This window comes from Variovorax sp. DXTD-1 (genome assembly GCF_003984625.1).
GTDB lineage: Bacteria > Pseudomonadota > Gammaproteobacteria > Burkholderiales > Burkholderiaceae_C > Variovorax.
In genome coordinates this window covers 113,446-171,116 of record NZ_RWKH01000002.1, presented here as the reverse complement: position 1 = coordinate 171,116, position 57,671 = coordinate 113,446, and the positions used below count along the sequence as shown (strand labels likewise).

Here is a 57,671-nt window from a genome sequence, read left to right as displayed (position 1 = left end):
CCATCTGCTGAAGAAGCAGCTGCTCGATCCGCACTGGGAGAAGAAGGGCGCGCAGGTTTCGGCGCTGGAGCGCGCAACGCTTTATGGCCTGGTGGTCTACAGCGGGCGCCGCGTCGATTTCACCAAGGTCGATCCGGTGGCGGCGCGCGAGATCTTCATTCGCGAGGCGCTGGTCGGCGGGCAGTGGGAAAGCAAGTTTCCGTTCCTGGCGGCCAACCGCAAGCTGGTGCGCGAGGTCGAGGGGCTCGAACACAAGGCGCGCCGGCAAGACGTGCTGGTCGATGAAGAATTGATCTTCGCCTTCTACGACGCGCAACTGCCCGCCGACGTGGCGAGTGGCATTACCTTCGAGAACTGGTACCGCCATGCCTCGAAGGAGCAGCCGCGGCTTCTCTTCCTGACGCGCGAAGAGCTGATGCGCCACCAGGCGGCCGGCATCACCACGCAGTCGTTCCCGCCCGCGCTGCGGCTTGGCGGTGTCGATTGCGCCGCGAGCTACCTGCACGAGCCGGGCGACGCGAAAGACGGCCTGACGGTGAGCGTGCCGCTTTTCGTGCTCAACCAGGTGAGCGAAGAGCGCTGCGAATGGCTGGTGACAGGCATGCTCAAGGACAAGATCCAGGCGCTGCTCAAGAGCCTGCCGCAACGCCCGCGATCGCGCCTGGTGCCACTGCCCGATTCGGCGGCCAAGCTGGCGGAAGAACTCTCGGCGCCGGAAGTGTTCGGCCACGGCTCGCTGACCGACGTGCTCCTGAAGCGCGTGCGCGACGCCACGAGCATCGACGTGAAGCGCGCCGACTTCAAGCTCGACATGCTGCCGCCGCACCTGTTCATGAACCTGCGCATCGTGGACGAGCACGGGCGCCAGCTTGGCATGGGACGCAACCTGGGCGCACTCAAGGCCGAACTGGGTGCGCAGGCGCGGGGCGCCTTCCAGGCGTTGGCGGGGCTCAACGTCAAGGCTTCCGGGGAACGAAAGCCAGCGGGTGGTGTCGATGGGCGCGCGCAAACCAAGGACAACGCCGCCGCGCCTGCGCCGGCCGCGCCGAGCTTGCCCGCCGGCCAGCGCTATACGAGCTGGAGCTTCGGCGAGTTGCCCGAACTGATGGAAGTGCGCCGCGGATCGCAGTCGCTCATCGGGTTTCCGGCCCTGCGCGACGAGGGCGACGCCGTCACCATCGAAGTGTTCGACGAACCCGCCGTGGCCGCCGCGAAGCACCGCGCCGGCTTGCGAAGGCTGTTTGCGCTTCAGCTGAAAGACGCGCTCAAGTATCTCGAGAAGAACATCCCCGATCTGCAGAAGATGGCGGTGGCCTACATGCCGCTCGGCACATCGGAAGAATTGCGCACGCAGATCATCGACGTGGCGATCGACCGCGCGTTTCTGCAGGAGCCGCTGCCCACCGACGAGGTTGCATTCAAGCGCCGGCTCGAAGAGGGCCGGGGCCGGCTCACGCTGATTGCGAACGAGGTGGCGCGGCTGGCGTCGACCATCCTGGTCGAGTACGCGGCCGCCGCACGCAAGATCAAGGACACCAAGATCCAGCCCGAAGCCGTGCAGGACGCCGCGCAGCAGTTGCAGCGCCTGGTGGGCAAGCGGTTCATTGCCGATGCGCCATGGATGCAGTTGCAGCATTTCGCGCGCTACCTCAAGGCGATCGTGCTGCGGCTCGACAAGCTGCGTGCCGACGCGGCGCGCGACGCCGCCAAGCTGGCCGAACTGCGCCCACAGGAGCAGCGCTACTGGCGGCTGGTGGCGGAGCGCAAGGGCGTGGTGGACGATCGCATGCTCGAATTCCGCTGGCTCTTGGAAGAGCTTCGCGTGAGCTTTTTCGCGCAGGAGCTGCGCACGCCGCAGCCAGTCAGCATCAAGCGGCTGGACAAAGCCTGGGCCCAGCTGCAGGGCTGATCGGCAAGCGAAAAAAGCCCGCTTGCGCGGGCTTTTTTCAGGTGCGAGAACTACGCGGGACCGCTATATGCGTCCCATGAGCACCAGGATGACCACGATCAGCACGACCAGGCCCAGGCCGCCGCTGGGCCAATAGCCCCAGCTCCGGCTGTAACCCCAGCTCGGCAGCGCGCCGATCAGCAGCAAGATCAGAATGATCAGCAGAATGAACGAGAGGGACATGCTTTTCTCCTGGACGTTGTTGTTACGAGCATCGATGCTCGGTGTCCGGGGGCGCAACACACGCCGGAAAGCCGCTCCTTCGGCGGTCAGGACTGTCCTACCGTTGGCGTCGGCCTTGAAGCCGCCTCGGCCCCCTCATAAGCGGGCGAGACGGTTCAGCGCGGAGATCAGTGTCTCGTCCTTCTTGGCGAAACAGAAACGGACCACGCGCTGGTCGAAGCCATTGCCGTAGAAGGCCGATAGCGGAATGGCCGCCACCCCGATCTCGCTGGTGAGCCACAGGCAGAAGTCGGCTTCGGAGAGATCGCTGACTGCCGAGATGTCGACGCACTGGAAGTAGCTGCCTTCGCTGCGCAGCAGCTTGAAGCGGGTCTTTTCGGCCAAACCGGCGGCGAACAGGTCGCGCTTGTGCTGGTAGAAGGCCGGAAGCTCGAGGTACGGCTTCGGGTCGGCCATGTACTGCGCGAGCGCATGCTGCATGGGCGTGTTCACCGTGAACACGTTGAACTGGTGCACCTTGCGGAATTCCGCCATGAGCGGTGCCGGCGCCGCCACGTAGCCGACTTTCCAGCCGGTGACATGATAGGTCTTGCCGAAGCTGCTCACGATGAAGCTGCGCGCCGCCAGACCCGGGAAGCGCGCCACGCTTTCGTGCTGCGCACCGTCGTAGATCATGTGCTCGTACACCTCGTCGGCAATCACGAACACGTCTGTCGGCGCGAGCAGCTCTTCGAGCTTGCGCATTTCGGCCGCGGTCCAGATGGTGGCGCTCGGGTTGTGCGGCGTGTTGACGATGATGGCGCGCGTGCGCGGCGACAGCGCAGCAGCAATCTTGTCGAAGTCGGGCCGGAACGTGCCCGGGGTGAGCGGAACGCGCACCACGCTGCCCCCTGCAAGCTCGATGTTGGGCACGTAGCTGTCGTAGCAGGGCTCCAGAACAATCACCTCGTCGCCCGCGCGCACCACGGCAAGAATGGCCGTGATGATTGCCTGCGTGGCACCCGCGGTCACCGTGATCTCGATGGCAGCGTTGTAGCTGTGGCCGTAGAGCGCAGCAATCTTGCCGGCAATGGCTTCGCGCAGTGCGGGAATGCCGGGCATCGGCGGATATTGGTTGTGGCCCGCGGCCATGGCGGCCGTCACGTCTTCGAGCAGCTTCGGGTCGCAGTTGAAGTCGGGAAAGCCCTGGCCGAGGTTCACCGCGTTCTTCTCGGCTGCCAGCGCGGACATCACGGTGAAGATGGTGGTGCCGACGGCGGGCAGCTTGGTGGTGATCTCCGGCGTGCGTGGGGCGGAAAGAACAGTGCTCATGGTCGTGGTCGGAAGCTGGGGCTGCTGAATATCAAAGATCGTAGTCTTGCTGATGCCCGCTCAGGGCCTTGGCGATCAGATTGCGGTCGAGCCGGTCGGACAGCAGCTCGGCAAACTTGAACACGAAGTTGCGCAGGTAGGCGCTGCGCTTGAACGCGACGCGTGCGATGTTCTGGCCGAAGACATGGCCCATGGGGCGCACCACGAGGTCGGCATTCGACTCGTCGCGCACCGCCATCTCAGCCACGATACCCACGCCCAGGCCCAGCCGCACATAGGTCTTGATCACGTCGGAGTCGATGGCCTCGAGCGCGATGCGCGGCGTGAGCTTTTTCTGCGCAAAGGCATGGTCGATGCGTGTGCGGCCGGTGAACGACGGGTGGTAGGTAATGATGGGTTCGTGCGCCAAGTCTTCGAGAGAAATGCGCTCCTTGGCCGCCAGCGGGTGGTCTTTGGGGAGCACCAGCACATGCTGCCATTCGTAGCAGGGCAGGGTCACCAGCTCTGTGTAGTCCGCGAGCGATTCGGTCGCAATGCCCACCTCGGCAATTTCGTCGATCACCATGCGCGCCACCTGGTCGGGCGAGCCCTGGTGCAGGCTTACGTTCACCTTGGGGTAGGCCTCGCGCAGCTTGGCCACCGGCACCGGCAGCACGTAGCGGGCCTGGGTGTGGGTGGTGGCAATGGAGAGGGTGCCGCTGTCCTGCGCGCTGAACTGCTCGCCGATGCGCTTGAGGTTGCCCACTTCCCGCATGATCAGCTCGATGCTGGCAATGACGTGCTGGCCCGGCTCCGTCACTCGCTTGAGGCGCTTGCCGTGGCGGGCGAAGATTTCGACGCCGAGTTCTTCTTCGAGCTCGATGATGGCTTTGGACACGCCGGGCTGCGAAGTGTGGAGCGCCTTGGCCGCCTCCGTGAGGTTCAGGTTGCGCCGTACGGCCTCCTGAACAAACTTGAATTGGTGCAGATTCATATCAAATTCCGTCTTATTGCGGAATTCATTATGCCTTCGGAGTCTATCGAAATGCCCGGGAGTTCAAGATTTGGTTGCGATTCTGGCCAGCAGTTCGACCAGTTCGGGCTCTTCGCCGACGATGTTAGCGAGCTGGAACTCGACCTCGGGCCAAGTGCCGCGCAGGGCGTCGAGTTGCAGCGGAAGGTCTTCGCGGGCGTGCTTGCCCATGCCCAGGAACAGCGGAACGACCCTGAGCGAGCTGGCGCCGCTCGCAATCAACGCTGCCGATGCGGTGCGCAGGTCGGGCGTTGCCAGCTCCATATAGGCGCAAACCACCCGCGCTTGCGGATCGAGCGCCGTGACGCGCGCGGCCACGGCCTCGATGGGTTCGCGCCAGCGCTCGTCGCGCGAGCCATGGGCCAGGAGGATGATGCCCCTTGCATTCACCGTGGTCATGTCCGGCTCCTGCTTCTATCTTCGAAGAACGAGCCAGCTGAATGCGGCAAGCGACATGACCGAATAGATCAGCCCTGGCGCCGCCGCGGTCAGCCATGGTGACCAGTTGCTCAGGTTGCCGAGATAGCCGAACACGTTGTTCAGCAGGAAAAAGCTGATGCCGATCATCACGCCGCCGAACACATAGGTGGTGATGCCGGTCTGGCGGAAGTGCAGGTACGCGAAGGGCAGGGCGAGCACCACCATCACCAGGCACGAAAGCGGATAGAAGACCTTCCGCCAGAACTGGATCTCGTAGCGCTGGGCGGTCTGCCCGTTGGCTTCGAGGTGGCTGATGTAGTCGAACAGGTCGATGGTGCTCATGCGGTCGGGCCGCAAGAGGGCCACCGACACCATTTCGGCCGTGAGGGTGGTCGGCCACTCGATCTCTGGCACCCGGCTGGTCAGGATGTGCGCCTTGTTGGCGTCGCTGCGCGTGTCGTAGTCCTGCAGCTCGACGTCCGACAAGACCCAGCGGTCTTCCAGGATGCGCGCGGAAGTTGCGAGCAGCTGCTTGCGCACATAGCCCTTCTCGTCGAACTCGAAGATGCGCGCATTCCGCAGGGAGCCGTCGCGCGAGATGGACAGCACGTTGACGGCGTACGACACGTCGCCGCGCTTTTCCTTGAGCCACGCGCCCGTGTTGCCGACCAGCGAGAAGGTGCCCTGGTAGCGCGACTTGAGCAGCTGGCCCGTGCGCTCGGACGCCGGCGCGATGTAGTCGCCGATGGCAAAGGTCAGAAAAACGAAACCCACGCCCAGCAGCAGCAGGGTGCGCAGCGCGCGCCAGGGGCCGAGGCCGCTGGTGCGAAGAATGGTGTATTCGGAGCTTTGCGCCAGCCGCGCCATCACGAAGATGCAGCCGATCAGCACCGTGATGGGAAGCAGCTCATAAAGGTGGCTTGGAATGAGCAGGGTCACGTAGACCAGTGCCTGCGCCGGGCCGTAGGCAAGGCTTTCTGGCTTGCCGATGGATTGCAGTTCATCGACAAAGTCGAAGAAGAAGAACAGGCTCAGGAAGCCGAGCGTCACGAAGGCCACGGCCTTCAATGCCTCGACGTAGATCAGGCGTCGGATTGTTTTCACGTGGTCGGGTCGATCGTGTTGGGCTGGGACGGCAGGCCGCCGGCAATGACGCGTTCCGTCCTGCGCCGCCTGCCCCAGTTGTTATTGCGCAAAACCAGCCATGCCACGCCGATCAGCAGCACGCCGCCGTGAAGCAGCAGCATGAAGGAGCCCATGCCGTAGCGGCCCGAGCTGATCCAGCTTTGGCCGAGATTGAGCATGTTGTAGTAGACGACGAAGGCGAACAGCGCAAACAGCAGGTTGCCGCTGCGCCCCACGCGCGGGTTGACGCTGGAGACGGTCAGTGCGAGCAGCACGAAGTTGATGGCAGCCAGCAGCATGCCGATGCGCCAGGCGAGTTCGCCGCGGTTCGCGTCGCCGGGCTCTCGCAGGAGCTGGAGCGTAGGCTTGGCGCGGGCCGGCGTGGAGTCGGTGGTAAACGAGTCGTTGCCGCCGGCGCGGGTGCCGTAGGTCTCGAATTCGCTGATCTTGAGGCCCGAGGTTGCCGTGGGCAGCAGCGGGCGTTCGACCCGCTGGCCGTTGCTCAGCATCAGGTAGCGGTGCTCGCCCACGTTCTCGATGCGGCCGCTGCGCGCCGATGTGGTGATCTGCAGCCCCCGCTCGATGGCCCAGATGAACACGTTGGTGGCCGTGGCGCCGTCGGGCGTGTCCTTGTCGATGAAGAAGACGCGGATGCGCCCGGCCGATTCGCGGAATTCGCCGGGCGTGACGCGTTCGATGTCGCTGCGCCTTTCATACTGCGCGCGCATGCCGATGGTCTGCGAGTTGGCCCAGGGCCAGCCCAGCAAGGCCATGATGGCGATGAGCGCGAGCACCGGCCAGGCAAAGCGGAACAGCGGCTGCACGAAGTCGACCAGCCCGCGCCCGCTGGAAAACCAGATCACCATCTCGCTGTCGCGGTACATGCGCGACAAGGTGCCGACAATGGCGATGAACAGGCTCAGGCTAAGGATGGTCGGCATGTAGCCGAGCACCGTGTAGGCCATCACGAGGAACACTTCGGACGGGTTCACGCTGCCCTTGGAGGCGAGCCCGAGCGTGCGGATGAGCATCATGGTCATCACGATGGTGACCAGGACCACGAGGGTCGCTCCGAAGCTGCGCGACAGCTCCTTGCGTAGGGAAGAATGGAATAACATCGTTCGAGGAAAAAAAGGATTATGGACTTTCAGCTCAAGACCCTCACCGTCGCCCGCGCCGCGGCCGAAAAATCCGACGTTCTGATCGTGCTCGTCGGCAGCGCCCCCATCACCGCCAAGGACCCGCTTTCCGCCCTGATTGCCAGCGCGCGCAAGGCCGGCGACCTGCCCGACAAGGCCGGCAAGCTGCTCGCGCTCTACCATCCAGACGAGGTGGTGGCCTCGCGCGTGGTGCTCGCCGCCATTGGCGACGGCAAGCCCGCGTCGGTGCGCAGCGGCGTCATTGCGGCGGTCAATGCGGCCAAGGCCCATGCGCCCAAGCGGGTGGTGATCGTGTTTGCGCATGAGGCCGACGGTACGGCGGTGGCCTGCGCCGTTGCCGCGGCGGCCGACGCCAGCTACGTCTACACCACGACGAAATCGAAGGCTTCGAACGGCGACGGCGGACGCACCATCCGCAACCTCACGCTCGGCGTGGCCGATTCGGCGGCTGTGAGCAAGGCCTTCGACGAAGCCCGGGCCACGGTGTCCGGCATCGAATTCGCCAAGGAATGGGGCAACCGCCCAGGCAACTATTGCACGCCCACCTTGCTGGCTGACGCCGCCCAGGGCTTGGCCAAGCTGCCCCGCATCAAATGCGAAGTGCTTGGCCCCAAGGAAGTGCAGAAGCTCGGCATGGGCTCGTTCGCGGCCGTGGCGCAAGGCTCGGCCGAGCCGCTGCGCTTCATCGTGCTGCGCTACCAGGGCGGCCCGAAGGACCAGGCACCCGTGGTGCTGGTCGGCAAGGGCATTACCTTCGACACCGGCGGCGTCTCGCTCAAGCCGGCGGCCGAAATGGACGAGATGAAGTTCGACATGTGCGGTGCGGCCAGCGTGCTCGGCACCTTCCGCGCGCTGGGCGAAATCCAGCCCGACATCAACGTGGTGGGCCTGGTGCCCTCATGCGAGAACATGAACGACGGCCGGGCCATCAAGCCCGGCGACGTGGTCACCAGCATGAGCGGGCAGACCATCGAGGTGCTGAACACCGATGCGGAAGGGCGCCTCATCCTGTGCGACGCACTGACGTACGCCAAGCGCTTCGACCCCGCCGCCGTGATCGACATTGCCACCCTCACCGGCGCCTGCGTGGTGGCGCTGGGCGGCGTGCGCAGCGGCCTCTTCACGGCCGATGAAACCTTGGCCGCCGCGCTCCAGGCGGCCGGAGAAGAATCGCAAGACCGTTGCTGGCGTCTGCCGCTCGACGACGAATATGCCGACGGCCTCAAGAGCAACTTTGCCGATGTGGCCAACGTGGCGGGCCGTGCCGGCGGCGCCATCACGGCCGCCAAGTTCCTGCAGCGCTTTGCTGGCGATTTTGCGTGGGCGCACCTGGACATCGCAGGCACGGCCTGGAAGAGCGGGGCCGCCAAGGGATCGACCGGCCGCCCGGTGGGCCTGCTGGTGTCTTACCTGATGGAGCGCGCACGCAGCGGTGCGGCCAAGGCCGCGCCCGCGCCGAAGGCCGCGCGCAAGAACGCCGGCCCCGCCGCGCGAAAGGCCCGGTCTGCACAGTGACGGAAATCGGCTTTCACTTCAATACGCCGGACAAGGTCAACTACGCGTGCCGGCTGGTTCGGAAGGCCGTGAGCGCGCGCGGGCTGCGCGTGGTGGTGGTGGGCGACGCGCAGATGCTGGAGGCCGTGGATGCCGCGCTCTGGCAACTCTCGCCGTCCGACTTCATCGCGCATTGCCGCGGCGACGCGCAGGCGCACATGGTTGCCCGTTCGCCGGTCATCCTTTCGGTCGAAGGTGCGGATGTTGCCTCGCTTCCGCATCGCGAGATGCTCGTGAACCTGGGGCCCGAGGTTCCGGCGGGCTTCGAGCGGTTCGAGCGCCTCATCGACATCGTGAGCGACGAGGCCACGGACCGGCAGATCGGCCGTTCGCGATGGCGCCACTATGCCGACCGGGGCTACACCATCCAGCCGCACGATTTTGCGAGGAGCGCTTCCTGATGGCCAGCACGCTGCGTACTCCGCCCCGGTTCGTTCCTACCTTGACCACCGTGCTCGATCTCCCGGCCGAGCCCGTGGCCGCCGAGGCCGGCAAGCCACCTGTTCCCGCCAGCACGCCGGCACCGCCGGTCGACCCCGCCGAGGCCGTGGCGTTGCCCCCGGCCGAGCAGCGGTCCGACGCCGAAATCGTGCGCCTCGAAGAGCAGCTTTTGCATCGGGTGCTGCAGCGCGTGGACCTGTCTTTGGAGGAGCGCTTGAGCGACACGGTTTCGGCCGCCGTCCAGCAGCAACTCGATTCGATGCTGCCTCGGCTGCGCGAAGAAATCGAGGCCGTTTTGCGTGCTTTGGTCATCGAGGCAATGGCCGCCGAGCTCTCGGAAAACACAGGGTCTACGCCAGCTTCCGGAGCATAAAGCTTCAGCTAAACTGCGCCGCAGGTCGGTAGGCGTGAGGGTGCCGCTGGTCCGCGGCGCGAAACTTGCGAGGTCTGCGCGCCCGGATCACACGACCGGTTTCTTGTTTGGTTTTATTTATCCATGTTCTGGAGGTTCTCATGCAATTGAAATGGACTGCGGTCGCACTGGCTGCACTCACGCTTGTGGCTTGCGGCAAAAAAGAAGAAGCAGCTGCACCCGCCGCACCGGCGCCCACGGCAGCGGCCCCGGCACCTGCAGCGCCTCCGGCAGACGCACTGGTCGTCAAGATCGGCCACGTGGCACCCACCAGCGGTCCGATTGCCCACCTTGGCAAGGACAATGAGTTCGGCGCCCGGATGGCCATCGAAGACCTGAATGCCAAGGGCCTCAAGATCGGCGACAAGGTCGCCAAGTTCGAACTGCTGCCCGAAGACGACGCAGGCGATCCGAAGCAAGGCACGGCAGTGGCCCAGAAGCTGGTCGACAGCAAGGTCAACGGTATCGTGGGCCACCTGAATTCGGGCACCACCATCCCCGCTTCCAAGCTGTACAGCGACGCCGGCATTCCGCAGATTTCGCCTTCGGCAACCAACCCCAAGTACACGCGCCAAGGCTTCAAGACCACGTTCCGCGTGGTGGCCGACGACACGCAACTCGGCGGCACGCTGGGCAAGTACGCCGTTGAAACGCTCAAGGGCAAGAACATCGCCGTGATCGACGACCGCACGGCCTACGGCCAGGGCGTTGCCGAAGAATTCGAAAAGGCGGCCAAGGCTGCTGGCGCGACCATCGTCGGCCACGAGTTCACCACCGACAAGTCGACCGACTTCAACGCCATCCTGACCAAGCTCAAGGCTGCCAAGCCCGACGTGCTGTTCTTCGGCGGCATGGACGCCGTTGGCGGGCCGATGCTCAAGCAGGTCAAGCAGCTCGGCCTGAACGTCAAGTTCATGGGCGGCGACGGCCTGTGCACCGGAGAACTGCCGAAGCTGGCTGGCGATGCCATCGGCGAAGAGATGGTGGTTTGCGCCGAAGCCGGCGGTGTCGACGGCGACTTCAAGCAGCCGCTGGAAGACTTCAAGGCCAAGTTCAAGGCCAAGAACGGCGTGGACGTGCAGATCTATGCACCGTACGTGTACGACGCGGTCAACGTGCTGGCCGAAGCCATGGTCAAGGCCGGTTCCGCCGACCCTGAAAAGTACCTGCCGGAAGTCGGCAAGGTGCAATACAAGGGCGTGACCGGCCCGATCGCCTTTGACGAAAAGGGCGACATCAAGAACGGCGCGCTGACCCTCTTCACCTACAAGGGTGGCGTGCGTACGCAAATCGCCGTGGTGCGCTGATCGGCTTCACCGCATGGCGCAGCAATGCGCAAAAAAGAAAAAGGGCCTTCGGGCCCTTTTTTATTGCCGGCCGCCTTACGCCGGTAATCAGGTGAGGGCGGCGTGGCCCGAGGGCCGGTCGGTGTTGCAGTATTCGATGAAGGCGTCGAGATCGCGCGATTTGTCGAAGACCGCGTCGGCGCCCAATGCCTCGCAGCGGGCGCGAATGTCGGCCGTGACGTAGTTGCTCAGCACCACCACGCGTTGGCCGGGTCCGCGGGTCTTGCAGCCGGAGAGCACGCCAAGGCCGGAGCCTTCCTTCAGGAACAGGTCGATGATGAGAAGCTGCCAGTCATGGGGATGGGCGGCAAGCCAGGCGAGCGCGGCCGACTCGGTTTCAGCAAACCCGACGACCTGTCCATTGACAAGATCCTCGAGGGCCGGAACCAGGTTGTCTCTGATGGTCTTGTTGTCCTCTACGAGGAACGTGATGAGGGCCATGCCGTGGTTTCGCTTTGAGAACCAATAGCGTAGCGTGCCGGATGAGTCCGCAGCGTAGGAGAAGGGATAAGGCGCAATCCATTCGGCTGGGACGGACCGAAAAGACGGTCAGTCCGACGCGCCAGCTCGAATCCTTGCCTTGAGTTTTTCCGCCTCGGCCTGGCTTTCGTCCCGCTCGGCAGTGGCTTCGAGCCGCTTTTCGATTTCTTCGCTCAAGGCCGCGTTGACCTCGGCCAGTGTTTCCGCCGACTTGGCCAGCTTTTCCTCGAGCTGGCTGGTGTGCTCGATGGCCTGGGCCACGTCGCCCACCTGTACCTCTTCAGGCAGCCCTTGTTCGAGGACCGTGTTCACGACCGCAAGGTTGTCCGATGCCCGCTGCACGTCCGCGGCAACCGCTTCGGTCTTCTCCAATGTCTGTTCGAGTGACGTGTCGCCACGCGATGAAGTTTGTTGCTGTCCGGCCATCCGGGCTCCTTTGGCAGGCGTGAAAAGTAAGACCTTTGGATGGTACCGCCAGACGACCTCGGTTGGCGGCGCCGGGCCCGTTGCTGGAGCACAACGGCGCCCATAAAAAAGCCCGAGGTGCCTTGGGGCAACTCGGGCTTTCTTCTTTCTCTGCACGTTCGTGAACGGTTACGAACAATCAATCTCTGGCGGAGCAGGCGGCCGCCATATTATATAAACAATGCCGCCCAATAGCAACTAACAAGGTGCAAAAAACCTTTGGCCGCAAGCACTTGCAAAAAACTCGACGCCCAACAAAGGTTAACCCGGTTATTGGCAGCCAGCTCAAAGAATGGGCAAAAGCATAGGCAGATTTTGAGGGCTGTTTTTGGTAAAATTGCTCTACCCAATTGCACCGTAAAAAGCCGGCGCCCAACAAGGCACAGCTACGCCCAAAAACATGACGCGACACCATCTTTTAACCATCACCAGCATCCGAACCAAAGCTAAAAAACCCGGCTACCACCTCGACGGCCGGGGCCTGTACCTGCGGGTGGCCCCAGGGGGCAGCCAAGCCTGGATCTTGCGCTACACCTTCCTTGGCAGCACCCGCGACATGGGGCTCGGCTCCCTGGCTGACGTCAGCCTAGCGCGCGCCCGTGAACGCGCTCAGGAACATCGAATTCAGATCGCCGAGGGCATTGATCCTATTCAGCATCGCGAACAAAAGAAAATCGAATTGAAAGCTGCAGCCATCCAATTGGAACAGGCTAGCGTGACCTTCAAGGACTGCGCCGTGGAATACCACAGCGAGCATGCCGAAGATTGGAAAAACGCCAAGCACAAGGACCAGTGGATCAATACGCTGAAAACCTACGCTTTCCCGCATTTCGGTCAGCTTCCAGTTCGAGAAATCGGTAAGCTGGAAATTCTCAAGGCGCTGAAGCCGATTTGGAGGGAAAAAGCGGAAACGGCAGACCGTGTCTTGCAGCGAATTCGAAAGGTGATGAATTTTGGTGCGGCCAAGGATTACTGCCGCGGAGTGGATGGCGAGTTCTGGGAGCAGGTCAGGATCGCACTGGGCGCCAACGAGAAGGCCCGCAAGGTTGAGCATCACCCGTCCTGCCCGCACCCGCAGATCGGTGCTCTGCTGGCCCAGGTCCAGGCCAGCACGGCCACCGCCACGGTCCAGTTGGCGTTCGAGTTCGGCGTTTTGACGGCTACGCGCTCGGGCGAGATACGCGGCGCGCGCTGGTCGGAGTTCGATGCGTCGCTCAGCAACTGGACGATCCCGGCGGAGCGTATGAAGGCCGGGCGCGAGCATCGCGTGCCGTTGTCGAGCCGAGCCACCGAGGTGCTGCGGGCGGCGCGCGCCCTACAGGCCGAGCGGGCCGCAGAAGGCCCCGTGGTTGCGAGTAATGCGGACGCCGTTGATCTGGTGTTTCCTTCGCCGCGCGGCAAGACGTACAGCGACATGGTGTTCACGCAGTTGCTGCGCCGCCTGGAACTGCCGTACACCATGCACGGCTTTCGAGCGACGTTCCGCACCTGGGGCATGGACCACACGCAGTACCCCGCCGAGATGCTGGAGTTCGCGCTGGCGCACTTGGTGGGGGATCAGACGGTGCGCGCCTACGCCCGCAGCGATATGGTGGAGAAGCGCCGGCAGCTGATGGAAGACTGGGCGGCGTACGTCGAGGGACAAGCAGGCGAAGTGTTTTCGAAGTGATCCGTGCCTTGGCTTCTTCAGCTTGTAGGCGGGCTTCACAAGCGCGCCGAGCGACCATAATTGTTGTTTTTATGCTACAATATACCCACGGGTAGAAATCGCCGGCGCAAGCTAGGCAAGACCCTGCCCGTGTGCAGGCGCACCGCCGCCTGTAATCCCTGATGGCCGCCAAGCCAGCGCAGTTGCCGCTGGCCTTGGTGGCCGTTTTCGTTTCATCCCCCGCGCTTTTTCGACTGCTGCACCTTGCCCTCGGGGCCCGGTGCGGCCGCCGCATGGGCGCTTCCTTCCGATTGGAGATTTCAAGTGAAAGACTTTCTGAGCACCTTCCTCAAGCCTGACAGCACACCACGCTTTGCGCTGGGCCGCGTTGTCGCAACACCGGGCGCCCTGGCGCTCATGCACGCCACCAACAGCAACCCGTTCGTGCTGCTGGCCAAGCATGTCACCGGCGACTGGGGCGAGATCGATCCCGAAGACGTCATCACCAACGAAGACGCGCTTGAGCACGGCTTGCGTGTGCTCTCGGTCTACCGATTGCCGCTGCAAGCGGCGGTCGAAAAGGGTGCGGCACCAGTACAGCCATCGCAGGAAGCCGATGACCACGACAACCGCATCTGGCTGATCACCGAAGCAGATCGCAGCGTTACGACCCTGCTGCTCCCCGAGGAGTACTGACTATGGCCAGCCAAACCAAACAGCGCAAGGAATCACTTGGCCTTCCGCCGACGCGAAGTGGGCGAGGGGCGGACCGGGGATCTTGGCGCTCTCATGAGCGTTGTGTCAAACCCGCGCTGCTCCGCCAACTTTGGATGAAGCAACTCGTGAGCCGGGATCTTCAGCGCCTCCGCAATCAATGCGATGTTGTCGACGGAGATATTCCTGATCCCTTGTTCGAGGCTTCCAATGAAAGTCCGGTCCAGTCCGCACTCGAAGGCAAGCTTTTCCTGAGACAACTCAGCAGCGATGCGTGCCATGCGCACGTTCTTGGCAAATATCGAGCGAAGGGTAGAGCGCGGGGAATTTTTGGAGGGCGAAGCTGGCATCCAACCGATGGTTGGAAAAAGACGTGTTTGAAACCACGGTGTTTGAATATCATTAGAAAGTTCTGGAAGGCCTCCGATTGGACGGTGTGCGAAAGCCGGCTTGTCCAAAAAAGATACCTAAACACAACATTGAAACTGCTCGATTGCACGTCACGAGCATCCGATCTTGGAAAGTAAGGAGAAGAGATATGTTTAAAGCGATACGCATAGGTTTCCGCCGCTGGTCCTGGACCGGCGCGCTGCTTGCTTCGGTGCTCGCGGGCTGCGGCCCGGAGGCCCCACCCTGCAACGACGCAGAGGTCACCAGCTCGATCCGCGACCTTGTCGCCCAAGCGCACGACGACCACCTCAAGGACCTGCAGGTCCAGAGCAAGGACATCGCCACCATCGCGCTGGAGACGCCCACCGTCACTGCCTATGACGAGAAGCTCAAGGTCCGCAGCTGCAAGGTCACCTTCACGGTGCAGGCCTCCGCCGACAAGGTGAAGGCCATGAACCAGTACATGGCCGCCATCACCAGCCCCCTCGTGGGCGTGCTCGACTCGCTCAACCCCTTCGCCGCGCTGACCAACCCGCAGGGCACGCCGCTGCAGAAGGCCAAGGCCGAGGTGGCGCAGTTCCAGGCCTGGAACCAGGGCCCCCAAGCCTCGCCGGACCCGATCCGCAAGTCGTTGACCTACCAGGTGCAAAAGGAGGAGGGCAAGTCCAACTTCTACGTCACGACGAACGTCAACGTGTCCGGCACCGTGCCGTACATGCGCGTCATCGTCCTCGCGGATGCCTTCGCCAAGGAGCAGGCCAAGCGCCAAGCCAAGGAGACCGAGGCAAACGCCAAGAAGCAGGCCGAGGTCGACCGCCTCTCCGCCAGCGGCAAGTGGCGCAAGGTGGTCTACATCCTGGATTGGCGGCAGCCGGACAACGCGGCGGGCCGCTGCCACGAACGGGGCTTGGTGTGCTTCCGCGGCCGCGACAACGTGAACGAGACGGACGCCGTTCACTACCAGCTCGACGCCAGCAAGGTCGACGCCCGCGGCATGAATGCGCTCGACGTCGCATACCGGGTCAACCAGCCCGTCTGCCTGGTGGGCGTCCAGAAGACGCAGGACCCCGCTGTGTTCACCGCCAAGGGCTACTCGACCTTCCGCAACGACAAGGGCGAGGCGGTGGACTGCCTGCCGGGCACGGAGAACTCGGACTGGGGCGCCCTGGTGGCGCAGACCAAGAAGGAGGAGGCAGCGGCCGCCGCAGCAGCAGGCTCGGGCGCTGCGCCGGCAACCGCACCTCGTGCGCCAGCTCCGGCCCCGAGTTCCGGTCCCGAGAGCCTCATGTCGCTCATCACCAAGTACGAGCCCTGCGGCGAGGAGGCCGTGTGCCTGCACACCGGCAAAGGCAACGTCGTCTGGATGCAGGCCAGCATGATGCGGCGCATGGACTATGCGCTGCTCGACAAGGCGATCAGCAGCAAGACGCCGGTGTGCCTGCGCGACCTGACGCGCACCGAAGGCAAGAACTTCGCGGCCGACGGCCTGGACAGCGCGTGCTGAGCTTCATGCAGTAGCGACAACGCGCTACTGACAACGCCCTTTGCGAAGGCGCCGTGCTGGCCGAGAGGCTGGTGCGGCGCTTTTGCTTTTCCGTCTTCGTTTCATCGTCGCCGCTCACATGCGTGCGGCGTCACAGGTAATTCCCATGAATGTTCTACACACGCCCGCCGACAGCGGGCCGACCGCTGCTGTCCGCTTGATCGGCATTGGCGCCTCGGGCCGGCACTTTGTCCAACGCTTTCACACCCACATCGATGCGCCGCCGCACACGCCGCTGGCCGATCTGCTGAACCAGCCGCCTTGCGTGCTCGAGGTCGAGGTTGGCGAGGCGGTGGATGCGGCCGTTGCCGAAATGGAGCTGGCGGACACCCGAATCCTGTGCCTGGCCTTCGGGCTCGACGTCACCTCGGTGGAGATCGAAGCGGCGATGCTGCTGGTCTGGCGCCTCTGGGCGCAGGAGGCGTACGTCATCGGTGTGGTGGTTGGGGCGCACCAACGTCCGCCGCCGGACTGCGATTCGATCCTCGGCATCCTGTGCGATTCGATCGACGCGCGCATCGACATCTCGGATCCGGGCGACCCGGTCGAGCTGGCACCGCTGCAGTGGTTCTATGTGGGGCTGCAGCGCTCGGTGCTGGCGGGCCTGTCGATCATGGAAGCGGCCTGGGACCACAGCGATGTCGTCGAAACCTTGGACTTCGGCCAGGTGCGGCTGGAACTCTTCACGCAGCCGCTGGACAAGCCGACGCAGTTGGATGCCGCCATGGTGGAGATTCTGGAAGAGCTCCAGCACCGGGGCGTGTGGCTGGAAGACGCGCTGGGCGCCGTCCTCGTGGTGTGGGCACCGTCCGAGTACCAGCTCACGGTGCGCATGGTGCGCGGCTTGGGGCGCAGCTTGAGCGAAGCATTGGGGGGAGGGGCCTCGCACCTGACCATCCGCCTTCGCAGCCGACCCACCGGGGAAGACCAGACCGGGTATCTGACGCTGGTGGTGAGCATGCCGCGATCACGCACCCGTCTCCGGTAGACCCTCCTCGAAAAGGTCACGGACATCTGCCATGGCTGGCGCCCAACACCAACCGACGCCCGCCACGCGGATGAAGCGTACCGCGATGAATGGCACGAGACGAGCGGGATAAATGACTGCGCCCGGCATTGCACCCGTGAAAAAGAATTGCAGAAAGCTGCCTAGATTGGCGGTCGCGTGTGCGCTTCGGAGGTCGGGAACTCCCAATGGGCGTGGCTCTCTTCCACAGAATTCGATGATGAAGCGCTCTGGGCTGTGCCACCCTGACCCAAGTCAGCAGTTAGGCGCTTGAAAGGAGAACGTGGAATCGCACCCGTTTCTTTGAGCAGTCGCGCATCAATGCGTTCGCTCATCTCGTCAAGCTGTCCTGGGACGCAGCCTGCAAGCGAAACAAAGCCAAAGGTATCGCCGAACCCAACATGCAAGAGTAATAGCTCTTCCTTCGTATCGACTCCATAGCTGTAGTCGAATTGATCCCGCAAGTCCTTTCCACCACGGGTCACGGGTGGCCTGAGAGTGGCAAGTCCGGCCGTCGCCGCGACCGATTGCCGATGCGCGGGGTCCAGCAGTTCTGCATTCGTGAACCAGTGAAGGTTTATTGAACCAACTGCCGGAAAGATACGACCCGTATGGACATAGAAAACGGCCTTGGTCAGCTTGCTTGCCAGGACGCTGACTGCATGCTCCATCTCCGCGGTGACTTTGACCAACCCCAGATCGAGATGAGTCTCGCCTGGGCGGGGCTCAATCCCGAGACGGCGCGCGCGAGCCCTTGCTTCGATGGGGCTTCGGATCAACATCCGGCCAATCAGGCCCGGATGCTGTCGGTGGAGCTGACGCATGATGCCCTCGCTTCTCGAGGACACGACATCACTGTTGTGTCTCAATTGCGCAAGAAATGCTGCGACGAGATCAGCGTCCGAACTACCTGCGTTGCAGGCGACACAAGCAGGGAAAACGAAGCCTTCGGGCCACGCGCGATCCTTAAAGAGAGATCTCGGAGGGCAGTGCTCCTCCGTTTCGGCCGGCGCGGCACCGCCGCAGAAGATGCACATCGGATGTTCCGCAAAGAACTTCGCGCGGCGTCCGTTTGCTTGACCCATGTTCTCTCCTTCAAATGCCTACTAGTCCTTGATGCAGACCAACCAGGGTGACCAACCTGGAAGGCCAATGCTCGTTTCAGTAACTATGTCACTCACGCCGTGGCTGACAACAGGCGCCGGCCCCCTATGCCGGCGACCTGCGGCATTTCTGGGAGTGGGGCGGGAGGACCCGCTGCACGCCAACCGTGGTAACCCAGCTTGGGGGCAATCGCCCTCCAGACTATGCGCATTCGCCATCGGCCTTGGTGGGGCTGGCTCCGCGCTTCATCGGTATGCGCAGCATTGCGGCCGCATGGACATGTACGAACGCTGCCTCACTCAACAAGAGCGACTGTCCGACCAACTGCCGGAACTGCGGCCCCCTGCCTGGGTGCTCGCCGCGACCGATTGGATGGCGTTGCCTGATTAAGCCTTCCCGGGTACGAAGTGACCAATCTCGTGAAGGCGGCAGATCACCCAAGCTCTGAGGTCCTGCAGAAAGTCCTGGTGAACTGGCACGGTGAGCTGGCGGGATTCATCAGGTGAATCTCCCATGCGGATCTCAATCTGGCCTTCACCAAAAGGGGTCACATAAAGATGCCCAATACGCTTCAGGCGGGTAGGCTCATGTTCTTCGGGCGCATAGAAGACCCATTCCAGAGCCGAAGGCACCGGACTGCTTGGCCTCCAAAAAATTGGCCGTTGCCGCGTAACCAAGTTGATGGATGCGCCCGGCACACGGATCTCGCCATTTGCCACTACAAAAGGTTGAGCGTCTAAATCGTGTGCCCCCGATTCAGCCCCCTGAACGGCCTCGCACAGTTTGGATGAGAGCGCAGCGAGGCGCTGCAAGGCAGCATAGGTGTGAGTTGAGAGGGATTGGTCGATGGTGGTCATCGGTCCATGATACGGCTGATCCTCCCGCGAATCGACCTTCAGTCTGTCGTCCGCAATACCCGCCTCAAGCATGTTCGGTCTAGGCCATCTGCGAGTGCGAGTGCGAGTGCGAGTGCGGGGGCGGGCTGTTGGTTGCGTCTTACGGACTGTTCTACCACCAGGGCGGTAAGCCGTCGTGCCAGATACGGCATGCCGGGACTTCCTTGCGCTCGTTTTCTGGAGTGAATGAGCCACGGCCTTCGGCGGAGAAGTCGCGGCACAGGTCGAGGTCTTGGCCGTATGTAGGAGTCTTGATGATCTTGTACGCTAGATCGAATCCGCCTGCGGACTGTTCTTCACCATCATCGAACCACTGTCGGTACTCGATGTGCCGACTGGCGGGCCCGTAGTGAACGGGCTTAACGGTGAGGCCCTGACCGGCCCACCAGTAATAGGTCCGTCCAAAGTACATGCTGTGCAGATACCGCTCATACAGTCGAGGTCTGAAGGGCACGTCGCCAAGCGGCTCATGGAGAGGAACGATCCAAATCAGCGCAATGCCGCGCTTCGCATAGTCGGTCGTGCGTTGAACGATGCGTGGGATGGTCAACGCGCTGACCTGCACCTCGATGGCAACGCGGGTTTCTCCGACGCGGCCACTGATGTCCGGAACGAGTGCTTTGATCTTGTGTTCTGTGTTTTCTCGAATGAGACGTTCCACTGCCCACTTGCCCTCCGGAAAACGAGCTTGCATCAGGCTGCAAATCTCCGAGGTGCAGGCATCGTGAAGCACTTTCTCTTTTGGTCCAAGGACCGGACTGAGCCGTGCCTTGTGCGCGAAATGATCTACCTTCTGTGCACACTTGCGGAGCACCGCATCCGAAAAACAGGTCGGACAGTAAAAAGGCCCGTCTACCTTGTAGGCCGTCTCCGCAGCCCATTCTTCGTGCGTGTGCAGGTTCTTCGCAATGCCTCGGAATAGGCCGTAGCAACCGACTTCTTCGGCCTCCTGCCGCCGACTGTCGGAATCGATGCTTCGTTCGTCGTCCAGTGCCATGCCTCGTTTATAGCCGTACTTGCAAAAATCGACGCTTTGCGCCGGGTAGACTTGCCGATATGAGCCTTCTCAAACGTATTCAAGACAGCACTCTGGACAAAGACTGTGATGTTGCGACGCTGCTTCGGCAGTGCAAAGTCTTCGGGGCACAAGTGGCATCTGCGGAATTGGTTGACTGGGTTGGTTGTGAACTCAATGGCTATGACGATTCCGACGAGTTGCCCGACTACAGGCGAATTCGCACCACGTCGAAAGGGCATTTCTCAGGCCCCTTCGGGAGTGGGCTGAGAAATGCGGATATTCCCATTCACTGCCTGCCCGAAAAGTTTCGGGAAAAGTTTCGATACGCGACGATCTCGCAAGGTGTAAGTTCTATTCAGGCGACAATCGCGAGCGCAGAGGGATCATCGACATTGACCCTGCCGTGGCCTTCAGAAGCAATCGCGCTCTTTGGTGAAGACATGTATGAGAACATGCATTGCGTTCAAGCATGGAAGCTGCTTTCTGTCGGCGCGATGAAGGGAATTCTGGATGCGGTGAAAACCCGCGTGCTCGATTTCACTCTCGAATTGCAACGTCTTCATCCTGAACTCATGTCTGCCGAAAATCCCGACCCCAAACTCGCCTCCCCGCAGGAGTTGAAGCAGACCTTCAACACGACGATCTACGGTTCAGTGGGGGCAATAGCGAATGCCAGCCACCACGTATCGCAGCATGTTGTGATCGGCCAGGGCGACAAGGCGGCTCTTGACAAGGAACTGGTCTCTCATGGTGTACCGGTAAGCGACATTGCGAAGTTGCACGAGGCCATCACACAAGATTCCGCAGAGGGTGCTGCGCCGAATTCCGGCCTCGGTCCGAAAGTTAAGCAGTGGCTGGGCGCTGCGGTTTTGAAGGTGGCGTCAGGGCTTTGGACGACCTCGCTAGAAACTGCGGGGAAGGTACTTCCTCCGTTGGTCGCGGGCTATATTGGCGTCGAGCTCAAATAGACATGGCATGAGCGCCAATCGGCGTCCTGCTTCCTGCGAAGAATACTCGAGAAGAACTTAGAGGATTCAGCCGCGAGATCTGCGACAGGCATGGGGTTGCGCAGGCCATTGCGCGGCCTACCGAGGGGCTGTGCGATGTCGATGGTCGGGGATGGAATAGGGCCGGCCCCCGCCCTGGTCGGCATTGCACCAACCGAGCGGGGCATGTTTACCTGCTCCTTAGCCGTTCTGTCGGCCCGGGATCGGGGTCACGAGGCGAAGGCCCTCGAAGAAGCTGCCGCTGCTGCGGCGCTTGTGTGCGAAATCCTTCTTCTCCATGCGCTGCGGAAACTCCTTGTTCGAAAGCGGCTTGTGCTTGGCCCCCCGGGTGTACCGGGCGTAGCTGTCGTAAGCATCACCGGCGCGAATGCGGCCATCGGCATCGGACCGGCAGCATTCGTCGATCCACGCCTGCACTGAGTCAGCGCTGGCCTTCAGGGTCTTGCGGCAATCGCGCACGGCCTTGCATTCGCCCAAGCCTTCGCGTGCGTACTCGGCGGCACCGCGCAGCAGCCATATCAGGATGCCCGGGTGCTCTTTCTCCAGCTTGGCCTCCAAGTCGGTGTCGGCGTTCTTGCCGCGGAAGTTGGCCGTGAACGGCAACGGCACCAGGCGGCGCCACATCGCCTGGTCACCGGCCTCAATTTCGGGCATCTTGTTCGTCGACAGCCACAACTTGCCGGGAGGGGTGAACGTCACCAGCTCGCCGTAGTTGGGGCGAGCCGACAACTGGTCGCCACCCGCGAATTGCTTCACGAAGGCCTCGTCCAGACCACCACCGGACAACTCCGTGCACGCCACGAACCGTGCCCGTTGCAGCGGCGCCAGCGCCGGGCTCGGCGAATTGGGGTTGCCCGAGTACGCCCGCGACAGCACGTTCGGCGCGATCGCGTGCGCGTACTGGTCCAGCACCGCCTTGATCGTGCGCATCAGCACGCCCTTGCCGTTGCCGCCCGGGCCGATCACCAAGAAGAAGATCTGTTCTTTCGCGTGCCCGAACAGTGAATAGCCCAGAAGGCGCCGCAAGTACCGCGCGAATTCCTTGTCATCGCAAACCACTCCCCGGATGAACCCGTCCCACAGCGGGCAGGTGGCCGTCGGGTCGTAGGCCACCGGGGCGCGGAACGACATGCCATCGGCGGGAGTGGCCGCACGCCAGTGGCCAGTGTGCAGGTTGACCACGCCATCCTTGACAGCCAGCAGGTCGGGGTTGCTGTCGAAGGTGCTGGCGTCGATGAGCATGCCCGGTAGCAGCTCTGCGTGCTTCACGATGGCTCTCAGCCCGGTGGCCGTGCCGAAACTGCGCAGCCCGTCGGCCAGGCCGCCGCCGCGCGCCAGCTTCAGCGTTGCCACCATTTCGCGCGCCGCCATCTGGGGGCGGTGTGTACTCGGCTCCCAGATCGTGCCGTCGAACGCAAACCATTGGACCGCCTTGGGGTCGTAGCGCAGCGTGTCACTGTGCAACTGGCAGAACTGCTCGGCCAGCGACGCTTCGTCGAAGCCGCGCTTCTCGTCGGGCGCTTGTTCTTGTTCCAGCTTCGCAAGATGGAACAGCGTGCCCAGCGTCACGCCGCCACCCAGCTTGAAGGCCTTCCAGGTGCTGCGCTGGGTTTCGGGATCGTGCTTGGTCGACTTGCGGGACCAGTCGTCCCAGACAGGGAATCCGGCTTCCAAGGCGTCCCAGCTATGCAGGGCCATGCCGACACGCATCCAGGTATTGCGGTCGTCAGCCGGGATTACGGCCAACGCAGCGACGATGCGTTCGCGTTCCAGCTTGTGCCGGACGCTGGCATCGGGCGGTGGCGCCAGGGGGATGCTGGTCGCGGAAGGCGGCGTATCTTCGTTGGCCGCGTTCGCTTTCATTGCGCCCAACTTCTTCAACGTCTCGGCGTCAAGCTTCAGACCCAATCCGTCGATGAGTGTCCGCAGCGCCAGCGGCTTGGGATTCTTCGCCATGTACACGATCTCCGCTGGCTTCGTGTCGGGGTACTTCGGGTTGAATGTTCCCGCCATGCGCATGGCACGGCCAATGTCGCTCACACTGATGTCGGTGCCGAAGCGCGCGGCCAGGGCCTTCTGCACGAAGGGGAAGGCCCAAACTGGGCAATCGGCAACCAGCCAGTACGCATGGAACTTGTTCTTCGAGCTGCGCACAATCAAATGCGGCGGCACGCGGAGGGCAAGCAGATCCTTCCTCGTCAGGTCGCCCTTGTCTTTGTCGATGAAGACGGCGTTGACCTTGAAGAAGTTGTCCTTGACGCGCTTGCCCTTGCGGCTGCTGTTGATCGCCATGCACACGCTCAGTCCATCGGCGTTGGCTTCGACGATGTGCTTGTCGAACTCCTTGGTCAATCGACCGTAGTGCGTCTGTGCGGTCTTGACCTCGCCCTTGTCGAAGACTGCGTAGTGCGCCGGGTCCTTGCCATGGAAGAACTGCTTGAACTTGCTGCGCGAGCCCTTGACTTCGGGATCGAGCAGCACTTTGTGACGGGATGCTCGGCTCATGCGTGCGCACCTCGCATGCCTTGAGTGTTCTGGTCGAAGGCCTTTTGCTTTTCGATGCGGGCATCACGCTCACGGATGCGGGCTTCGAGCCAAGCGATAACCTCGGCCTCGACCCAGCCGACCGTGCGCGGGCCGCTAGGAACGGGGGCGGGGAAGTCGCCCGCATCCACGCGATTTGCGAGGGTGGACTTGCTCCAGCCGGTGAGGGCCAGGACCTTGGGTCGGCGCATGAGGGCTAGAGACTTTGCTTCGAGGACGAGGTCCATCACTCGCTCATCGCGCGATGCCATCGGTGGCGGCACCGGGCGAAGCGGGGGCTGGGGAGATTGCATTGCGTGCTGCAAGTCTTGCGCAGGCGACATCGCCTGCAGCAGCGTCTGGGGAGAGGACATCGCGTGCGGCGACGTCGTTGGGTAGGGCAATGCCATTGGGGTTCCTTGGGTTTTGAAAACCAGCAAAGTGCTGGAAACCCGGAGCCTGAGTTCTGGCCCTCAAAAAGAGGAACGGAGCCTCCTGGGCTCCGTTTGACAGCAACGCTTCAATATGCTTGGTTTTATTCGTAGTCGCCGCTCAGCGCCAGTCGCAGCTGTGTTTTGATCGCATCCAATTTCAGACCGGTCACCTTGAGGTCCTTGGCCATCACGTCGGCAATGCCACCCATCGTCTTGGCGGTCAGGGTTCCATACTTATCGACCACCAGTTGAACAAAAAGCGTCTGCATGTTTTGATTCATCAGAGCCGCAATGGTTTTTGCCTGATCGCGCTTGGCTTTCTTGTTTTCCGGAATCTCATCATGCGCGCTCGAAGGAAGGGGGATGTGCTTGACCGATTTTTCCAGTTCATGTACTTCTTCCGGAATATCTTCTTTGTATTTTTCGCGCAGCACTTCAAAAGCACTGACAACATCCAAGTACCGATTATCCAAAAGGGTGTCGGCGTCAGTTCCGGGATAGTAGGGGAGCGAAAGCGCCAAGCCAGTTTCAGGGTGGGTGGTGAGTCTTCCCTTCAAAAATCGAATGCGACGCTTGTAATCGTTATTGAATTTCTTGTCATTTTCCTTCAACGAATCGCGCAAATCGCTAAAAGGAAGGCGGCCCAAGCTGATCATCACAATGACCCACATCTTCATGCACCGCAGGCCGTGAAAATTGACAAGCCGAAGGCTGAAGTCATCGCGCATCTTTTTCTGCGCCGCCTCCTTGGCGTCGGCTTTTGAGGCTGACTGATCTGACGAAGCCTTCTTTTCTTTATTCTCCTTGTCCTCTTTGTCTATATTTTTGGCGGCCGAAACCTTCTTTTGATTAACCGAGGTTTCAAGGCTGGTGTCTTTTTTCATTGTTGATTGTTGAGATTGGGAAAGCGCTACTTGAGAGAAGTCGTGCGCTAGGATCGATAAAACGGAAGTTTTTATAGAGTCGTTTTTTACGATAGGGGTGATGATGTATGTGCTCTTCTGATTGCGTCTGCCTCCCTTTCCCGAGGAGAGGTGGGGGAACCCGTGTGGTGTGTAGGCAGTGTAGGCTTTTTTTGTAATTCTTTAAAAAGCATACAACCCTAGCCTAGGCTGCCCCAACACCTCCAAGTTGCCTACACTGCCTACATACCTCTACATCGGGGTGAGAGGGAGGAAAGGGGGATCAGATCAACGGTAGACGAGGTGCTGTGGTGTGTCTCGAATGCCCAGAATCTCTGTGTTTTTGACCCATTTTCAGTGTTTCCTCGGTGCTCTCAGTTATTCATCAGATAGATCAGTTTCATCTTGATTGCGTGTGTTGTGGAGGTTCTGTCGGTTGTCGTTTGGCAGTTGTAGGATCAAGACTGTCAGGTGGTAGCCGAGCATGAGGATCGATTGTCCTCAGAGAGTGATGGATCGATGATTGGCCAAAGGAATTTGGCCTGATTTTATCTATTTGCATCAGCGTTGTTCTATTTTTCGGTCGATCTTCGTGATCATCTGTCCTATCTATTTCGATCCAAAGGGAGTCTTAAGTGCTTGTCGCATCGATATTGAATGAATTAGAGGCTCATCCGCGAGCGCTTGATGCTCAAAGCGATCGATCAACTGACCATGCGGGCGATGGGTCGATCCATATCTTTGATGATCCAGCCAATGATCAAATAAAGAATTTGCATCTGTGGCAGGGCATGGCCGATGTAGGTGGCAGCTTGTTTGCTGCTGCAAAGCCCGTTATTCCTGCACGTTTGCTCAAAGAGTCAGTTCAAGAGTTGCTGTTGTCGACAGCGCGGCTTGTTGTCATGGGTGAATACAGGCTGCGTCCACCCGATGACTATTTCGTGAAGATCGGTAGCCCTATTCCGAGGCCCGCCAATCCGACTGGGCCAGATGCCTGCGGCATTGAATTGAGTTTGATGTTCTGCCGAGGCTATCCGCAGGCCTTTCCGGGGCGTGAGCCTGTTCGCTCAAATTCGCATCTGACGATTGAGTTTTCGGCATGGGGCCGGCGAGAGCGATTAGCATTGCTCCACTTGGTGGCCGATCATCGGCGGTTGGTCGAACGCCTGCTGGAGGTGCCGGGCCTGCAAGTAACGACCGCTACTGGTGTGGCGCAATCAAAAGGGGAGCGCGCTGGCGCGGCTTTCGAATGTCTGAGCCGCTACGCTGAAGTCGAAAGCGACGATGAGAACCACATTTCCATCTTCAAGGAATTTCCTGCGGATGCGACGGAGCAGGAGTTGTTGACGGCGCTGGTGCCGCTCTCGATCTTGTACGACGCGTGTTACGGCTACTGCAAACCCCGGAAGGCCAAAGGCCGCCTGTTTGCCTATGCGGCAAGCTTGGCAGGCAAGATAGGGGCCTCGTAGGGCAGGTAGGGGAGCCTGAACCCTACCTGCATCACCCTCCTCGAATACATCGCACAGGATTTTCGCAATGAGCGAATCGACGCCATTGGAGCCGTTGCCGCGTGTCGGAACCGATGTCGACGAGCAGGTTCTGAAGATCGTTCGCTACACGGTCGCCGCGCGGCGTGAGGCCGACGATCCACTGTCATCGCCAGCCGTGCGTATGCTGGCGATGAGCATCGGGAACTGCGATGACCACCATCAAACGCCAGATCCATATGGTTTTGCGCGGACAATCCTGCCTTTCTGGCATTGGACCAACCCGTCACAAGGCCCGCTTCAGGCTTTGATTTCTTTGGATCAGACGGTCGGACATAGCTGGCGTTGGCATCCGCGCCAGATGATCAGTTGATATCGCTGGACTGTAGTGGCTTCGTGAGGCTCTGGAATTCCGTGCGGCCTGGGCGCTCTGCTGAGCCTTGGTCACGGCGGATTTTGAACTGCTTGGATTCGTGCAGCACCTGCCGCCACGTCGTACAGCCATAGCGCTTGAGTGCCTGCTCAGGATGCATGAGGTTCATTCGCTCTATGACCTGGCCGAGGTCTGCCCACCCGTCGACGGCCAGCACCGTTTCGGCCGTGCGCAAGTGCCGCACGATGCCGCAGGTCGGCCAGTCGACAGTCCCGTCCGGGCGGATGCCATCAAACAGCAAGTCGGTATATGCGGGGCTTGCCATGAATGCTCCCATTGCGCTGCGAGCTTGATCCATGGTGATCGCCCATTGGCGCAACTCGGCGTAGTGGCTGTCGACCTTCGCCATCCCAGCGTCGAGGTACGCGTCCGCGTGATGGCACCCAGCTTCAGACCAGATGTCGAATCGTTCGAGGAAGTGATGCACGAGCTCGTTGCGCAGCGCGACGAGTTCTTTCAGTCCCGCCACGACGCGTTCGTAGTCTTCCGGCTGTAGTGCCATCCGTGTCTGCATGCGAAACCAGATACGCTGGGAGTCGGCTGGGCCCCACTCGGGCTCGACCGTATCGGGCGGCTCCGGCTGCAGGTAAGTCCCGGTCAGTTCGGCGACCAACTGTCCGAGCGTCATGCGCGAGACGACCTCACCGCGCTTCTGTCGGATGGCCATCAGTTCATCGGAGGGGCCGGCGATCTCGAAATCAATGGCCAACGCCTTCATCAAGCGTTCGTACTGCTGAAGACGGATCAGACAGCGCCCGAGTTTGCGCTGGACCTCGCGCTGCAGTGTCGAAACTGGATCAATTGGCCTTTGCTCGACGGCCAAGCCTTGTCCTTGAATCTGTAGTTCGATGCTCATGCCCTCTTTCATGAGTTTGCCCGCAGGTCTCGGCCACAGTTTAGACGAGCTCTCGCGGTGGACTGTTTTCAACTAGCCATCACCTCTTGGCTGTTCTTCGGCCCAGGTCGAGGGCGAAGTGAACGGGGCCCCAAGAGTCGCGCTTTTGGGAGACTCTTTTCTCAGTTTCTCCTATACTGGACATCGGCATCCGGCCCAACCTGTCCTCGGGTTAAATCGGAAAGAAAGTCACCCATTCGCTTTGCCTATCCGCATTCCGTCGGAGGCCGGCGCGTAATCGAGGAACGCTGGTCTTACCTATGACAGGAGTGCCTTCATGGCCCAATCTACCTCTGCTGCGCGCGCGAGTCTTCGCGCATCTCCTATTCCGGGTACTCTCGCTTTTGTCGAGCCCGCGCCCGATATCGCACTGCGAGCCCTAAAGAACCGGCTGCAGGCGCGCTTCCCCAATGTACGTTCCGCGCACCTGAGCGAAGCCATCGCGACTTCGCTTGGCTTTAAAACGCATGCGGCACTTCAGGCCGACCCGCCGGCATTGATGCGGGCACTCGAATTCGACATGTTCGAGCTGCTCGAACTCAAGCGCCGCTTGGTGGAGCTTGGTTATCCGGTTCAACACGACCTCACGCTCGGCCCCGTCCTGAACTCCCCGGCCCCTTCCACACGCTATCTCGAATCGATTGCCGAGCTGCGCCAACTTGAGAAGGCTCCTGACCGCGTGTGGGACCGCATCTATGCATTGCGCGCCTGGTGCGCTGCCGAATTCTCTTCAGCCTTCGACCTCGGCCATGGCGAAACAGAGGACAGGCACATGGTGAAGCGCTGGAGCATCGGCGTTGACCATGGTGCATGCCTACCGGGGTGGGGCCGTAGCCTCAAGAACCAGCGAGGCGGCCAAGTGGATTTCCCTGGCTCTGACCATCGCAGAAAGTTCTACGAGTCGCTTCCGCTCACCAGGAAGGTCAAGCCTGAATGGGCGGAATATTGCAGCGCGATGGTGTCAATGCCCTATGTCGGAAATGACGGCCTTCCGCCGAAGTTCGCCGAAGCGGCGCACATGGCCGGCTGCATCGGCTGGACGTGCAGCGTGCATAGTGAATGGTCGTGGTACCAGAACGGCAGGACTGCTCTCGTTCTGTTCAAACGCACCACCACGGCGGACAGCATCCGCCAACAATGGGCTGGCTCGTTCAAGCGCTGGCTGCTCGAAAACCAGTCCCGGTTGAAGCGGGGCGCATCGATGCGCAAGAATGTCGTCGAAGACATCATTGACTGCAACCACCTGCCGTTCTATCTGAAGAACTTCCCAGACTGTCGCGAGCGCTACCTCAAAGAGTTCGTGCCGAAGCTCTACGCTGGCCTCGACCCGGAGATGGCGAGAGTGTTCGAGCGCTTGATGACCAAGTGGGCCGAGGAGTGGCCTCGCCAAGAAGGCCTACGACCATGAGCGCTGTCCAGCCACGCCTCTGCCCCCATGCACGCCGGTCAACGGACGCGGACATGCGCTTCATCAAGGCCTGGCTTGAAGCGCAAGAAAACGACGAAGTGCACGGCACCTTCTTGTGCAATTGGAACCTGACCGTTGAGGCTCACGAGGCCGGCAAGCTTCTTGTCTACGTTGACGAAAAGTCACAGGAGGTTGTCGCATACCAGTGGGGAGCCTTGGTACATCCCGGCATCCTTGAGGTCCGCAACGACATGCGCGGTCAAGGTATTGGCAAGGCTTTGGTTGCGCATCGGCTGGCGGAGGCTGCCGAAGCGGGGCATGACATCCTTCGCATTCAATGCACGCCGCGCTCTTCCATTCCCTTCTGGGAAAGCATGGGCTTTGAAGTACAGAAAAACGGCGATGTCGGCATGCAGAACGTCTACGCCTTCAGACTGATGCCCAGGACGCTTGAGGTGCCTGACGAAGGCGAACGAGTACAGGTGATCATGGAGTGGTATCCGGAAATGCGGGACTGGAAGCCTGAGACGCCTGCCGAGCGTACTCAGGTCATAGCCGGGGTGCGTGAAGGAGGAATGATCTACTTGTCTGAGCGCGCACTCTGTCCCAACAAAGTAGTTGGTCAGGATGCGGTGCTGCGGGTGACTGTTGACGGCGAAGAGTGGCTCTGCGGAAAAGCAAAGCACGAACGGGCCGCGGATTTCGGCGTGGAACACTGCCCCAACGGATTCTTCCTGGACTTTCTCTGGCCCGAAGGCCTCCTGGCGAGCTAGCGAAGATCGAACAACCGGTCCATCAGCGATGAAGGAGTTTCGCCGCGCGGCCTACTGCACCGAAGAAATCCAGATCATGTGCGGATGCCCCAGTTCCAATCCGAGGACTGGGTCAGGAAGGCCGACATGCCGGTCGAACGTCCCGAGCACATGGACTTGTACCGGTCTCGTCCAGACCGGCGTGTTGGCATAGCCAAGCAACTGCTTTTGCAGCGCGGCTCCCGCTGCACCCTGAGCCAGGCACGGGGTCGTCGGAATCCACACGCAAAGTTCAGGGCCGCCCATTTGCCTTTCGTGGAGCATGACGTCAAATCCATCTGGGTATGCCACAACCTCGCGAGCGGTGCCGACGAATATCTTCATGTGGCCGCGCGGGACGTTGGGGTCGTAGTCCAAGGGATGAAATGCGCTGAAGAATGTGCCACCTGAATTCCACGACGCCGCCAATGACTGAGTCTTGCGGCTCGCAAGGTTCATGCTGTGCCAGCCTCGTGCGAATTTTTCGACCGTCTGCGATTGAGACTCGGATGTTCCGGAGCCACTTCCATTGCGGTTCCTCGATCCAGTACCGGATTGCCCACCGACTTGAGGATTGGGCCCCGCCCCACCCGGCGCAGATGGCGCGGCGGTCACGCGCGGATCGACCCATCGTGTCGGCCACATGTCCCGATTCGGGTTTGCGGGAATCTTGCCTTCGCCAGCACTTACTCTGGTGGAGTCATCGGGTGCAGGCTCTCGGTTGCAGGTGTGAGGGTGATTTGGATCGCGCCTCCGGAAACTAGACGAGGGGGTGATCTTTCGGCCGACCTTGAAAGGTTCGATGATCACCGCGCTGACCGGCACGCCGCAATCCGCACAGACAAACGTGAGCGCGTTGTTGGCATCATGGGATGTCTTGAAATGCTTCTCGACCAGGCTGATCGAGATCAGATCGTCGACAAATCTGGCTGCAGCAGGAAATGGGGACTTCAGGCGTGCTTCTTCGTGCATGAATCGGGTAAGCGGGATGTTGATGCCATCATGCTAAGCAGCATTTCGATTTCGTCTCCATTTTTTTGCGCTCGACAACTGCCACACAGCAGTCGCAGGCCCAATGCCATTCCGCCGAGATGAATCACTCGCCGCCAAACGCGGCCAATCGTTCATTGTTTGGTTAACACACCCTTATCGACATATTGCCGCCGTAGCTTCGGCTCGCGTTTGTTGAGACGCTGGAGGCGCGATTCCCGCCGCCGCCGACCTCGCTGCCTTTACGGCGGAGATCAAAGGCCGATTGAATCCAATACCTAAGTATTAGTCGAAAGAATTGTTGAGATTTGCGGACGCTTCATTCGTGATGTTGTGCGCAGGCTGACATGCGGCGTCCCTTCATTTACGCCTTTCGTACCCTGACAATCTAGACTCGACGCGTTTTGATACAAAACCGTCGTGAGTAATAAAAACTCCTCCAGGGACGTCAGAACATGAATCGCCAGCTTCACCGCATCGTCTTCAATGCCGCCAGAGGCATGCGGATGGTGGTCCAGGAAACCGCCAAGAGCACGGGTAAAGGATCGAACAAGGCAACGACGGTCGCGGTTGGCGGCGTGCTGGCTGGTGTGGCGGCTTTCGCGCCCATGCTGATCGGTGCCACGTTGGCGGGGATACTGACAGGAACATCGGCGCATGCGCAGATCGTCGGTGCACCCAACGTTCCCGGCAACCTGCGCCCGACCGTGCTGGTCGCACCTAACGGCGTGCCCTACGTGAACATCCAAACGCCCTCGGCCGCAGGCGTTTCTCGCAACGTCTACAACCAGTTCAACATTGGGACCAACGGCGCGATCCTGAATAACAGCCGGGTCAACGTGCAGTCGCAGCTCGGGGGCTATATACAGGGGAATCCATTCCTGGCCACGGGACCCGCGCGCATTATCGTCAACGAAGTTAATGGCGGGAATCCGAGCCAGATTCGCGGCTATCTGGAAGTTGCGGGCCAGCGGGCCGAGATCATCATAGCCAATCCGGCCGGGATCAGCATTAATGGCGGCGGCTTCATCAACGCATCTCGCGCAACGGTGACCACGGGTACGCCGCAATTCAACGCCATCGGCGGCCTCGACAGCTTCCTCGTGCGAGGCGGCACCGTCACTATCGACGGTGCGGGCCTCGATGCAAGAACGACGGATTATGCGGCCATCCTCGCCCGCGCCGTGCAGCTCAATGCAGCGATCTACGCCACCGACCTTAAGGTGGTCACAGGTGCGAGCCAGATCAGCGCCGACCATACGCAGATCACGCCCACGACGGGCACGGGCGCTGCACCGACCTTCGCCCTTGACTCCTCTGCTTTGGGAGGCATGTACGCAAACAAGATCACGATGATCGGGACCGAGGCGGGCCTGGGCGTGCGCAACGCCGGCAGCATCGGTGCGAGCACCGGCAACCTGGTCGTCACGGCTTCGGGCCAGTTGATCAACACCGGCACGCTGGAAGGCCAGAGCGTGCAGCTTGCCAGTACCGGCGGCGACATCGACAACCGCGGCGGCACCATCCGTCAGACCAGCAGCGTGGCCCTGGCCATTGCCGCGCCCACGCTGAGCAACACCAGCGGCGGCGTGATCGGCCTCGAATCGGCACCGGCACCGGCACCGGCGCCAACCGCCGGGACGGGTGGTACCGGCACGGGCGGCACCTCGGGCACCGGCACAGGATCGACGTCATCCGGCGGCACCCCGTCGACGACTGGCGGAACGACGACAACGAGCGCGTCGGCACCCGCACCGGCGCCCATCGCCCCCGGCAGCATCACCGCCACTGGCACGATCCGCAACGACGGCGGCAAGATCTACGCCGGCGGCCCCATCACGCTGCAAAGCGCCAATATCAACAACAACGGCGGCACGCTCAGCGTTGCGAGCATGGCGGTCAGCCAGCCGACGTTCGACAACCACGGCGGCACGCTGAACGTCAGCAACGGCTTCAGCGCCAACGTCGAGCGCTTCGACAACACCGGCGGCACACTCAACGCGGGCAGTCTGAACATCGCCACCACGGGTGATCTGATCAACGTCGACGGCAAGCTGACCAGTGCGGCCGACGCCACCCTGACAGTCGGTGGAAGCGCCGACAACACGCGCGGGACGATCTCGGCCACGAGCGCGCTGACCGCGAACGTGGCGGGCGCAGTCAACAACACCAGCGGCACGCTGGTGGCGAACCAGGGCGTCGCACTCGGCGCGGGCAGCCTGGACAACACGCAGGGCAGCATCCAGTCGGCGCAGGCGGGGGTGCAGCTGGCGGTGGCGAACCAACTGAGCAACGGCAGCGGCGGCACGATCGGTGCGGCCACGGACCTGAAGGTGCAGGCGGGTTCGCTCGTCAACGCCAATGGCGCCAGCTTGCGCGGCGCGAACGATGTGAGTGTCGCGGTCGGCGGGGCGCTCGCGAACGACGGCAGCATCACAGCCGGGCGGCATACCACGGTCGCCGCAGGCAGCCTGCAAAGCGGCACCACCGGCGTGCTGGGCGCGGGCATCCAGAGCGACGGCAAGCTTGGCGCTGCGGGCGATGTGGTCGTGACCACGACCGGCGCCCTGGTCGCCAACGGCACCAATCTGGCGGCCGGCAACGCCACGTTGCAAGGCGCGAGTGTCGATCTCTCGGCCAGCCAGACCAGCGCGGTGAACATTGCTGTCACGGCCACGCAGGGCAACGTGGTCACCGGCAGCCAGGCCAAAATCGTGACGCCCGGCACCTTGCGCATCACCACCAACGCCCAGCCCGGCCAGACGCTGGTCAACGATGCGGGCGCGCTCAACGCCGGCCAGCTGGACCTGCATGTCTCCAATCTCGCCAACACGAACGGTGGCGAGATCGTGCAGACGGGCACGGGCGCGACGACCATTGCGACCACCGGCACCCTGAACAACAACGGCGGACGCATCGCCAGCAATGGGCAGGACCTGAGCCTGAGTGGCGCAAACATCACCAACGCCGGCGGCAAGATCGAGCATGCCGGCACCGGCACGCTCACCATCGCGGGCGGCAACTACAGTGGCACCGACGGCCAGATCACAGCCAACGGCGCACTGACGGTCGCGATGTCGGGTGCCTTCAACCAGGACGGCGCCAAGGCCGCGATCAGCGCCAAGCAGCTCACCATCGATGCAGGCTCCTTGAGCAATCGAGGTGGCCAGATCGTGCAGACCGGCGCCGATGCGACGCGCATCACGGTGGTGGGCGCGCTGGACAACAGCGGTGGCACGCTGGCCAGCAATGGCAACACGACCGTCGCGGCCGGTAGCTTGGCCAACCAAGGCGGCATCCTCCGTGCCGCCGAAACCTCCGACCTCGGCCTCACCGTGGGCGACCTGCTCGACAACAGCAGCAAGGGCGTGATCGGCGCAGGCGGCAGCACCACCATCGCGGCCGGCAGCCTGAACAACAACTCTGGCCGCGTGACCGCGGTCGGCGACCTGAACGCCACCGTTGGCGGCGCGGCCTCGAACGTGGGCGGCACGCTGGCGGCCAACGGCCACACCACCCTGGTGACGGGCACGCTGGACAACAGCAGCGGGACGGCTGCGGCGGTCAATGGCAACCTGAGGGTCACGACGACAGGAGCGACGACGAACAACGGCGGCACCTTGCAGGCCGGCGCCGCGACCACTCTGCTAAATGGCGGCCTGAGCAATGTCGGGGGCAAGGTCTTCGGCAACAGTCTGTCCGTGAACACGCGTGCGAACGGGCAGAACAATGCGTTGAACAACACGCAAGGCACGCTGGCCGCGACCACCACGGCGACGGTGAGCTCGGGTGCGTTCGCCAATGATGCCGGCCTGATCCAGTCGGGCGGCGTGATGACCATCAATACGAACGGTCAGGACCTGAGCAACACCAATGCGGCAGGCTATGCCTCGGGCCAAGGCGGCATCACTAGCGGCGATACGCTAAACCTGATCACCGGCGCGGTCAACAACAACGCCGGCTTCATCGGCGCGAAGAACGCATTGGTCGCCGACACGCAGGCCTTCTCCAACACGGGTGGAGGCCAGGTGCTCGGACAGTCCACGGTGGCGATCAACACCAATGGCGCGAGCTATGACAACACTGGCGGCCAGACCTTGGCTCTGGGCGACCTGGGCGTCAACGCCGGCAGCATCACGAATACCAGCGGTCTGATCCGATCGGCGGCCACGACGACGCTCAATGCCGGCAGCATCGCCAACACCAATACCCTCGGCACCAACCAAGGCATCGAAGGCCAGAACGTCGCCATCGGCACTGGCCATGTCGACAACACCTCGGGCGCCATCCGCGCCGATGTCGACGCCACCATCACCAGCGGCGGCACGGTCAACAACACGAACGGCCTGATCTCGGCCGGCAATGAGCTGGGCATCCTCGACCCGAACCGCGCCAACCCCGGTGCCAAGACGCTGAACCTCGTCAACACCGGCGGCAGTCTGGTGGCTGACAAGAGCCTGAAGATCGATGCCGCCACCTTCAGCGGCGACGGCCGGGCTGTCTCTGGCAAGGACCTGAGCATCGCGCTCACGCAGAACATCGTGAACAACGGCGAGGTGGCCGCCAACGGCAACCTGAGCTACACCACCACCGGCAACTTCACGAACAACGGCAAGCTGCTGGCGGGGCAGACGCTCACGGTGGACGGCAACAACGTCGACAACACTGCCAACGCGGAAATGTCGGGGACCGATACGGTCGTCAACGCCGCCGGCACGCTGACCAATCGCGGCCTGATCGACAGCCAGGGCGCGACACAGATCAATGCGGGCACGCTGAAGAACATCGGCACGGGCCGAATCTACGGCGACGACATCTCCATCGGGGCCGGCACGCTCGAGAACGATGCTGAGACCGTCAATGGCGTGACCAAGGCGGCAACCATTGCGGCGCGCGACACCCTGGACATCGGCGCAGGCACCATCAACAACCGCGAGCACGCGCTGCTTTTCAGCGCGGGCGACATGTTCATTGGCGGAGGGCTGGGTTCCGATCGCCAAGCTATCGGCAAAGGGAGCGTGCTCAACAACGAGAGCGCAACGATTGAATCGCTGGGTGACATGTCCATAGCGATGGGCAGCATCAACAACGTGGATACGCACCTGAAGGTTGCGACCACCAGCAACACGCAGATGATTCCCAGCATCATCACGATGGACGGCAAATCGTGGGACCCCTACGACGCCCAGGGCAATCTCATCACGTGGGGCGATCCCAGCACGCGGTTGGTCTACCACAAGGCCGCTGACGGCACCGTCAGCATCATCGGCAAAGGCTGGACCAACGCCGTCACCAACATCACGGTCACGGAAGACTCCGTAGTTCCCGGGACTGCCGATCCGGCGCGCATCGTCGCTGGCGGCAACATGCGGCTCGACGGCCATGTCTACAACCGCGACAGCCAGATCATGGCGGGCGGCGCACTGGATGCGTCCGACGTGGACAACCAGGCGACGCCAGGCAAGCGGGATACCACGGTGAGCGCCATATGGATTGGCTACAACCCCAATCGCCCCGGCGAAGCTCCGGAAGCTCCGATCTACATCCTTCCGACGACGACGACCGCCACCTACAAGCTCACGGACTACCAGCCGCAAGAGCATCTCAATGCCACCCGAGGCTACAACGCAGGTGTCGCCCCGGTCGGCGGCGCAACGGGCAGCGCCGGCGGTACCGGCGGGGTAAACGGCGGCAATCGTCCCGGCGCCATCGTGGAAGTGCCGGCCAATGTCGGCGGGGTCGTGCGGACGTCGGCCAACGGGGCCGATGCAGCCGGCGGCGCCGGCGGCGCCGCCGGCACGGGTGCCAGCCCGGCCGTGCCCATGGTCGTGCGCACCAGCCTGCCAAACACGAGCGTTCCCAATGCCAGCCTGTTCAACATTCATGCCGGCCCCGGCCGCTACCTGATCGAAACCGATCCGCGCTTTACGAACTATCGTGCTTGGCTTTCGAGTGACTACATGCTGAGCGCTCTTGGTCTCGATCCGAGCAACACTCTTAAGCGCTTGGGCGATGGTTTTTACGAGCAGCGTTTGATTCGTGAGCAGGTCGCTCAATTGACTGGCTATCGCTATCTAGACGGTCACTACGACGATCAAGAACAATACAAGGATTTGATGACTGCTGGAGCGACCTTCGCTCAGCAATATGGGCTACGCCCTGGTGTGGCTTTGACCGCAGCCCAAATGGCACAACTCACCAGCGATATCGTATGGCTGGTAGAGCAAACCGTGACCTTGCCCGATGGCAGTGTCCAGCAGGTTTTGGTGCCACAGGTTTATGTTCGTGTACGGGCGGGAGATATCAATGGCAATGGGGCCATCCTCAGTGCCGACACCCTGCGGATCAAGAGTGATCACGACCTGACCAACACGGGAACGCTCACCGGGCGCTCGGTGGTGGCTATTACTGCTGAGAATGTAAACAACCTCGGCGGGCGCATCTCTGGTGGAAATGTCGGCATCACAGCGCGGCAGGATCTGAACAACATCGGGGGGAGCATTGATGCACGTGACAGCTTGAATATCGACGCCGGGCGCGACATCAACGTCCGCAGCACCACGCAGACGAACGGATTCAACACGAACGTAGATCGAGTCGCGGGTCTCTATGTGACGAACCCGGGCGGCACGCTGGTTGCGAGCGCAGGGCGCGATGTGAACCTGATCGGCGGGATCATCTCCAACCAGGGCGCGGGCGGCTACACCTCCATCTCGGCGAAGAACGACATCAATCTCGGGACCGTCACCGAGCGGCGTGGCTCGATCGGCATCGGCGCCAGCACGTCCCTGGCGACGGCAACCTCAACCGAGCTGGGCAGCACGATTGCCACCAACGGCACCACGTTGCTGTCGGCCGGCCGCGATTTCAATGCACGCCAAGCCACCGTGGATGCGGGCGAGGGCCTGCTCACTGTACGAGCCAATCGCGACATCAACATCGCGTCGGGCCAGACCACCGTGGCCGGCAGCTACGCCGCACAATGGACGGACAGCGGCACCTTCAGCCGCACCGACAACAAGTTCTCGGGAAGCTTCGACAGCAGTACGAGCGTGGGCAGTAGCTTCTCGGGCGGAACTGTGCTTATGGGCGCCGGGAGAGACATCACAATTGAGGGCTCAAAAATCAGCGGCACCCAGGGAGTGGCGATCAGTGCGGCCCGGAACCTGACCGTGGTCGAGGGGCGCAATACCTCGAATGCTAGCGCCGAGTTCGAGAAGGACAAGCGGGGCATTGGTGGCATGGCCGGCCTGCTCACGGGCAACCCGATCATCCCGGTGCTGCCCTATGGAAAGAACAGCTCCATGGGCGCCGAGATCCACTCGGACACGGCCTCGGCCAGCAAGATCAGCAGCAGCCAGGGCGGCGTGTTGCTGCAGGGCGGCAACAGCGTTTTCCTGCAGGGCGTGCAGGTCGATGCGGCCAAGGACATCACCATCAAGGGCGGCAATGTCATCATCCAGGCCGCGACCAACAGCAGCTCGGTGACGGGATCGACCGGCTTTCGCACCAAGGGCATCGAGCCGGGCCAGTTCCTGTGGCATGACCCGAGCACTGGCATCAACGCGCGCAAGACGACCGAGACCAAGGTCGAAGACAGCACGCTGATGCGTACCACCCTCAATGGCGCGAATGTCTCCATTGAGGCCGCCGATACGCTGGCGATGGCCGCCACGACAGTCAACACGCCCGGCACCCTGAGCCTGAGCGCCGACAACCTCATTCTCGGCACCCAGACCACCGAGCACAGCACGCAGACCACCAGCCAGGGGCGCGACCTGGCCTATCAAAAGGTCAAGGACAAGGGGCAAAGCGACCAGACCACGAACTACAACCAGTTCAATGTGGGAAATCTCGCGGTCAATGCGAACCGCGTGCAGGCTGGGCTGGGGGCCCGCGACAGCGTCGAGGCACTCGCAAAGCAGCCGGGCATGGGCTGGGTGGAGCAGATCACCAACGATCCAAAGCTCAGCGGCAAGATCGACTGGAAACGGGTCGAAGAGGAGCACAAGACCTGGAACTATGACCAGCAGGGCTTGACGCCGGAGGGGGCGGCGATCGTGACGATCGTGGTGGCGTACTTCACGGCGGGGGCGGCTTCCGAGATCGGGGCCGCCGCCGGTGGCGCAGCGGGTGATGCTGCCGCGATGGCCGTCGGTCAGGGCGTTGTCATTGAAGGCTCTGTCTTCGCAGCGGGTAGCACCGTTGGTGCAGGCGTCGGGACCTTCGTCAGCGGAGCCGTCGCGGCCGGCCTTACGACGCTTGCGACGCAAGCGTCCATTGCTCTCATCAACAATCAGGGCGATATCGGCGGCGCGCTGCACGATCTGGGCAGCAGCGCCAACGTCAGGAACCTGCTGACAGCGGTCATCACAGGCGGCGTGCTGAGCGGACTCAGCATGGATCCGACCGGGTTGCCCACGACGGGCGGCGGAAGTCAGGGGTTCTTAACCCAGCTTGGGCAAAACTTGCAGGCTGGCGCGGCCAGGGCCGTGATCGGCACTGCGATCAATGGCGGCAGTTTCGAGGAAAACCTGAAGGAGGGCCTCAAGAGCGCCATCTTGGACACCATCGCCGCGCAAGGCGCCAATGCCATCGGGACCAACTTTGAAGGCTTGAGCAATAAGGTTGCGCACGCAATTGCGGGGTGCATGGTTGGTGCCGCACGAGCGGACAGCGCGAGTGGGTGCGGTGCTGGCGCGCTCGGTGCGGCCATCGGCGAGATCGCCGCGGAAGCCTACGGGCGACAAGCGGACACCGTACAGTTTGCGGCCATGATGAGTGCTCTCGCCGTGGCAATCACGGGTGGAGATGCGGCGCAGATCAATCTCGGTTCCCAAGCAGGGAGCAATGCTGCTGCAAATAACTACCTAAATCACGATCAATGGAAAAAGCTGGCGTCAAGACTGAAGGAATGTAACGAGAAGCCTGCCGGGTGTTCGTCAGGTGATCAAAGCGCAATTCGCAAAGAATTTCAGCTTTTGAGTACCTTGCAAGATGACGTAATGCGTGTGGCATGCGCTGATCTCGGCAGCGCGGCGTGTCGCTCGGTGTTGAACGATGCTGCCGAGGGCACCAAAACACAGATGGCCCTCGCAACAGCAGGCCTCATTCCCCCGAACTATGTCGTTGTTGGTGGCGGTGACTTCAATGCGAACGCGCTGCTTCTCCAGCGAAGTGTGGACGCCTATGACATTTTGGCTGCATGCAAAGCAAATCCGACGGACTGCGACGCGCGGCGTCTCGATGGCACGGTCCGTCTTGCGCTAACAGCCGCCGGAACCTTGGCGGCTGGCGCGTTTGCTTTCGAATTGGGTGCCTTGGGAGCGGCTCTGATAGCTGAGCCTGGGGGCATGTATTGCGCCAGGGATCCTCAGCGTTGCTTGAATGCGGTGAGTGCTATCGCAGAGTTGGTCACCGGGACTCCCGGCGGCGGCTACGCCCCACTAATCCCGCCTCGGGGCGCGCAGACTGTAGCAAACGCCGCGGACGAGGCCGCAGCAGCTAGAAACTACGCCGTCAACTCAGGCGCCAGCAATGGCACTGTTGTTATGCGAGATGCCAATGGCAACGTGGTTCCTATCGGGAGCGTAATCCCCTCCGGCAGCTCGACGCCTGTGGTACCTAGGCCGGGAGTTAACCCGGATACTTTGTTGCCCAACCAAGGGACCCTGGTTCTGACTGAATCACAGGCAAGAAATCTGGAGGGCGCCAATAGGGGCCTGATCTACGTAACGGAATCGCCACGCGGCAAGCAGGCAGCTCAGGATTTTCAAAATGGTACCTCTGGTGCCTTTTCCGATCTTTCTTTGCAAAAGCCGGCGGTTCCAGCGCTGCGCTATGATAATCCAAATAATGGTCTAAGTTTTATCAAATTCGATGGCATTGAGACTGGTGCAAATGGAAATAGTATCCTGCTGATCGATGCAAAAACGAAACTCGCAATTTGGAGTAGTTCTACGCAAACATCCGTAATGTCTACGCTTGAGCGAGTTAGGGCTGCCGTGACTCAAAATCCAGGATATAGTGTTGTTTATGAGTTTCCAAACCCTACGGTCGCGGCGCAAGCCAGACAGTTTATCAATCAACAAGGTTATTCTGATGTCGTGTCAGTTCGAGTGAGGCAGCCATGAGTTCTGTTGATATTATTCTTTGGGTATTTTCGCGCGCAAACAAAAAGGACAGCATCGCGGATTTATATGCCGAAGCCATGAGGAAAATGGTGAGCTTGCCTCCTCCGCTTGGTTTCTCTCAGGCAGAGTTGCCCGCCACGCCGGATTGCGGCGATGGATTGAGTGCTACTTTTTCAGTTAGAAAGTTAACTCCGGGGATAAAGTTCATAGGGAACTATAAATTTCGGGGTGAACGGTACTCGTATGAAGATCGGGCGGCATTCGATGATAGTTTTCGATTTGGATTTAAGAGTTCAAATAAAGGATTAAACTATGCCTCTATCTTGCGTGAGCAATTTCCTAGAGTGATTGAGGCGTTTGGCGGATATCGTGCTTTTATCTCTTATGGGTTGCATGATCTCCATTACGCCAGCGGAGGAGATAATGGTTACGACAGTCAAGGCTATCCGATCGAGCTGAATGAGATCTACAATCAACTTCGGCGAGATAAAAGCATCGATATAGATGGTCGAAATAACATCTATACCTTGCGTCCAGCTATGTATTGGGATGACGAGCTATGTCGTCGTGCGTTGGGATTTGGTGCTGATGAGGTAATTGCTCGTTTGCGTGGGGAGGTGCCGGTGGCCGAGCGATTGATGAGTGGTGTCTATTTGGTCCTGAATGACGACCTAAATTTATCGTATCAGGGGTTCGTTGAAATGAATGAAAGAATAAAGCCAATGCTGGGGCTGAGATAGTTGGCTGGAGGTGGCCTTCTGCGAGGTGCTAGAAGTTTTTGGTCTTTATCGCGTCATTGGTTGACGCTCCTGTATGAATCGTCACCCAATTTTTATCCTTCGGCAGTGTTTGGTGGGGGTTTTTGCTATTCCATCTCTTGGGATGGCCCAAGTCTCAACCACCCCCCAGCCCTTCGTAGAGCAGCAGCGCCAGCAGGAACGCGAACGCGCCCTGCGCGAGCAGAACGAGCGCACGGTCGACCAGCGCCCGCAGGCGGCCCCGCCTGCGCCGGTGGCACGCATTCCCGAGACCGAAGCCCCGTGCTTTCGCATCGACCGCGTGCTGCTGGTCGGCGAGCAGGCCGAATTGTTCCAGTGGGCGATTTCCGACCTCTCCGGCCCTGACGGCAACGATTCCCCCCTCGGCCGCTGCCTGGGCACCGCAGGCGTCAACGTGGTGCTCGCCCGCGCCCAGCAGGCGGCCATCGCGCGCGGCTTTGTCACCACCCGCGTGCTGGCCGCGCCGCAGGACCTCTCCACCGGCACCCTGACCCTCTCGCTGGTGCCCGGGCGCATCGCGGCCATCCGCCTGACGCCGGATTCTTCCTCGACGCTGCTGGGCAGCGGTGCCTTGCTGGGTTCGGCCATTCCCGCCCGGCCGGGCGATCTCTTGAACCTGCGCGACATCGAGCAGGGGCTGGAGAACCTCAAGCGCGCGCCCACGGCCGAGGCCGACATCCAGATCGAGCCCTCGACCGCGCCCGATGCCAGGCCGGGCGACAGCGACCTGGTGGTCAAGTACGTGCAGGCCAGGAAGTGGCGCGTGGCCCTGAGCCTGGACGACAGCGGCACCAAGGCCACGGGCCGCTACCAGGCCGGCGCCACGGTGTCGGTGGACAACCCGTTCGGGCTGAACGACCTGTTCTACCTGAGCGCCAACCACAGCATCAACAGCCACTTTCTCTCGGAGCCGAGCTATGGCACCGAGGGCCAGACGGTGCATTACTCGCTGCCGTACGGCTACTGGATGCTGGGGCTCACAGCCTCGAACAGCCAGTACCACCAGAGCGTGGCCGGGCTGAACCAGGACTATGTGTATGCGGGCAAGACCAACAACGCCGAGGTCAAGCTCTCGCGCCTGCTGTACCGCGACCAGCGCCGCAAGACGACGTTGGCGCTGAAGGGCTTCCGGCGCGAGTCGCGCAACTTCGTGGACGACACCGAGGTCGATGTGCAGCACCGGGTGGTGGGTGGCTGGGAGCTCGGCCTCAATCACAAGGAGTTCATCGGCGAGGCCACGCTGGAGGGCACGCTGGCGGTCAAGCATGGCACGGGCGGCTTCGGTTCCATTGCGGCGCCGGAAGAAGAATTTGGCGAAGGCACCTCGCGCATGAAGCTGTACACGGCCGAGGTGAGCCTGAATGCGCCGTTCAAGCTGGGTGCGCAGAAGCTGCGCTATTCGGGCTTGATCCGCGCGCAGTGGAACCGCACGCCGCTGACGCCGCAGGACCGGTTTTCGATTGGCGGGCGCTACACGGTGCGCGGCTTCGACGGCGAGACAAGCCTGATGGGCGAGCGGGGCTGGCTGATTCGCAACGATGTTGGCTGGGCCATGGGACAGAGCGGGGCGGAACTGTATGTCGGCGCCGACTATGGGCATGTTGGCGGGCGCTCCACCGCGGACCTGCTGGGCCGCAGCCTGGCGGGCGCGGTCGTCGGGGTGCGGGGGCAGTGGAGCAAGCTCAGCTATGACTTCTTTGTCGGCGCGCCTATCAGCAAGCCGGAGGGATATCGAACGGCCAAGACCACCTTCGGCTTCAACCTCAATGCGAGTTTCTGACGGCGATCGGTTGCTACGAAGGACCTGTGGTGGGGGCCGATGTGGCTTCTATGTAATGGGCTCTGCCCATCGACAGGTGTATTCCGCCAGCGAACAACACCAAGCCAGGAGAACTGTGAATCATGCAAGTTGAACCGCTGAACTACTGCGCGCACGCCATCGAAGACATGCAGAAGCTCGAACGGGCGCTGCGGCCCGTCGCACCACAATCCGCCCGAACTGTGCTTCGGCTCGCTGACGTGCTACGCCAGAGTGTCAAGTTCATTCTGCCCAATTGTTGTGACCTGATCGATCCCGAAGAGATGAAGCAGGCGCACCTTGATCTGTTTCGTCTCCCATTCCCTGTGGTCGCCCTGGAAGCGCCGTGGCAGCGTGAGGCAGGTCCCGACCAGATCGGTGAGTTCAAGCAGTTGCCAGCGACCAAGCGGATCGCGCTGTGCTGGGAAGCAAGCGCAGAGCACGAAGTCATGCCCGGACTCAACGAGATCCTGCAGAGATTTCCCCAGGGCGGCGTGTTCGTTGTCCCCATCTACTGGGGGCCATCCTTCGACTCGTGGAATATCGCGATCGGCGGAGCGTTCCTGCCCTACGACAACGAGGTAGTGAGCGTCACGGACGCGCACCAGATCCTGCCAGCTTCGCGTATTGCGCATGAAGCCATGGCAGGAGCCGGTCGGAAGTTGGGCCAACAGTTCAGCGCCGAGCCGTTTTGGCTGTTGCGTGAACATTTCGAGCAAGCTGTCGCCCAATATGGGAGCGTCGACAAGGCCTACGCACAGATCATGCTCGACACCCATGACGAAATCATGGTGCTGATTCAGGTCTGTAGCGTGCTCAATTGCGCCAATGTCGGCACAGCCGACCTAGCCGCGCCCGAGGCCTTGAACAAGAAGCGGCGGGCCAAAGGCAAGCAGCCTTTTTTTAGCTACAAGGTCCTGGAACTTTCGGACGAGCGTCGGGCCCCTGGTGCTGGTCAAGGCCGCGGATCGCACGGGGCGCCGCGAATGCATCTGCGGCGTGGCCACCTGCGGCGCTTGCCGGAGAAGGTCGTCTGGGTACGCCCGTCGATGGTCAATGCGAACTCGGAGCACGGCGTCGTTGCAAAAGATTATGCAGTGAAGTCAACGCACGCGTCGGGCCATTGAGCACACGGTACATCCCACGAGCCTCGAACCGCATCGAAGCCTGATCGCCATGCCCAAAGGAGCCCGCAATTCCGACGCCATGTATGGCATCAGCCATGTCGACACGAAGTGGGTCGTCATCTTGAGGCGCAACAAGCAACAGTTTTCAAAGAGCTTCTCGCACATCACCTACGGCAGCCCTGAGGCCGCGCTCGCGGCCGCACGGGCCTGGCGCGACGAAACCGTGCGGTTGCATCCCCCAGCCCTGAAGCGCGAGAGGTCCGAGCGGATCATCAGCACCAACAAATCCGGCGTCGCTGGCGTTCGATGTCGACTGGGGCCGGATGGCAAGCCGCAACTCTGGATGGCGCAGACACGCATCGGCTCCCAGACATTGCTCAAGTCATTCTCGGTCGGTCGCTACGGCAAGCAAGCCAAGCTGCTTGCCATTGCCGAGCGCCAGAAACATCTCGACCTTGTCAAGGGACGCGCATCGAGACACCCCGCAGACAACGTTGACCCGACTGCACCGCCGGTACCGCCCGAGCTTTGGTTGACCAAAAGGATAACGAAGGCTGAGGTGGTCCGGCGCAACAACAAAACGGGCATGCCTGGCGTTTTTTGCCGGTCTGACAGCGATGGCCAGCCGCGTGCCTGGATCGCCAGAACTCGCAGCAATGGCGAAACCATCTACAAGGAATTTCTGGTCAAAGAGCACGGTGGGCAGCTGGCAAGGGAACTGGCCATCGCGGAGCGTCGAAAGCAACTCGAGCAAACAGGCCATTTCGCGCAGATGCATCGTGCGGAGGAGACTGTACGGGATAGTAGGACGGCGGCGTGAGGCGCCGCTCCTGGGTTGTCGCGAATGGGCTCGAAACACGCCCAATCCGAAATGAAGAGCCCACAGTAGGCGTTTTCGGTAGGCGCGGGTGAGCGCTGTGCTGCTCGCTGGGGCACTCACTGTTTGGCACGCTATGTGACGCTGGCCCTCAATGTTTTGTCACGACATTGTTCATGGCGCTTCCGTCTTAGGCTATGCAGAGCCGACGACCCCAGTCGTGCGGCTCCTTGGGGTATCACGCCAACTGCGTGAGCTTCCAAGTAACTGCCTTGCCGTTATGCGGCGGCATCACATTTCCCCTGGCGATAGGGGCGGTGGTAGATGGCGAATCCTGTGATTGCCAAACACCGCTCTCTGGGCATTTCTCGCCCGTTCTCGCTGTGGTTCCAACTCCGGCCATGTCATTTCCTCCAGATGCAGCCAAGGCGACTGCGCAGGAAGTGTGAGGTAGTGTTTCGACGACGTGAGGGAGTCACGCTAGAAATTGCGGGTATGTCCCAATATGAAAAACGAGTGCTTTGGGCGCCGCTAGAACTATCGAGGTCCCATGTTTATGGGGGGGCATGCAAACCCTGCGAAGGGGGAAGTAGTTTCACCAGTCCATCTCCCCAGAACAGGGGATGCTCTTTTGGTTACCAAGGCTTACACTGGTCACATGAAGCTGTTCCCTCGACTCCGCCTTGTGCTTGCGCTCAGCGCCATCGTTGCGACGACTGCATGCGGGCGCGCGGCGCTGCCTGTCTTGCCTTATCCGGTGATTCAAAGTTCAAGCCTTTTGACTCAGTACGTGTTCGCGCTGCGCGCAGCTGAAAAGCGGCAAATCGCCTACCCCGATGAACCTTTGTGGCTGCATGACGAAGGTGGCCGAAGCGTCGACACCGTGCTCAATGCCGACAACGCGGCAATGGTGTTTTACGGACTTGCTCACGGCGGGGTCGGCAACGAGAAGACCACGAACGAAATTCTCAACGCGCTGCCGCCGATGCTCCAGCGATATGAAACAGCGTTTGAGAAAAGCCAAGGCAAGTGGTACCAAGAAGAGTACGTCGAGACGATTGGCATCCAGCTTGCGATGCTGACCGTGCTTCAGCCCAAGCTTTCCAACGTCCTGCCTGGACCCGAGAAGATGGTCTACCGGAGCGGGGCGAAACCGATTCCCAAGGCCGTTTCTGACAACGCACAGCAGCTCCTGCAGTTCTACAAGACGTCACAAGCCGAGGCGAGGACCAGCATTCTCGCCAAAGCCAGCGAACTTGCGGGGTCGGAACGTTTGAAGCCGCCGGCGCGAGAGCGGCTAAAGGCACTGCTCAGCACATATCGCTAAGGGCTCCGGCTCTGGAAAATAGAAATCGGCGGATCCGCTTGTGCGTCGGCATAGGAATGCAAGGCCCCCATGCTGGTGCGCCGGCCGTGTGCGAGCGTCAGCAGCGGGCCTTAATGCGGCCGCCAAGTACCAGAGGTGTTTTCGAGGCATCCGACGCCCTTGGGCGCTGAACATTGAGTCTTCGAATGAATCCTTCGACCATGAGCGGTGAAACTCGGGTGGCGGTCCTCGTGGACTGCGACAACGTTACGCCGGAAATCCTGGAATACGCGCTGCGCGTGATTGCTCAGTTTGGACGTGTCGTCTTGCGTCGCGGATATGGGAATCACGCCACTCTGGCCAATAAATGGCAGGAGGCGCTGGTCCGCCTGGCGTTCACCCCGTGCCTACAGTATCAGTACGCTCCGGGCAAGAACACCGCAGACATCGCGCTGGCCCTGGATGCGATGGAAGCCATGTTCGATCACCGGGCCGATACCTTCTGCCTGGTCACCAGTGATTCCGATTTTGCCTATCTGTGCCGCAAGCTGCGAGAGCGCGGGGCGACGGTCTGCATCGTCGGCGAGGCCAAGACGCCGGACGCGCTACGCAATGCCAGCGACCAATTTTTCGAGTGGGTCAGGCCCGAGGCACCGGAACTAGCAGTGGACACGCCCGAAAGGGCCGCCGTGAAGCCCGAGATCGCGAAGCCGGAAGCAGCCGCCAAGCCAGCGGTCAAGCGCAGGCCTCGGTTCCTCATCGATGCCGTGAGCCTGCTCGCCAGCGACACCTCTGAGGGCAAGGTTGATCTGGGGGCGCTCGGCCAGTACCTGAAGCGTACGGACCCGGCCTTTTCGCCGAAATCCTACGGTCACTCCGGCTTGCTCGACATGGTCCGGACCTACGACCTGCTGGTGTCACGGCAGGAGGCGGAAGGCCTGTGGTCCGTGAGCTTGGCCGCTCCCGTGCCGGCAGGTTTGGACGCCTCGACCCCGCTCCCGAACTGAAGACACGCGAAGCCGAAATTCGCGCCCGCTTCATCTATCTCAATCCTGTTGTTTGGCCGCCAGCTTGTTGGGTCCCCAATGCTTCGACCGCTCTCTACCTCGTAGACCGCAAGTCAGCGTTGAGGCGTGCGGCAAAGCAGCGGCGTGAGGTGGGGCGGGCGGTAGGGGCAGGGGTGTACCAGCCAAGCCGGCAGCTGCCTCACCGAGCCAGCCAGGGGGCGGAAGCTGTTGGCAAACCGCCCCGTAGGAGCCCTGCACGGCCTTAATGGCGTGTGCGGTGTGCAGCACGCGCCCAACCTAGCCTGCCCGGTTGCGGCCGGTTGCACGCCCTTGGGCCACACTGGGCGCTCGTCGACTTTGCCAAAGCAAAACATGGGCAAAACCATTGCATGCGGCCCCGCCAAGCCCCCTATGGGCGGCCATGCAACAAAAAGCCCCAGTAGCAGGGCAGCTACTGGGGCCATAGTTTGGCGGAGCAGGCGGGATTCGAACCCGCGGAGGGCTATTAACCCTCACACGCTTTCCAGGCGTGCGACTTAAACCGCTCATCCACCGCTCCTGAGCCTTCGATTGTAGCAGTCGCTCAGGCCGGATTTTGCGGTTTGCCAGCCTGGACCATGCGCATGGCCGAGGCGATGAGTGCCGCCGTTTCGCTCATGTTGCTCGGCACGATCAGCGTGGTCTTGGAATCGGCCGCCACCTTGCCGTAGGCATCGACGGCGCGCTCGGCCACCTTGAGCTGCACGGCCTGTTCGCCACCCGGTTGGCGAATGGCCGCAGCCACGCGCTCGATGGCGTCGGCCGTGGCGGTGGCCACCGCCGTGATCGCGGCCGCCTCGCCCTGGGCGTTGTTGATCTGGGCCTGCTTTTCACCCTCTGAGCGGGCAATGAAAGCCTCGCGTTCGCCGGTGGCGATGTTGATCTGCTCCTGCCGACGGCCTTCGGAGGCGGCGATGAGGGCGCGCTTGCCGCGTTCGGCGGTGATCTGCGCCTGCATGGCGAGCAGAATTTCCTTGGGCGGCGTCAGGTCCTTGATTTCGTAGCGCAGCACTTTCACGCCCCAGTTGAGCGCAGCCTCGTCGATGGCGGCAACCACTTGCGCATTGATGACGTCGCGCTCCTCGAAGGTCTTGTCGAGTTCGAGCTTGCCGATCACGCTGCGCAGCGACGTTTGCGCCAGCTGCGTCACGGCCACGATGTAGTTGGACGAGCCGTAGCTCGCCCGCATCGGGTCGGTCACCTGGAAGTACAGGATGCCGTCGACCTGCAGCTGGGTGTTGTCCCGCGTGATGCAGATCTGGCTGGGCACGTCGAGCGGAATTTCCTTCAGGCTGTGCTTGTAGGCGACCCGGTCGATGAACGGGATCAGGAAGTTGGGGCCCGGCGTCATGGTGCCGTGGTACTTGCCCAGGCGCTCGCGGACCCATGCGTTCTGCTGCGGCACGAACTTGACCGACTGGCTGATGAAGATGATCGCAATGACCAGGATGATGATGGGAACCGAAAATTCCATGATGTTTTCCTCTTAATTCTGACTAAGTCTTCTCGACCACGAGGCGACTGCCGATGACCTCGACGACCCGGTGCTCACCGGTGGATGGAGAGCGACCGGCGCGCTGAACGACGGTCCACTGGGCGCCACGATAGCGCACACTTGCCGTGCCGTCCGGATTCCACGCCTCGATCTGGATCGTTTCGCCGATGTCCAGGTTGATGTCGCGGTTCTCCTGCGTTGGCGGCGCGGCGGGGCGCCTGCGCTGTACGGCATACCAGACCAGCACGGCACCTACGCCGACCACCGCAGCCACGATGAGCTGCATGACGGTGTTCGCCCCCATGTGCGCCGCAACGGCCGCGGCTGCGAAGCCGGTGGCCAGCAGCAACAGGTAAACGGTGCCGGACAGCAACTCGAGCACGATCGCCCCTCCTGCCACAAGCCACCAGATGGTGGAATTCTCCATGTCTTCTCCTCTTTGATGGACGCTCGACATTCTGAGTCAAAAGCTCACGCAATCCTTCATCCGAATTCCGTACACTTCGCGCCTCATTGCCTGTCCGGAGCCCTGCTCATGAAATTTCGCTTCCCCATCGTCATCATCGACGAGGACTTCCGCTCCGAAAACACCTCGGGCCTCGGTATTCGCGCGCTTGCGCAGGCCTTCGAAAGCGAGGGCTTCGAGGTGCTGGGCGTCACGAGCTATGGTGACCTGAGCCAGTTCGCCCAGCAGCAAAGCCGTGCCAGCGCGTTCATCCTGTCGATCGACGACGAGGAATTCACCGTGGGTCCAGACCTGGACCCGGCCGTGCTCAGCCTGCGGAACTTCATTGGCGAGGTGCGGCGCAAGAACGCCGATGTGCCGATCTACATTTACGGCGAAACCAAGACTTCGCGCCATATTCCGAACGACATCTTGCGCGAGCTGCACGGCTTCATCCACATGTTCGAGGACACGCCGGAGTTCGTGGCGCGCCACATCATCCGCGAGGCCAAGAGCTATCTCGAAGGCGTGCAGCCGCCGTTCTTCAAGGCGCTGATCGACTACGCCGAAGACGGCTCGTATTCCTGGCACTGCCCGGGCCACTCGGGCGGCGTGGCGTTCCTGAAGAGCCCGGTGGGCCAGATGTTCCACCAGTTCTTCGGCGAGAACATGCTGCGCGCCGACGTCTGCAACGCGGTGGAAGAACTCGGCCAGCTGCTCGACCACACCGGCCCGGTGGCGGCCAGCGAGCGCAATGCGGCGCGCATCTTCAATGCCGACCATTGCTTCTTCGTGACCAACGGCACCAGCACCAGCAACAAGATGGTGTGGCACCACACGGTGGCGCCCGACGACGTGGTGGTGGTCGACCGCAACTGCCACAAGTCGATCCTGCACGCGATCATCATGACCGGCGCGATTCCGGTGTTCATGAAGCCCACGCGCAACCATTTCGGCATCATCGGCCCGATTCCGAAGAGCGAGTTCGAGCAGAGCGCCATCAAGGCCAAGATCAAGGCCAATCCGCTGCTGGCCGACGTGGACCCGAACAAGGTCAAGCCGCGAGTGATGACGCTCACCCAGTCGACCTACGACGGTGTGATCTACAACACCGAGACCATCAAGAACATGCTCGATGGCTATGTCGACACGCTGCACTTCGACGAGGCTTGGCTGCCGCATGCGGCCTTCCACCCGTTTTATGGCGCCTACCATGCCATGGGCAAGCGCCGCGTGCGCCCGAAGGAATCGCTGGTGTTTGCCACGCAATCGACGCACAAGCTGCTCGCGGGCATCAGCCAGGCCAGCCATGTGCTGGTGCAAGACTCGCAGAACCGCGCGCTCGACCGCGACCTGTTCAACGAGGCCTATCTCATGCACTCGTCGACCAGTCCGCAGTACGCGATCATCGCGAGCTGCGACGTGGCCGCCGCCATGATGGAGCCGCCCGGCGGCACGGCGCTGGTGGAAGAGAGCATTCTCGAGGCGCTCGACTTCCGCCGCGCCATGCGCAAGGTGGAGGAGGAGTTCGGCAAGGACGAATGGTGGTTCAAGGTCTGGGGCCCTGAAAAGCTCGTCGACGAAGGCATCGGCCGCGCCGAAGACTGGATCATGACGGGCGAGAAGAACGGCAAGCCGAGCAAGAGCAAGAAGTCGCCGCGCAACTGGCACGGCTTTGGCGAACTGGCCGACGGCTTCAACATGCTCGACCCGATCAAGTCGACCATCGTGACGCCGGGCCTCGACCTCGAGGGCAACTTTGCCGAGACGGGCATTCCCGCGAGCGTGGTGACCAAGTTCCTCGCCGAGCACGGCGTGATCGTGGAGAAGACCGGGCTCTACAGTTTCTTCATCATGTTCACCATCGGCATCACCAAGGGCCGCTGGAACACGCTGCTCACTGCCCTGCAGCAGTTCAAGGACGACTACGCGCGCAACCAGCCGATGTGGCGCATCCTGCCCGAGTTCTGCCAGCAGCACCCGGGCTACGAACGCCTGGGCCTGCGCGACCTGTGCCAGCACATCCACCAGCTGTACGCACGCTACGACGTGGCGCGCCTCACGACCGAGATGTACCTGAGCGACCTGACGCCGGCCATGAAGCCCAGCGACGCCTTTGCCCACATTGCGCACCGCAAGACCGAGCGCGTGGAAATCGACGAGCTCGAAGGCCGCATCACCACCAGCCTGATCACGCCGTACCCGCCGGGCATTCCGCTGCTCATTCCCGGCGAAGTGTTCAACAAGAAGATCGTTGATTACCTCAAGTTCTCGCGCGAGTTCAACCTGCAGTGCCCGGGCTTCGAGACCGACATCCACGGCTTGGTGGCGCGCATCGACGAAACCGGCAAGAAGCGCTACTACGCGGACTGCGTTGCTGCGTCGAAGAAATAAGAAACGAAGGAAGCACGCGGCGCGCTCAGCGCGCTGCGTTCAAGAGGGCAGGTCGATCCGCGCCCGCATGAAGCGTGCAAACCTCGGCAGGCCGCTGGCGTTCATGCCGTTGAAGCGGTAGGTCACCCAGCTGCCGACCGCTGGCGGATTGTCGCGCTCGGCATCGGTCAGGCCGGTGCCGAGCTTGAAGCGCTTGCCTTCGGGCGTTTCAACCAGCAGCGCACCCAACCGCCCGCTGTGCCTGCCTTTGCCCGGCACATGGCCCACCACGCGGGCGTCGGCGTCTTCATGGGGCTTTACCTTGAGCAGGTCGTTGTTGCGTTCCGCGCGATAGAGCGATCCGCCCCGGTGCAGCATGAGGCCTTCGCCGCCCATCTTCACCGTCTTGTCGAGCAGCGCCTGCAGGTCCGCATGCGTGGTGGCCCGCTCTTGCGGCACGGGCACGACCCAAGGGGCGTCGGTGATCGGCAGCAGCTTGCGCAAGGCCGCGAGCCGCGCCGTGAAATCGCCGCCCTGGCTCGGCAGGTCGAACACCATGAAGCGCACGCTGTGCCAGGCGCTGTCGTTGGGCGTTTGGCTGCGCACCGTGGAAACGGCGTGTGCAAACTGGCCCCGGCCGGCCCACAACTCGCCGTCGAGCGGCTGCTTTGGCAGCGGCGCGGTAAACCAGGCAGGCGCCACCACCGGCTCGCCGCCGCGCGTCCAGAGCCGCTTGCCGTCCCAGTAGCCGCGCACCCCGTCGTACTTTTCGCTGACCCAGTAGTCGGCCAACGACATCCCGGGGCGATAGACCTCGGCCAGCATCAGCGCCGGAGCGGCGCCGCGCGCTGCGGCCGCACCGGCCGCCAGCGCGCCAAGCCCGGCGAGCAGGAAGAAGCGTCGGGTCAGCAAGAAGCGGCAGTCAATCGATGAAGAAGCATTCGACCGAAGTTGGGAACCAGTCCCTTTATTCAGCCATCCCCGCCACGACGTTGCTGAAGCCGCCATCCACGTAGGTGATTTCGGCCGTGACGCCGCTGGCCAGGTCGCTCAGCAGAAAGGCGGCCACGTTGCCGACTTCTTCGATCGTCACGTTGCGGCGGATCGGAGAGGCGTCTGCCACGGCGGACAGCATCTTGCCGAAGCCCTTGATGCCGCTGGCCGCCAGCGTCTTGATGGGGCCGGCACTGATGCCGTTGACCCGCATGCCCTTGGGGCCGAGCGACGCCGCGGCGTAGCGCACCGAAGCTTCGAGCGAGGCCTTGGCCAGGCCCATGGTGTTGTAGTTGGGCAGCGCGCGCTCGGCGCCGAGGTAGGTCAGCGTCAGGAGCGCCGACTTGTCGTTCAGGTAGGGCAGGGCCGCCTTGGCCATGGCGGGAAAGCTGTAGGCGCTGATGTCGTGCGCAATCTTGAAGCCCTCGCGCGAGAGCCCCTCGAGAAAGTCGCCCGCGATGGCTTCGCGCGGTGCAAAGCCGATGCTGTGCACGAAACCGTCGAACTTGGGCCAGGTCTGCGCCAGATCAGCAAAAAGCTTGTCGATCTGAGCGTCGTCACCCACGTCGCAGTCAAAAATCAGCTTGGAGTCGAAATCGGCGGCGAATTCGGTGATACGGTCCTTGAACCGCTCGCCGACATAGCTGAAGGCGAGCTCGGCGCCTTGTTCGTGGCAGGCCTTGGCGATGCCGTAGGCAATGGAGCGATTGCTCAACACGCCGGTGATCAACAGTTTTTTGCCGGAAAGAAAGCCCATGAAGTTGCCTCGTGAAAATCTTGGGCAGAATTCTCGCATGCGGTTTACCTGGGCTTGGTTATTGACGTTGTGCGCGGTTCCCGCATGGGGGGCGCACGGATATGCACTTTGGGACGACCTGAAATACGCGCCCGGCTTCCAGTCGTTCGACTACGTCAACCCCGACGCACCCAAGGGCGGCGAGCTCCGGCTCGTGAGCAACCAGCGCTATTCGACCTTCGACAAGTACAACCCCTTCACCATCAAGGGGGCGCCGCCGGCCTACCTGGACGGGCTGCTGTTCGACTCGCTGCTGACCGGATCGATGGACGAAACCGCTTCGGGCTACGGCCTGCTGGCCGAAGACGTCTCGGTTGCGCCGGACCGCCGCAGCGTCACGTTCCGTCTGCGTCCGGAGGCCCGCTTCCACAACGGCACGCCCGTGGAAGCCGCCGATGTGAAGCACAGCTACGACACGCTGATCGGCCCCTTCACCTCGCCCGGATACAAGACCATGCTGCAGGAGGTGGAGGGCGCCGACGTGCTGGACGCCCGCACCATCCGCTTCCGCTTCAAGACGCCGAACCGCGAACTGCCGTTGATCGTCGGCGGACTTCCCGTCTTCAGCCGTGCCTGGGGCGTGGAGAACGGCAAGGCCAAGCCTTTCGACCAGGTGGTGATGGACATCCCGATCGGTAGCGGGGCCTACAAGATCGGGCCCGTGCGCTTCGGCAAGGACATCACCTATGTGCGCGATCCCAATTACTGGGGGCGCAATCTGGCGGTGAACCGCGGCGCGCAGAACTTCGACCGCATCACCATCAAGATCTACAAGGACAACACGGCCCGCCTGGAGGCGCTGAAGGCCGGGGAGTTCGACATGATGAGCTTCTACTCGGCGGGCGACTGGGCGCGCCGCGTCACGGGCAAGCGCTTCGACTCCGGCGAGCTCATCAAGCGGGAGTTTCCGCACAGGAAGCCTTCCGGGTTCCAGAGCTTCGTGCTGAACAGCCGCCGCGACAAGCTGAGCGACCCGCGCGTGCGCGAGGCGCTGGGCCTGGCGCTGGACTATGAGTGGATGAACCGCCAGATGTTCTACAACGGCTATCCACGCGTGAAGGACCTGTTCGGCAACACCGACTGCGAAGCCCAAGGCTTGCCCTCCGCGGAAGAGAAGGCGCTGCTCGAGCCCTGGCGAGGCAAGATCCCGGAGGCGAGCTTCGGCCCGATGTATGCCCCGCCCACCACGGAAGGCGCCGGGCAGTCGCTGCGCAACAACCTTCGACGCGCCCGCGACCTGCTGAAAGCCGCCGGCTGGGAATACCGGAACGGTGCACTGCGCAACGCAAAGGGCGAGGCAATGACACTGGAATACCTGGACAGCAAGGAAGGCGGCGTGCGCACGGTATCGCCGTGGATGCGCAATCTCGAAAAGCTCGGCATCTCATTGAACTTCGCGCCGGTCGACTTCGCGCTCTACCAGGAGCGCCTCGACCGGTTCGAGTTCGACATCACCACCATCAACTTTCCGGGCACCAACAATCCGGGCCAGCAGCTCCTCGAGATCTTCGGCAGCAAGGCCGCCAAGACGGAGAGCTCGGGCAACTACATGGGCGTGTCCACGCCCGCGGTCGACGCGCTGCTGAAGCAAATCGTGGAAGCAGACAGCAAGGCCGAGCTTCTGCCCGCGTGCCGCGCGCTGGACCGGGTGGTCATGCACAGCCACTACCTGATTCCCCAATGGACGCTGACGTCGCACCGGGTCACCTACGACGACCGCCGGCTGGCGTTCAAGGCCCCGATGCCGCCGTATGCCGGTGCCGAAGCCTGGGTCATGGGAACCTGGTGGGCCAAGCCGCAGAAACAATAGAAGAGAAGGAAACGAACCGTGCTCTCCTATGTACTCAAGCGGCTGTTGCTGTTCATACCCACGCTGCTGGGCGTCTTGCTGGTCACTTTCCTCGTGATCCAGTTCGTGCCGGGTGGGCCGGTAGAGCAATACCTGGCCGAGGCAAAAACAGCGGGTGCCGGCGGCGGGGGCGGTTTCGAATCGGGCGGCGGTTCCTACCGGGGCAACCAGGGTGTCGATCCGAAGCGGCTCGAACAGATCAAGGCGCTCTACGGCTTCGACAAGCCGCCGCATGAGCGCCTGTGGCAGATGCTCGGCCAGTTCGCGCGCTTCGATCTCGGCAGGAGCTTCTTCCAGAACAAGGATGTGTGGACGCTGATTCTCGAGAAGCTGCCGGTGTCGATCAGCCTGGGCCTATGGACGTTCTTCATCAGCTACGGTGTCGCGGTGCCGCTGGGCGTCGCCAAGGCGGTCAGGGCGGGAACGCGCTTCGACCTGATCAGCACGCTCATCGTGCTCATCGGCTATGCCATTCCGGGCTTTGTGCTCGGGGTGGCGCTGCTGGTAATTTTCGGCGGGCAGCTTCAGTGGTTTCCATTGCGAGGATTGACCTCGTCCAACTGGGATGAGCTGAGCTGGGGCGCCCGCATCGTCGACTACCTCTGGCACATCACGCTGCCCGTCACCGCCATGGTGCTCGGCAGCTTTGCGGTGACGGCCATGCTCACCAAGAACGCTTTTCTCGAAGAAATCCGCAAGCAATACGTTCTCACCGCCCGCGCCAAGGGGCTGGGTGAGCGGCAGGTGCTGTGGAAGCATGTGTTCCGCAATGCGCTCATCCCGATCATCACGGGCTTGCCATCGGCCTTCATCGGCGCGTTCTTCGCGGGCTCGCTGCTCATCGAAACGCTGTTCTCTCTCGACGGGTTGGGCCTGCTCGGCTATGAGAGCGTGATACGGCGCGACTACCCGGTGGTGCTCGGCACCCTGTACCTCTTCACGCTGATCGGCCTGGTGACCAAGCTGATTTCCGATCTCTGTTATGTCTGGGTGGACCCGCGTGTCAAATTCGACTGAAAGCGCGATGTCCGTCGCGCTGCCGGCTGGCCTGAATGCCAAGGCGGTGCCCACTAGCACGGCGCATGTTTCTCCCAGCCGCCGTGCGTGGATACGCTTCAAGCGCAACCGGCTCGGCTACTGGAGCCTGGTGATCTTCACCGCGATGGTGGTGCTGAGCCTGTTTGCAGAAGTGCTCTCTACCGACAAGCCGCTGGTGTTGCGCTATGAAGGGCGCACCTATTTCCCGGTGTTGCGCGACTACTCCGAGAAGACATTCGGCGGCGATTTCGAAACACCTGCCGACTACCTCGATCCCTTCATTCGCGAGCGCATCACGCAAGGTGGCAACTGGGCGATCTACGCGCCCAATCCTTACGGACCGAAAACGCTCAACTACTTCGCCAAGGCGCCGAGTCCGGCGGCTCCCACGGGTGACAACTTCTTCGGCACGGATGACCGCGGGCGCGACCTCTTGGCACAGCTGATCTACGGTTTTCGCGTGAGCGTGCTGTTCGGCCTGGCGCTCACCGCCATCGGCACGGTGCTCGGCGTGATCGCGGGCGCGGTCCAGGGCTATTTCGCCGGCAAGGTCGACCTGGCGTTCCAGCGCTTCATCGAGATATGGAGCTCGATGCCCGAGCTGTACCTGCTGATCATCTTCAGCGCAAT

Annotated in this window: 46 protein-coding genes and 1 tRNA gene (2 of these 47 only partly in view); 25 read left to right on the top strand and 22 right to left on the bottom strand. The window is 61.9% G+C overall.

Annotated features, from left to right (window positions below):
- Positions 1-1,909, top strand: partial view of an ATP-dependent RNA helicase HrpA gene (gene hrpA / locus EJI00_RS02835; protein ID WP_260590441.1) — the 3' portion only. 1,880 nt of this gene lie to the left of the window's left edge; only the last 1,909 of its 3,789 coding nucleotides appear in the window; its start codon lies beyond the left edge, outside the window; its stop codon occupies positions 1,907-1,909.
- Positions 1,910-1,972: 63 nt separating this feature from the next.
- Here hrpA and EJI00_RS02830 read toward each other — a convergent pair whose 3' ends face one another.
- The 6 genes from EJI00_RS02830 to lptF all read right to left on the bottom strand — a co-directional run bounded on the left by EJI00_RS02830 (position 1,973) and on the right by lptF (position 7,117).
- A complete protein-coding gene (locus tag EJI00_RS02830; protein ID WP_126745946.1) occupies positions 1,973-2,131 on the bottom strand; it encodes a DUF3309 family protein in 159 nt (52 codons plus the stop codon).
- Positions 2,132-2,266: 135 nt separating this feature from the next.
- Entirely contained in the window at positions 2,267-3,442 is a 1,176-nt protein-coding gene (locus tag EJI00_RS02825; protein ID WP_126745945.1) for a pyridoxal phosphate-dependent aminotransferase, read from the bottom strand.
- Positions 3,443-3,473: 31 nt separating this feature from the next.
- The gene (locus EJI00_RS02820; RefSeq protein WP_126745944.1) at positions 3,474-4,415 is read right to left on the bottom strand and encodes a CysB family HTH-type transcriptional regulator; all 942 of its coding nucleotides are present in this window, start codon (positions 4,413-4,415) and stop codon (positions 3,474-3,476) included.
- A 63-nt stretch (positions 4,416-4,478) separates the two neighbouring features.
- Positions 4,479-4,853, bottom strand: a complete 375-nt coding sequence (locus EJI00_RS02815; RefSeq protein ID WP_126745943.1) for a sirohydrochlorin chelatase — start codon at positions 4,851-4,853, stop codon at positions 4,479-4,481.
- 15 nt (positions 4,854-4,868) lie between these two features.
- Complete coding sequence (gene lptG / locus EJI00_RS02810) at positions 4,869-5,978, bottom strand: LPS export ABC transporter permease LptG (protein WP_126745942.1); 1,110 nt, start codon at positions 5,976-5,978, stop codon at positions 4,869-4,871.
- A complete protein-coding gene (gene lptF, locus EJI00_RS02805; RefSeq protein ID WP_126745941.1) occupies positions 5,975-7,117 on the bottom strand; it encodes an LPS export ABC transporter permease LptF in 1,143 nt (380 codons plus the stop codon). Before lptF ends, lptG begins: the two co-directional genes overlap by 4 nt.
- A gap of 21 nt (positions 7,118-7,138) precedes the next feature.
- Between lptF and EJI00_RS02800 the strand changes: the two genes are divergently transcribed.
- The 4 genes from EJI00_RS02800 (at position 7,139) to EJI00_RS02785 (ending at position 10,873) form a co-directional block, all read left to right on the top strand.
- Positions 7,139-8,674, top strand: a complete 1,536-nt coding sequence (locus tag EJI00_RS02800; RefSeq protein WP_126745940.1) for a leucyl aminopeptidase — start codon at positions 7,139-7,141, stop codon at positions 8,672-8,674.
- Entirely contained in the window at positions 8,671-9,114 is a 444-nt protein-coding gene (locus EJI00_RS02795) for a DNA polymerase III subunit chi (RefSeq protein ID WP_126745939.1), read from the top strand. The genes EJI00_RS02800 and EJI00_RS02795 overlap by 4 nt, the downstream gene beginning before the upstream one ends.
- On the top strand, positions 9,114-9,527 hold the full coding sequence (locus EJI00_RS02790) for a hypothetical protein (protein ID WP_126745938.1): 414 nt from the start codon (positions 9,114-9,116) through the stop codon (positions 9,525-9,527). Before EJI00_RS02795 ends, EJI00_RS02790 begins: the two co-directional genes overlap by 1 nt.
- Before the next feature lie 140 nt (positions 9,528-9,667).
- Positions 9,668-10,873 (top strand): branched-chain amino acid ABC transporter substrate-binding protein, encoded by a 1,206-nt coding sequence (locus EJI00_RS02785; RefSeq protein WP_126745937.1) that lies wholly within the window; start codon positions 9,668-9,670, stop codon positions 10,871-10,873.
- Positions 10,874-10,960: 87 nt separating this feature from the next.
- On the opposite strand, the gene EJI00_RS02780 is transcribed toward EJI00_RS02785, so the two are convergent.
- Positions 10,961-11,353, bottom strand: a complete 393-nt coding sequence (locus tag EJI00_RS02780; protein ID WP_126745936.1) for a response regulator — start codon at positions 11,351-11,353, stop codon at positions 10,961-10,963.
- 108 nt (positions 11,354-11,461) lie between these two features.
- Positions 11,462-11,818: a hypothetical protein gene (locus EJI00_RS02775; RefSeq protein ID WP_126745935.1), complete on the bottom strand. Its 357-nt coding sequence runs from the start codon at positions 11,816-11,818 to the stop codon at positions 11,462-11,464.
- Between the two features lie 439 nt (positions 11,819-12,257).
- Between EJI00_RS02775 and EJI00_RS02770 the strand changes: the two genes are divergently transcribed.
- Both EJI00_RS02770 and EJI00_RS02765 read left to right on the top strand, forming a co-directional pair.
- Positions 12,258-13,526, top strand: a complete 1,269-nt coding sequence (locus EJI00_RS02770; RefSeq protein WP_126745934.1) for a tyrosine-type recombinase/integrase — start codon at positions 12,258-12,260, stop codon at positions 13,524-13,526.
- A gap of 303 nt (positions 13,527-13,829) precedes the next feature.
- Positions 13,830-14,201 carry a type I restriction endonuclease subunit M gene (locus tag EJI00_RS02765; RefSeq protein ID WP_126745933.1) on the top strand — a complete coding sequence of 124 codons (372 nt, stop codon included), beginning with the start codon at positions 13,830-13,832 and terminating at the stop codon, positions 14,199-14,201.
- A 32-nt stretch (positions 14,202-14,233) separates the two neighbouring features.
- On the opposite strand, the gene EJI00_RS02760 is transcribed toward EJI00_RS02765, so the two are convergent.
- Positions 14,234-14,500 carry a helix-turn-helix domain-containing protein gene (locus EJI00_RS02760; protein WP_409514002.1) on the bottom strand — a complete coding sequence of 89 codons (267 nt, stop codon included), beginning with the start codon at positions 14,498-14,500 and terminating at the stop codon, positions 14,234-14,236.
- Positions 14,501-14,757: 257 nt separating this feature from the next.
- On the opposite strand from EJI00_RS02760, the gene EJI00_RS02755 reads away from it, so the two are divergent.
- Positions 14,758-16,113, top strand: a complete 1,356-nt coding sequence (locus EJI00_RS02755; RefSeq protein ID WP_126745931.1) for a hypothetical protein — start codon at positions 14,758-14,760, stop codon at positions 16,111-16,113.
- 145 nt (positions 16,114-16,258) lie between these two features.
- A complete protein-coding gene (locus tag EJI00_RS02750) occupies positions 16,259-17,140 on the top strand; it encodes a hypothetical protein (RefSeq protein WP_126745930.1) in 882 nt (293 codons plus the stop codon).
- Positions 17,141-17,301: 161 nt separating this feature from the next.
- Here EJI00_RS02750 and EJI00_RS02745 read toward each other — a convergent pair whose 3' ends face one another.
- The 3 genes from EJI00_RS02745 to EJI00_RS02735 all read right to left on the bottom strand — a co-directional run bounded on the left by EJI00_RS02745 (position 17,302) and on the right by EJI00_RS02735 (position 20,155).
- Positions 17,302-18,243 carry a hypothetical protein gene (locus EJI00_RS02745; RefSeq protein ID WP_126745929.1) on the bottom strand — a complete coding sequence of 314 codons (942 nt, stop codon included), beginning with the start codon at positions 18,241-18,243 and terminating at the stop codon, positions 17,302-17,304.
- Between the two features lie 405 nt (positions 18,244-18,648).
- On the bottom strand, positions 18,649-19,119 hold the full coding sequence (locus EJI00_RS02740) for a hypothetical protein (protein ID WP_126745928.1): 471 nt from the start codon (positions 19,117-19,119) through the stop codon (positions 18,649-18,651).
- Between the two features lie 151 nt (positions 19,120-19,270).
- The gene (locus tag EJI00_RS02735) at positions 19,271-20,155 is read right to left on the bottom strand and encodes a competence protein CoiA family protein (RefSeq protein ID WP_126745927.1); all 885 of its coding nucleotides are present in this window, start codon (positions 20,153-20,155) and stop codon (positions 19,271-19,273) included.
- Positions 20,156-20,214: 59 nt separating this feature from the next.
- Between EJI00_RS02735 and EJI00_RS02730 the strand changes: the two genes are divergently transcribed.
- On the top strand, positions 20,215-21,144 hold the full coding sequence (locus EJI00_RS02730; RefSeq protein ID WP_126745926.1) for a hypothetical protein: 930 nt from the start codon (positions 20,215-20,217) through the stop codon (positions 21,142-21,144).
- 219 nt (positions 21,145-21,363) lie between these two features.
- On the opposite strand, the gene EJI00_RS02725 is transcribed toward EJI00_RS02730, so the two are convergent.
- The 3 genes from EJI00_RS02725 to EJI00_RS02715 all read right to left on the bottom strand — a co-directional run bounded on the left by EJI00_RS02725 (position 21,364) and on the right by EJI00_RS02715 (position 25,024).
- Positions 21,364-23,688 (bottom strand): phage/plasmid primase, P4 family, encoded by a 2,325-nt coding sequence (locus EJI00_RS02725; protein WP_126745925.1) that lies wholly within the window; start codon positions 23,686-23,688, stop codon positions 21,364-21,366.
- Positions 23,685-24,116, bottom strand: a complete 432-nt coding sequence (locus tag EJI00_RS25310) for a helix-turn-helix transcriptional regulator (protein WP_260590431.1) — start codon at positions 24,114-24,116, stop codon at positions 23,685-23,687. Before EJI00_RS25310 ends, EJI00_RS02725 begins: the two co-directional genes overlap by 4 nt.
- A 125-nt stretch (positions 24,117-24,241) precedes the next feature.
- Positions 24,242-25,024 carry a hypothetical protein gene (locus EJI00_RS02715; RefSeq protein WP_126745924.1) on the bottom strand — a complete coding sequence of 261 codons (783 nt, stop codon included), beginning with the start codon at positions 25,022-25,024 and terminating at the stop codon, positions 24,242-24,244.
- Between the two features lie 653 nt (positions 25,025-25,677).
- Between EJI00_RS02715 and EJI00_RS02710 the strand changes: the two genes are divergently transcribed.
- Together EJI00_RS02710 and EJI00_RS02705 are read left to right on the top strand one after the other, a co-directional pair.
- Positions 25,678-26,511, top strand: coding sequence for a hypothetical protein (locus EJI00_RS02710; RefSeq protein ID WP_126745923.1), 834 nt, complete (start codon positions 25,678-25,680; stop codon positions 26,509-26,511).
- A gap of 67 nt (positions 26,512-26,578) precedes the next feature.
- Positions 26,579-26,902: a hypothetical protein gene (locus EJI00_RS02705; protein WP_126745922.1), complete on the top strand. Its 324-nt coding sequence runs from the start codon at positions 26,579-26,581 to the stop codon at positions 26,900-26,902.
- On the opposite strand, the gene EJI00_RS02700 is transcribed toward EJI00_RS02705, so the two are convergent.
- Positions 26,895-27,818, bottom strand: coding sequence for an OST-HTH/LOTUS domain-containing protein (locus EJI00_RS02700; RefSeq protein WP_126745921.1), 924 nt, complete (start codon positions 27,816-27,818; stop codon positions 26,895-26,897). The two genes, EJI00_RS02705 and EJI00_RS02700, sit on opposite strands and share 8 nt — an antisense overlap.
- Before the next feature lie 316 nt (positions 27,819-28,134).
- On the opposite strand from EJI00_RS02700, the gene EJI00_RS02695 reads away from it, so the two are divergent.
- Positions 28,135-29,265 (top strand): hypothetical protein, encoded by a 1,131-nt coding sequence (locus tag EJI00_RS02695; protein ID WP_126745920.1) that lies wholly within the window; start codon positions 28,135-28,137, stop codon positions 29,263-29,265.
- 53 nt (positions 29,266-29,318) lie between these two features.
- A complete protein-coding gene (locus EJI00_RS02690) occupies positions 29,319-30,038 on the top strand; it encodes a GNAT family N-acetyltransferase (RefSeq protein WP_185868044.1) in 720 nt (239 codons plus the stop codon).
- Positions 30,039-30,089: 51 nt separating this feature from the next.
- On the opposite strand, the gene EJI00_RS02685 is transcribed toward EJI00_RS02690, so the two are convergent.
- Entirely contained in the window at positions 30,090-31,028 is a 939-nt protein-coding gene (locus EJI00_RS02685; protein ID WP_126745918.1) for a hypothetical protein, read from the bottom strand.
- Between the two features lie 473 nt (positions 31,029-31,501).
- On the opposite strand from EJI00_RS02685, the gene EJI00_RS02680 reads away from it, so the two are divergent.
- The 7 genes from EJI00_RS02680 (at position 31,502) to EJI00_RS02650 (ending at position 48,013) form a co-directional block, all read left to right on the top strand.
- Entirely contained in the window at positions 31,502-41,179 is a 9,678-nt protein-coding gene (locus EJI00_RS02680) for a filamentous hemagglutinin N-terminal domain-containing protein (RefSeq protein ID WP_126745917.1), read from the top strand.
- Positions 41,176-41,919: a hypothetical protein gene (locus EJI00_RS02675; RefSeq protein WP_126745916.1), complete on the top strand. Its 744-nt coding sequence runs from the start codon at positions 41,176-41,178 to the stop codon at positions 41,917-41,919. Before EJI00_RS02680 ends, EJI00_RS02675 begins: the two co-directional genes overlap by 4 nt.
- A 142-nt stretch (positions 41,920-42,061) precedes the next feature.
- Entirely contained in the window at positions 42,062-43,738 is a 1,677-nt protein-coding gene (locus EJI00_RS02670) for a ShlB/FhaC/HecB family hemolysin secretion/activation protein (RefSeq protein ID WP_185868043.1), read from the top strand.
- Between the two features lie 122 nt (positions 43,739-43,860).
- Positions 43,861-44,883 (top strand): hypothetical protein, encoded by a 1,023-nt coding sequence (locus EJI00_RS02665; RefSeq protein WP_126745914.1) that lies wholly within the window; start codon positions 43,861-43,863, stop codon positions 44,881-44,883.
- Between the two features lie 49 nt (positions 44,884-44,932).
- Entirely contained in the window at positions 44,933-45,703 is a 771-nt protein-coding gene (locus EJI00_RS02660) for an AP2 domain-containing protein (protein WP_126745913.1), read from the top strand.
- Positions 45,704-46,358: 655 nt separating this feature from the next.
- Positions 46,359-47,027 carry a hypothetical protein gene (locus EJI00_RS02655; protein ID WP_126745912.1) on the top strand — a complete coding sequence of 223 codons (669 nt, stop codon included), beginning with the start codon at positions 46,359-46,361 and terminating at the stop codon, positions 47,025-47,027.
- Between the two features lie 185 nt (positions 47,028-47,212).
- Positions 47,213-48,013 carry an NYN domain-containing protein gene (locus EJI00_RS02650; RefSeq protein ID WP_126745911.1) on the top strand — a complete coding sequence of 267 codons (801 nt, stop codon included), beginning with the start codon at positions 47,213-47,215 and terminating at the stop codon, positions 48,011-48,013.
- 468 nt (positions 48,014-48,481) lie between these two features.
- On the opposite strand, the gene EJI00_RS02645 is transcribed toward EJI00_RS02650, so the two are convergent.
- The 3 genes from EJI00_RS02645 to EJI00_RS02635 form a co-directional block, all read right to left on the bottom strand.
- Positions 48,482-48,572: transfer RNA gene (locus tag EJI00_RS02645), tRNA-Ser, on the bottom strand.
- 24 nt (positions 48,573-48,596) lie between these two features.
- Positions 48,597-49,526 carry an SPFH domain-containing protein gene (locus tag EJI00_RS02640; protein ID WP_126745910.1) on the bottom strand — a complete coding sequence of 310 codons (930 nt, stop codon included), beginning with the start codon at positions 49,524-49,526 and terminating at the stop codon, positions 48,597-48,599.
- A gap of 22 nt (positions 49,527-49,548) precedes the next feature.
- Positions 49,549-49,974, bottom strand: coding sequence for an NfeD family protein (locus tag EJI00_RS02635; RefSeq protein ID WP_126745909.1), 426 nt, complete (start codon positions 49,972-49,974; stop codon positions 49,549-49,551).
- Positions 49,975-50,082: 108 nt separating this feature from the next.
- On the opposite strand from EJI00_RS02635, the gene EJI00_RS02630 reads away from it, so the two are divergent.
- Complete coding sequence (locus EJI00_RS02630) at positions 50,083-52,386, top strand: arginine/lysine/ornithine decarboxylase (RefSeq protein ID WP_126745908.1); 2,304 nt, start codon at positions 50,083-50,085, stop codon at positions 52,384-52,386.
- 39 nt (positions 52,387-52,425) lie between these two features.
- On the opposite strand, the gene EJI00_RS02625 is transcribed toward EJI00_RS02630, so the two are convergent.
- Together EJI00_RS02625 and fabI are read right to left on the bottom strand one after the other, a co-directional pair.
- Positions 52,426-53,277, bottom strand: a complete 852-nt coding sequence (locus tag EJI00_RS02625; RefSeq protein ID WP_126745907.1) for a DNA ligase — start codon at positions 53,275-53,277, stop codon at positions 52,426-52,428.
- Between the two features lie 55 nt (positions 53,278-53,332).
- Positions 53,333-54,115 carry an enoyl-ACP reductase FabI gene (fabI, locus tag EJI00_RS02620; protein ID WP_126745906.1) on the bottom strand — a complete coding sequence of 261 codons (783 nt, stop codon included), beginning with the start codon at positions 54,113-54,115 and terminating at the stop codon, positions 53,333-53,335.
- A 37-nt stretch (positions 54,116-54,152) separates the two neighbouring features.
- On the opposite strand from fabI, the gene EJI00_RS02615 reads away from it, so the two are divergent.
- The 3 genes in view from EJI00_RS02615 to EJI00_RS02605 are tightly spaced (at most 18 nt apart) and all read left to right on the top strand, a layout consistent with a single transcriptional unit that may run on beyond the window.
- On the top strand, positions 54,153-55,964 hold the full coding sequence (locus tag EJI00_RS02615; protein WP_126745905.1) for an extracellular solute-binding protein: 1,812 nt from the start codon (positions 54,153-54,155) through the stop codon (positions 55,962-55,964).
- Between the two features lie 18 nt (positions 55,965-55,982).
- Complete coding sequence (locus tag EJI00_RS02610; protein WP_126745904.1) at positions 55,983-57,020, top strand: microcin C ABC transporter permease YejB; 1,038 nt, start codon at positions 55,983-55,985, stop codon at positions 57,018-57,020.
- Between the two features lie 7 nt (positions 57,021-57,027).
- Positions 57,028-57,671, top strand: partial view of an ABC transporter permease gene (locus tag EJI00_RS02605; RefSeq protein WP_126745903.1) — the 5' portion only. 436 nt of this gene lie beyond the right edge of the window; only the first 644 of its 1,080 coding nucleotides appear in the window; its start codon is at positions 57,028-57,030; the stop codon falls past the right edge of the window.

Excerpts from the sequence above, each read along its gene's own strand:
- EJI00_RS02830 (WP_126745946.1), bottom strand. The coding sequence starts at position 2,131 with ATGTCCCTCTCGTTCATTCTGCTGATCATTCTGATCTTGCTGCTGATC.
- EJI00_RS02825 (WP_126745945.1), bottom strand. The coding sequence starts at position 3,442 with ATGAGCACTGTTCTTTCCGCCCCACGCACGCCGGAGATCACCACCAAG.
- EJI00_RS02820 (WP_126745944.1), bottom strand. The coding sequence starts at position 4,415 with ATGAATCTGCACCAATTCAAGTTTGTTCAGGAGGCCGTACGGCGCAAC.
- EJI00_RS02815 (WP_126745943.1), bottom strand. The coding sequence starts at position 4,853 with ATGACCACGGTGAATGCAAGGGGCATCATCCTCCTGGCCCATGGCTCG.
- lptF (WP_126745941.1), bottom strand. The coding sequence starts at position 7,117 with ATGTTATTCCATTCTTCCCTACGCAAGGAGCTGTCGCGCAGCTTCGGA.
- EJI00_RS02800 (WP_126745940.1), top strand. The coding sequence starts at position 7,139 with ATGGACTTTCAGCTCAAGACCCTCACCGTCGCCCGCGCCGCGGCCGAA.
- EJI00_RS02790 (WP_126745938.1), top strand. The coding sequence starts at position 9,114 with ATGGCCAGCACGCTGCGTACTCCGCCCCGGTTCGTTCCTACCTTGACC.
- EJI00_RS02785 (WP_126745937.1), top strand. The coding sequence starts at position 9,668 with ATGCAATTGAAATGGACTGCGGTCGCACTGGCTGCACTCACGCTTGTG.
- EJI00_RS02780 (WP_126745936.1), bottom strand. The coding sequence starts at position 11,353 with ATGGCCCTCATCACGTTCCTCGTAGAGGACAACAAGACCATCAGAGAC.
- EJI00_RS02775 (WP_126745935.1), bottom strand. The coding sequence starts at position 11,818 with ATGGCCGGACAGCAACAAACTTCATCGCGTGGCGACACGTCACTCGAA.
- EJI00_RS02770 (WP_126745934.1), top strand. The coding sequence starts at position 12,258 with ATGACGCGACACCATCTTTTAACCATCACCAGCATCCGAACCAAAGCT.
- EJI00_RS02760 (WP_409514002.1), bottom strand. The coding sequence starts at position 14,500 with ATGGCACGCATCGCTGCTGAGTTGTCTCAGGAAAAGCTTGCCTTCGAG.
- EJI00_RS02755 (WP_126745931.1), top strand. The coding sequence starts at position 14,758 with ATGTTTAAAGCGATACGCATAGGTTTCCGCCGCTGGTCCTGGACCGGC.
- EJI00_RS02750 (WP_126745930.1), top strand. The coding sequence starts at position 16,259 with ATGAATGTTCTACACACGCCCGCCGACAGCGGGCCGACCGCTGCTGTC.
- EJI00_RS02745 (WP_126745929.1), bottom strand. The coding sequence starts at position 18,243 with ATGGGTCAAGCAAACGGACGCCGCGCGAAGTTCTTTGCGGAACATCCG.
- EJI00_RS02740 (WP_126745928.1), bottom strand. The coding sequence starts at position 19,119 with ATGACCACCATCGACCAATCCCTCTCAACTCACACCTATGCTGCCTTG.
- EJI00_RS02735 (WP_126745927.1), bottom strand. The coding sequence starts at position 20,155 with ATGGCACTGGACGACGAACGAAGCATCGATTCCGACAGTCGGCGGCAG.
- EJI00_RS02730 (WP_126745926.1), top strand. The coding sequence starts at position 20,215 with ATGAGCCTTCTCAAACGTATTCAAGACAGCACTCTGGACAAAGACTGT.
- EJI00_RS02725 (WP_126745925.1), bottom strand. The coding sequence starts at position 23,688 with ATGAGCCGAGCATCCCGTCACAAAGTGCTGCTCGATCCCGAAGTCAAG.
- EJI00_RS25310 (WP_260590431.1), bottom strand. The coding sequence starts at position 24,116 with ATGGCATTGCCCTACCCAACGACGTCGCCGCACGCGATGTCCTCTCCC.
- EJI00_RS02715 (WP_126745924.1), bottom strand. The coding sequence starts at position 25,024 with ATGAAAAAAGACACCAGCCTTGAAACCTCGGTTAATCAAAAGAAGGTT.
- EJI00_RS02705 (WP_126745922.1), top strand. The coding sequence starts at position 26,579 with ATGAGCGAATCGACGCCATTGGAGCCGTTGCCGCGTGTCGGAACCGAT.
- EJI00_RS02700 (WP_126745921.1), bottom strand. The coding sequence starts at position 27,818 with ATGAGCATCGAACTACAGATTCAAGGACAAGGCTTGGCCGTCGAGCAA.
- EJI00_RS02695 (WP_126745920.1), top strand. The coding sequence starts at position 28,135 with ATGGCCCAATCTACCTCTGCTGCGCGCGCGAGTCTTCGCGCATCTCCT.
- EJI00_RS02690 (WP_185868044.1), top strand. The coding sequence starts at position 29,319 with ATGCGCTTCATCAAGGCCTGGCTTGAAGCGCAAGAAAACGACGAAGTG.
- EJI00_RS02685 (WP_126745918.1), bottom strand. The coding sequence starts at position 31,028 with ATGCACGAAGAAGCACGCCTGAAGTCCCCATTTCCTGCTGCAGCCAGA.
- EJI00_RS02680 (WP_126745917.1), top strand. The coding sequence starts at position 31,502 with ATGAATCGCCAGCTTCACCGCATCGTCTTCAATGCCGCCAGAGGCATG.
- EJI00_RS02675 (WP_126745916.1), top strand. The coding sequence starts at position 41,176 with ATGAGTTCTGTTGATATTATTCTTTGGGTATTTTCGCGCGCAAACAAA.
- EJI00_RS02670 (WP_185868043.1), top strand. The coding sequence starts at position 42,062 with ATGGCCCAAGTCTCAACCACCCCCCAGCCCTTCGTAGAGCAGCAGCGC.
- EJI00_RS02665 (WP_126745914.1), top strand. The coding sequence starts at position 43,861 with ATGCAAGTTGAACCGCTGAACTACTGCGCGCACGCCATCGAAGACATG.
- EJI00_RS02660 (WP_126745913.1), top strand. The coding sequence starts at position 44,933 with ATGCCCAAAGGAGCCCGCAATTCCGACGCCATGTATGGCATCAGCCAT.
- EJI00_RS02655 (WP_126745912.1), top strand. The coding sequence starts at position 46,359 with ATGAAGCTGTTCCCTCGACTCCGCCTTGTGCTTGCGCTCAGCGCCATC.
- EJI00_RS02650 (WP_126745911.1), top strand. The coding sequence starts at position 47,213 with ATGAATCCTTCGACCATGAGCGGTGAAACTCGGGTGGCGGTCCTCGTG.
- EJI00_RS02640 (WP_126745910.1), bottom strand. The coding sequence starts at position 49,526 with ATGGAATTTTCGGTTCCCATCATCATCCTGGTCATTGCGATCATCTTC.
- EJI00_RS02635 (WP_126745909.1), bottom strand. The coding sequence starts at position 49,974 with ATGGAGAATTCCACCATCTGGTGGCTTGTGGCAGGAGGGGCGATCGTG.
- EJI00_RS02630 (WP_126745908.1), top strand. The coding sequence starts at position 50,083 with ATGAAATTTCGCTTCCCCATCGTCATCATCGACGAGGACTTCCGCTCC.
- fabI (WP_126745906.1), bottom strand. The coding sequence starts at position 54,115 with ATGGGCTTTCTTTCCGGCAAAAAACTGTTGATCACCGGCGTGTTGAGC.
- EJI00_RS02615 (WP_126745905.1), top strand. The coding sequence starts at position 54,153 with ATGCGGTTTACCTGGGCTTGGTTATTGACGTTGTGCGCGGTTCCCGCA.